53 protein-coding genes, 1 tRNA gene and 1 riboswitch (1 of these 55 cut by a window edge) are annotated in these 54,920 nt (G+C 74.2%); of the genes, 26 read left to right on the forward strand and 28 right to left on the reverse strand.

Annotated elements, in window-relative coordinates:
- Positions 1-83: 83 nt before the first annotated feature.
- A complete protein-coding gene (locus ACZ63H_RS10105; protein WP_469863379.1) occupies positions 84-1,118 on the reverse strand; it encodes a hypothetical protein in 1,035 nt (344 codons plus the stop codon).
- 99 nt (positions 1,119-1,217) lie between these two features.
- On the opposite strand from ACZ63H_RS10105, the gene ACZ63H_RS10110 reads away from it, so the two are divergent.
- Positions 1,218-3,821: a helicase-associated domain-containing protein gene (locus ACZ63H_RS10110; protein ID WP_469863381.1), complete on the forward strand. Its 2,604-nt coding sequence runs from the start codon at positions 1,218-1,220 to the stop codon at positions 3,819-3,821.
- Positions 3,822-3,852: 31 nt separating this feature from the next.
- Here the strand turns inward: ACZ63H_RS10110 and ACZ63H_RS10115 are convergent, their stop codons facing one another.
- Complete coding sequence (locus ACZ63H_RS10115) at positions 3,853-4,392, reverse strand: hypothetical protein (RefSeq protein ID WP_469863382.1); 540 nt, start codon at positions 4,390-4,392, stop codon at positions 3,853-3,855.
- Between the two features lie 137 nt (positions 4,393-4,529).
- Between ACZ63H_RS10115 and ACZ63H_RS10120 the strand changes: the two genes are divergently transcribed.
- Entirely contained in the window at positions 4,530-6,179 is a 1,650-nt protein-coding gene (locus tag ACZ63H_RS10120) for a DNA repair helicase XPB (protein WP_469863384.1), read from the forward strand.
- Here the strand turns inward: ACZ63H_RS10120 and ACZ63H_RS10125 are convergent.
- Both ACZ63H_RS10125 and ACZ63H_RS10130 read right to left on the reverse strand, forming a co-directional pair.
- Positions 6,131-7,306 (reverse strand): glycosyltransferase 87 family protein, encoded by a 1,176-nt coding sequence (locus ACZ63H_RS10125; protein WP_469863386.1) that lies wholly within the window; start codon positions 7,304-7,306, stop codon positions 6,131-6,133. The two genes, ACZ63H_RS10120 and ACZ63H_RS10125, sit on opposite strands and share 49 nt — an antisense overlap.
- Before the next feature lie 18 nt (positions 7,307-7,324).
- Positions 7,325-7,507, reverse strand: coding sequence for a hypothetical protein (locus tag ACZ63H_RS10130; protein ID WP_469863388.1), 183 nt, complete (start codon positions 7,505-7,507; stop codon positions 7,325-7,327).
- A gap of 233 nt (positions 7,508-7,740) precedes the next feature.
- On the opposite strand from ACZ63H_RS10130, the gene ACZ63H_RS10135 reads away from it, so the two are divergent.
- Positions 7,741-9,804: a HelD family protein gene (locus ACZ63H_RS10135; RefSeq protein WP_469863390.1), complete on the forward strand. Its 2,064-nt coding sequence runs from the start codon at positions 7,741-7,743 to the stop codon at positions 9,802-9,804.
- A 42-nt stretch (positions 9,805-9,846) separates the two neighbouring features.
- Positions 9,847-10,569 carry an LppU/SCO3897 family protein gene (locus tag ACZ63H_RS10140; RefSeq protein WP_469863392.1) on the forward strand — a complete coding sequence of 241 codons (723 nt, stop codon included), beginning with the start codon at positions 9,847-9,849 and terminating at the stop codon, positions 10,567-10,569.
- Here the strand turns inward: ACZ63H_RS10140 and ACZ63H_RS10145 are convergent.
- A complete protein-coding gene (locus ACZ63H_RS10145) occupies positions 10,566-11,258 on the reverse strand; it encodes a copper homeostasis protein CutC (RefSeq protein WP_469863394.1) in 693 nt (230 codons plus the stop codon). The genes ACZ63H_RS10140 and ACZ63H_RS10145 overlap by 4 nt on opposite strands.
- A 211-nt stretch (positions 11,259-11,469) precedes the next feature.
- On the opposite strand from ACZ63H_RS10145, the gene ACZ63H_RS10150 reads away from it, so the two are divergent.
- Positions 11,470-12,114: an HD domain-containing protein gene (locus ACZ63H_RS10150; RefSeq protein ID WP_469863396.1), complete on the forward strand. Its 645-nt coding sequence runs from the start codon at positions 11,470-11,472 to the stop codon at positions 12,112-12,114.
- 50 nt (positions 12,115-12,164) lie between these two features.
- On the forward strand, positions 12,165-13,244 hold the full coding sequence (locus ACZ63H_RS10155; RefSeq protein ID WP_469863483.1) for a GNAT family N-acetyltransferase: 1,080 nt from the start codon (positions 12,165-12,167) through the stop codon (positions 13,242-13,244).
- An 18-nt stretch (positions 13,245-13,262) separates the two neighbouring features.
- Here the strand turns inward: ACZ63H_RS10155 and ACZ63H_RS10160 are convergent, their stop codons facing one another.
- Together ACZ63H_RS10160 and ACZ63H_RS10165 are read right to left on the reverse strand one after the other, a co-directional pair.
- A complete protein-coding gene (locus tag ACZ63H_RS10160; protein ID WP_469863398.1) occupies positions 13,263-13,538 on the reverse strand; it encodes a DUF4031 domain-containing protein in 276 nt (91 codons plus the stop codon).
- Positions 13,535-13,918 carry a hypothetical protein gene (locus ACZ63H_RS10165; RefSeq protein WP_469863400.1) on the reverse strand — a complete coding sequence of 128 codons (384 nt, stop codon included), beginning with the start codon at positions 13,916-13,918 and terminating at the stop codon, positions 13,535-13,537. Before ACZ63H_RS10165 ends, ACZ63H_RS10160 begins: the two co-directional genes overlap by 4 nt.
- Before the next feature lie 57 nt (positions 13,919-13,975).
- Between ACZ63H_RS10165 and ACZ63H_RS10170 the strand changes: the two genes are divergently transcribed.
- Together ACZ63H_RS10170 and murQ are read left to right on the forward strand one after the other, a co-directional pair.
- The gene (locus tag ACZ63H_RS10170) at positions 13,976-14,881 is read left to right on the forward strand and encodes a MurR/RpiR family transcriptional regulator (RefSeq protein WP_469863402.1); all 906 of its coding nucleotides are present in this window, start codon (positions 13,976-13,978) and stop codon (positions 14,879-14,881) included.
- A 46-nt stretch (positions 14,882-14,927) separates the two neighbouring features.
- Positions 14,928-15,878 carry an N-acetylmuramic acid 6-phosphate etherase gene (gene murQ / locus ACZ63H_RS10175; RefSeq protein WP_469863404.1) on the forward strand — a complete coding sequence of 317 codons (951 nt, stop codon included), beginning with the start codon at positions 14,928-14,930 and terminating at the stop codon, positions 15,876-15,878.
- A 29-nt stretch (positions 15,879-15,907) separates the two neighbouring features.
- Here the strand turns inward: murQ and ACZ63H_RS10180 are convergent, their stop codons facing one another.
- A complete protein-coding gene (locus ACZ63H_RS10180; RefSeq protein WP_469863406.1) occupies positions 15,908-16,594 on the reverse strand; it encodes a class I SAM-dependent methyltransferase in 687 nt (228 codons plus the stop codon).
- Positions 16,595-16,683: 89 nt separating this feature from the next.
- On the opposite strand from ACZ63H_RS10180, the gene ACZ63H_RS10185 reads away from it, so the two are divergent.
- Positions 16,684-17,256: a hypothetical protein gene (locus ACZ63H_RS10185; RefSeq protein ID WP_467935013.1), complete on the forward strand. Its 573-nt coding sequence runs from the start codon at positions 16,684-16,686 to the stop codon at positions 17,254-17,256.
- A 7-nt stretch (positions 17,257-17,263) separates the two neighbouring features.
- Here ACZ63H_RS10185 and ACZ63H_RS10190 read toward each other — a convergent pair whose 3' ends face one another.
- Positions 17,264-18,391, reverse strand: a complete 1,128-nt coding sequence (locus ACZ63H_RS10190; RefSeq protein ID WP_469863407.1) for an NADH:flavin oxidoreductase — start codon at positions 18,389-18,391, stop codon at positions 17,264-17,266.
- A 222-nt stretch (positions 18,392-18,613) separates the two neighbouring features.
- Between ACZ63H_RS10190 and ACZ63H_RS10195 the strand changes: the two genes are divergently transcribed.
- The 4 genes from ACZ63H_RS10195 to ACZ63H_RS10210 are packed head-to-tail and all read left to right on the forward strand — an operon-like array spanning position 18,614 to position 23,173.
- Positions 18,614-19,987 (forward strand): nucleotide sugar dehydrogenase, encoded by a 1,374-nt coding sequence (locus tag ACZ63H_RS10195; protein WP_469863409.1) that lies wholly within the window; start codon positions 18,614-18,616, stop codon positions 19,985-19,987.
- Positions 19,984-21,462 carry a glycosyltransferase family 2 protein gene (locus ACZ63H_RS10200; RefSeq protein ID WP_469863411.1) on the forward strand — a complete coding sequence of 493 codons (1,479 nt, stop codon included), beginning with the start codon at positions 19,984-19,986 and terminating at the stop codon, positions 21,460-21,462. The genes ACZ63H_RS10195 and ACZ63H_RS10200 overlap by 4 nt, the downstream gene beginning before the upstream one ends.
- Positions 21,459-21,617 (forward strand): hypothetical protein, encoded by a 159-nt coding sequence (locus ACZ63H_RS10205; RefSeq protein ID WP_469863413.1) that lies wholly within the window; start codon positions 21,459-21,461, stop codon positions 21,615-21,617. The genes ACZ63H_RS10200 and ACZ63H_RS10205 overlap by 4 nt, the downstream gene beginning before the upstream one ends.
- Complete coding sequence (locus ACZ63H_RS10210; protein WP_469863414.1) at positions 21,614-23,173, forward strand: polysaccharide deacetylase family protein; 1,560 nt, start codon at positions 21,614-21,616, stop codon at positions 23,171-23,173. Before ACZ63H_RS10205 ends, ACZ63H_RS10210 begins: the two co-directional genes overlap by 4 nt.
- A 121-nt stretch (positions 23,174-23,294) precedes the next feature.
- Here the strand turns inward: ACZ63H_RS10210 and groL are convergent, their stop codons facing one another.
- From groL to thrC, 4 genes are all read right to left on the reverse strand, one after another.
- The gene (gene groL, locus ACZ63H_RS10215) at positions 23,295-24,917 is read right to left on the reverse strand and encodes a chaperonin GroEL (RefSeq protein ID WP_362189398.1); all 1,623 of its coding nucleotides are present in this window, start codon (positions 24,915-24,917) and stop codon (positions 23,295-23,297) included.
- A 331-nt stretch (positions 24,918-25,248) separates the two neighbouring features.
- Positions 25,249-25,452, reverse strand: coding sequence for a cold-shock protein (locus tag ACZ63H_RS10220; protein WP_004986573.1), 204 nt, complete (start codon positions 25,450-25,452; stop codon positions 25,249-25,251).
- A gap of 431 nt (positions 25,453-25,883) precedes the next feature.
- Positions 25,884-26,159, reverse strand: a complete 276-nt coding sequence (locus ACZ63H_RS10225) for a MoaD/ThiS family protein (RefSeq protein ID WP_469863417.1) — start codon at positions 26,157-26,159, stop codon at positions 25,884-25,886.
- Positions 26,156-27,439, reverse strand: a complete 1,284-nt coding sequence (gene thrC, locus ACZ63H_RS10230; RefSeq protein ID WP_469863419.1) for a threonine synthase — start codon at positions 27,437-27,439, stop codon at positions 26,156-26,158. The genes ACZ63H_RS10225 and thrC overlap by 4 nt, the downstream gene beginning before the upstream one ends.
- An 18-nt stretch (positions 27,440-27,457) precedes the next feature.
- Positions 27,458-27,603, reverse strand: a riboswitch (SAM riboswitch).
- Positions 27,604-27,760: 157 nt separating this feature from the next.
- Between thrC and ACZ63H_RS10235 the strand changes: the two genes are divergently transcribed.
- On the forward strand, positions 27,761-28,705 hold the full coding sequence (locus tag ACZ63H_RS10235; RefSeq protein ID WP_469863421.1) for a glucosyl-3-phosphoglycerate synthase: 945 nt from the start codon (positions 27,761-27,763) through the stop codon (positions 28,703-28,705).
- 74 nt (positions 28,706-28,779) lie between these two features.
- Positions 28,780-30,219, forward strand: a complete 1,440-nt coding sequence (locus tag ACZ63H_RS10240) for an alpha,alpha-trehalose-phosphate synthase (UDP-forming) (RefSeq protein WP_469863423.1) — start codon at positions 28,780-28,782, stop codon at positions 30,217-30,219.
- On the opposite strand, the gene otsB is transcribed toward ACZ63H_RS10240, so the two are convergent.
- The 3 genes from otsB to ACZ63H_RS10255 are packed head-to-tail and all read right to left on the reverse strand — an operon-like array spanning position 30,207 to position 32,685.
- Entirely contained in the window at positions 30,207-31,040 is an 834-nt protein-coding gene (gene otsB, locus ACZ63H_RS10245) for a trehalose-phosphatase (RefSeq protein ID WP_469863425.1), read from the reverse strand. The genes ACZ63H_RS10240 and otsB overlap by 13 nt on opposite strands.
- Before the next feature lie 53 nt (positions 31,041-31,093).
- Positions 31,094-31,318, reverse strand: coding sequence for a DUF3263 domain-containing protein (locus ACZ63H_RS10250; RefSeq protein ID WP_469863427.1), 225 nt, complete (start codon positions 31,316-31,318; stop codon positions 31,094-31,096).
- A gap of 35 nt (positions 31,319-31,353) precedes the next feature.
- Positions 31,354-32,685 (reverse strand): extracellular solute-binding protein, encoded by a 1,332-nt coding sequence (locus ACZ63H_RS10255; RefSeq protein WP_469863428.1) that lies wholly within the window; start codon positions 32,683-32,685, stop codon positions 31,354-31,356.
- Positions 32,686-32,748: 63 nt separating this feature from the next.
- Between ACZ63H_RS10255 and ACZ63H_RS10260 the strand changes: the two genes are divergently transcribed.
- From ACZ63H_RS10260 to ACZ63H_RS10270, 3 genes are all read left to right on the forward strand, one after another.
- On the forward strand, positions 32,749-33,693 hold the full coding sequence (locus tag ACZ63H_RS10260; RefSeq protein ID WP_469863485.1) for an ROK family protein: 945 nt from the start codon (positions 32,749-32,751) through the stop codon (positions 33,691-33,693).
- An 86-nt stretch (positions 33,694-33,779) separates the two neighbouring features.
- On the forward strand, positions 33,780-34,907 hold the full coding sequence (nagA, locus tag ACZ63H_RS10265; RefSeq protein ID WP_469863430.1) for an N-acetylglucosamine-6-phosphate deacetylase: 1,128 nt from the start codon (positions 33,780-33,782) through the stop codon (positions 34,905-34,907).
- Between the two features lie 122 nt (positions 34,908-35,029).
- Positions 35,030-35,962 carry a 1-phosphofructokinase family hexose kinase gene (locus ACZ63H_RS10270; RefSeq protein WP_469863432.1) on the forward strand — a complete coding sequence of 311 codons (933 nt, stop codon included), beginning with the start codon at positions 35,030-35,032 and terminating at the stop codon, positions 35,960-35,962.
- On the opposite strand, the gene ACZ63H_RS10275 is transcribed toward ACZ63H_RS10270, so the two are convergent.
- Together ACZ63H_RS10275 and cdgB are read right to left on the reverse strand one after the other, a co-directional pair.
- A complete protein-coding gene (locus tag ACZ63H_RS10275; RefSeq protein WP_469863433.1) occupies positions 35,959-36,912 on the reverse strand; it encodes a carbohydrate-binding protein in 954 nt (317 codons plus the stop codon). The genes ACZ63H_RS10270 and ACZ63H_RS10275 overlap by 4 nt on opposite strands.
- Positions 36,913-37,029: 117 nt before the next feature.
- Entirely contained in the window at positions 37,030-38,685 is a 1,656-nt protein-coding gene (gene cdgB, locus ACZ63H_RS10280; protein WP_469863435.1) for a diguanylate cyclase CdgB, read from the reverse strand.
- A 369-nt stretch (positions 38,686-39,054) separates the two neighbouring features.
- Here cdgB and ACZ63H_RS10285 point away from each other — a divergent pair, with 369 nt between their 5' ends.
- Complete coding sequence (locus ACZ63H_RS10285; protein WP_469863437.1) at positions 39,055-39,627, forward strand: flavin reductase family protein; 573 nt, start codon at positions 39,055-39,057, stop codon at positions 39,625-39,627.
- Between the two features lie 76 nt (positions 39,628-39,703).
- A complete protein-coding gene (locus tag ACZ63H_RS10290; RefSeq protein WP_469863439.1) occupies positions 39,704-40,162 on the forward strand; it encodes a GNAT family N-acetyltransferase in 459 nt (152 codons plus the stop codon).
- A 9-nt stretch (positions 40,163-40,171) separates the two neighbouring features.
- On the opposite strand, the gene ACZ63H_RS10295 is transcribed toward ACZ63H_RS10290, so the two are convergent.
- Positions 40,172-41,011 carry a sigma-70 family RNA polymerase sigma factor gene (locus ACZ63H_RS10295; RefSeq protein ID WP_469863441.1) on the reverse strand — a complete coding sequence of 280 codons (840 nt, stop codon included), beginning with the start codon at positions 41,009-41,011 and terminating at the stop codon, positions 40,172-40,174.
- An 87-nt stretch (positions 41,012-41,098) separates the two neighbouring features.
- Positions 41,099-41,536, reverse strand: coding sequence for an alternative ribosome rescue aminoacyl-tRNA hydrolase ArfB (arfB, locus tag ACZ63H_RS10300; protein ID WP_469863443.1), 438 nt, complete (start codon positions 41,534-41,536; stop codon positions 41,099-41,101).
- Positions 41,537-41,753: 217 nt separating this feature from the next.
- Between arfB and ACZ63H_RS10305 the strand changes: the two genes are divergently transcribed.
- Positions 41,754-42,329 (forward strand): TerD family protein, encoded by a 576-nt coding sequence (locus ACZ63H_RS10305; protein WP_030779593.1) that lies wholly within the window; start codon positions 41,754-41,756, stop codon positions 42,327-42,329.
- A gap of 72 nt (positions 42,330-42,401) precedes the next feature.
- Here the strand turns inward: ACZ63H_RS10305 and ACZ63H_RS10310 are convergent, their stop codons facing one another.
- Positions 42,402-42,902 carry a hypothetical protein gene (locus tag ACZ63H_RS10310; protein WP_469863444.1) on the reverse strand — a complete coding sequence of 167 codons (501 nt, stop codon included), beginning with the start codon at positions 42,900-42,902 and terminating at the stop codon, positions 42,402-42,404.
- A 90-nt stretch (positions 42,903-42,992) separates the two neighbouring features.
- Here ACZ63H_RS10310 and ACZ63H_RS10315 point away from each other — a divergent pair, with 90 nt between their 5' ends.
- Positions 42,993-44,384, forward strand: coding sequence for a M1 family metallopeptidase (locus ACZ63H_RS10315; RefSeq protein ID WP_469863446.1), 1,392 nt, complete (start codon positions 42,993-42,995; stop codon positions 44,382-44,384).
- 30 nt (positions 44,385-44,414) lie between these two features.
- Here ACZ63H_RS10315 and ACZ63H_RS10320 read toward each other — a convergent pair whose 3' ends face one another.
- The 3 genes from ACZ63H_RS10320 to ACZ63H_RS10330 all read right to left on the reverse strand — a co-directional run bounded on the left by ACZ63H_RS10320 (position 44,415) and on the right by ACZ63H_RS10330 (position 47,254).
- Entirely contained in the window at positions 44,415-45,107 is a 693-nt protein-coding gene (locus ACZ63H_RS10320) for a pentapeptide repeat-containing protein (protein ID WP_469863448.1), read from the reverse strand.
- Between the two features lie 76 nt (positions 45,108-45,183).
- A complete protein-coding gene (locus ACZ63H_RS10325) occupies positions 45,184-46,590 on the reverse strand; it encodes an NAD(P)/FAD-dependent oxidoreductase (protein WP_469863450.1) in 1,407 nt (468 codons plus the stop codon).
- A 10-nt stretch (positions 46,591-46,600) separates the two neighbouring features.
- Complete coding sequence (locus tag ACZ63H_RS10330) at positions 46,601-47,254, reverse strand: rhomboid-like protein (RefSeq protein ID WP_469863452.1); 654 nt, start codon at positions 47,252-47,254, stop codon at positions 46,601-46,603.
- On the opposite strand from ACZ63H_RS10330, the gene ACZ63H_RS10335 reads away from it, so the two are divergent.
- Positions 47,253-48,164: an aminoglycoside phosphotransferase family protein gene (locus tag ACZ63H_RS10335; protein WP_469863454.1), complete on the forward strand. Its 912-nt coding sequence runs from the start codon at positions 47,253-47,255 to the stop codon at positions 48,162-48,164. The genes ACZ63H_RS10330 and ACZ63H_RS10335 overlap by 2 nt on opposite strands.
- Positions 48,165-48,205: 41 nt before the next feature.
- Here the strand turns inward: ACZ63H_RS10335 and ACZ63H_RS10340 are convergent.
- Positions 48,206-48,279: transfer RNA gene (locus ACZ63H_RS10340), tRNA-Thr, on the reverse strand.
- A gap of 206 nt (positions 48,280-48,485) precedes the next feature.
- Between ACZ63H_RS10340 and msiK the strand changes: the two genes are divergently transcribed.
- The 3 genes from msiK (at position 48,486) to ACZ63H_RS10355 (ending at position 51,275) form a co-directional block, all read left to right on the forward strand.
- A complete protein-coding gene (msiK, locus tag ACZ63H_RS10345) occupies positions 48,486-49,622 on the forward strand; it encodes a diacetylchitobiose ABC transporter ATP-binding protein MsiK (RefSeq protein ID WP_469863456.1) in 1,137 nt (378 codons plus the stop codon).
- 179 nt (positions 49,623-49,801) lie between these two features.
- Positions 49,802-50,263, forward strand: a complete 462-nt coding sequence (locus ACZ63H_RS10350; protein ID WP_469863457.1) for a hypothetical protein — start codon at positions 49,802-49,804, stop codon at positions 50,261-50,263.
- Between the two features lie 280 nt (positions 50,264-50,543).
- Positions 50,544-51,275, forward strand: a complete 732-nt coding sequence (locus ACZ63H_RS10355; RefSeq protein ID WP_469863459.1) for a nucleotidyltransferase family protein — start codon at positions 50,544-50,546, stop codon at positions 51,273-51,275.
- A gap of 65 nt (positions 51,276-51,340) precedes the next feature.
- Here the strand turns inward: ACZ63H_RS10355 and ACZ63H_RS10360 are convergent, their stop codons facing one another.
- From ACZ63H_RS10360 to cysS, 3 genes are all read right to left on the reverse strand, one after another.
- A complete protein-coding gene (locus ACZ63H_RS10360; RefSeq protein ID WP_469863461.1) occupies positions 51,341-53,017 on the reverse strand; it encodes a DoxX family protein in 1,677 nt (558 codons plus the stop codon).
- A 149-nt stretch (positions 53,018-53,166) separates the two neighbouring features.
- Positions 53,167-54,108, reverse strand: a complete 942-nt coding sequence (rlmB, locus tag ACZ63H_RS10365) for a 23S rRNA (guanosine(2251)-2'-O)-methyltransferase RlmB (protein ID WP_469863463.1) — start codon at positions 54,106-54,108, stop codon at positions 53,167-53,169.
- An 89-nt stretch (positions 54,109-54,197) separates the two neighbouring features.
- Positions 54,198-54,920, reverse strand: partial view of a cysteine--tRNA ligase gene (gene cysS / locus ACZ63H_RS10370; protein ID WP_469863465.1) — the 3' portion only. The gene runs 681 nt beyond the window's last position; 723 of the gene's 1,404 nt are visible here — the last part of the coding sequence; its start codon lies beyond the right edge, outside the window; it ends in the stop codon at positions 54,198-54,200.

Here is a 54,920-nt window from a genome sequence, read left to right on the forward strand (position 1 = left end):
CGCCGGGTGCGGGGCGGTCCGGCCGCGTGGTCGTCCGCGTCCTCGGGCGGGTGCGGCGCGGGCCGGCCGCCACCGGCCCGGCGCTACCTCTTCCGCTGTGAACGCCACACCAGGTACAGCGCCGAGGCCACCGCCGCGCCCCGGACCACCCACGGCCAGGTCTCGCCGATCGCGTCGCCCATGTGCCCCTGAGGGATCGGGGTGCCCCAGCGGCCGTCGGTGCGGCCCCACAGCCAGAGCAGGCCGGCCGCGACCGCCGCGCCGGGCAGGACCATGACGGCCCACTTGGTCTCCGCGGGGGTCAGCCGGCGGGAGCCGTAGGCGATGGCCCAGCCCGCGAGCAGCGCGAACCAGTTGCCGAGGACCGCGCCGGCGGCCAGCGCGGCGGCGGCCAGCAGCAGGAGGGGGTTGGACCAGCCGGACAGCGGCCCGCGGGCGGGGGCTCCGGCCGGGGCGTCCTCGGCGCGGGCCGGGAGCAGTCCGCGCAGCCTGCGGCGCGCGGCGGGCGCCGCCGGCCCGGTCCCGGGCGGCGCCTCGGCCGCCGCCTCGGTGGGGGCCGGGCCGGCGGGGGCCGGGTCCGCCTCCCGCGGGGGGCGCTTGAGCAGGTCCGGGATCTCCACGCCGCCGACGAACCCCGGCACCGGGTCGACGTCGGCCCGCGGGCCGCGCACCCGCCACCAGTCGGGCGGCGCCGCGCCGTCCCCGAGTTCGTGCGCGGGGGCGAGGTGCGGCGGGGCCGGGGCGTCCGGCGCGGCGGGCGGCCGGGGCTCTGCGGGGCGCGGGCGCGGCACGGCCCGGCGCAGCCTCTTCGGCCGCTCCGGCTCCGGCGCCCGTTCCCCGGCGGAGGGCTGCGCGGGGACGGCGGTGGCGGGCGGCTGCGGGGCGCCGCCGGTGGCGTCCGCCGCCGTGACCACCTCGTCCGGGCTGCCCAGCCGGTCCAGGATGCGGCGGACGGCGGCGGGCGAGTCCACCGTCGCCTTCGCCCGGTGCCGGTCGATCTCGTTGCGCAGCTCGGACACGAGCCGCATGCGCGTCGCCGACGGCAGCTGGCGCTGCTGGGCGATGTCACCGACGCGGCTCAGATACTCGTAGACGACCTGGTCGCTCTCGATCCCCACGGAACCCCTCCGGGGTGCGCCGACTGAAACCCCGGGAGGGACGGTACCGCTTCTCGCGGGATGTCCTCGGCCCCTGGGTTGTCCGCTAACGTTGACCGGATGAGCCCCGAGGCCCACTCAGCCCCTCGGTCCCTCGCGGAGGCACTCCGCGCACGGGACGACTCCTCCCTCGCCGCGCTGCTGCGCAGCCGCCCGGACCTCGTCACCCCCGTGCCCAGCGACCTCACGCAGCTCGCCACGCGCGCCGGCACCCGTGCCTCGGTGCTGCGCGCCCTGGAGCGGCTGGACCGGTTCGCGCTGCAGACGGCCGAGGCGCTGGCCGTGGCCCCGGACCCGGCGCCGTACGACGCCCTGCTCGGGCTGATGGCCGGGGACGCGGGCGACGCGGCCGTGGCCGGCGCGCTGCCGCGGGCCCTGGGCACCCTGCGCGAACAGGCGCTGGTGTGGGGCGGGGACGACCGGCTGCGGCTGGTGCGCACCGCCCGCGAGGTGCTGGCGCCCTCGCCGCAGCACCCGTCCCCGACCGGGCTCGGGCCGACCGTGCGGGAGGCCACCTCGGGCATGTCGCCGGGGCGGATCCAGGAGATCGTGACGACGGCCGGGCTGCCGTCCACGCACGACTCGGTGTCCGCCGTGACCGCGCTGACCGCCCTGTTCACCCACCGCAGGAAGCTGGCCAGGCTGCTCGCCCAGGCCCCCGAGGCCGCCCGCGAGGTGCTGGACCGGCTGGTGTGGGGGCCGCCGTACGGGCAGGTCACGGCGGAACCGGCGGCACACCTGCGCTGGCTGCTGGACCGGGGGCTGCTGCTGCCCACCGCCCCCGGCACGGTCGTGCTCCCCCGCGAGGTCGCCCTGCACCTGCGCGCCGGCCGCGCCCACCGGGCCCCCGAGCCGCTGCCGCCCGCCGTGGTGCCGGCCGCGACGCACGGCCCGCGGGTGGTGGACGCCACCGCGGCCGGACAGGCGTACACCGCGCTGGCCACCGTGGAAGAGCTGCTGAAGGACTGGGACGAGGGCGGCCCGGCCGTGCTGCGGGCCGGCGGGCTGAGCGTCCGCGACCTGAAGCGGACGGCCGTGGCCCTGGACGTCTCCGAGCCGGTCGCCGCCTTCTGGGTGGAACTGGCGTACGCGGCGGGACTGATCGCCTCCGACGGCGAGGCCGACGAGCGGTACGCGGCCACCCCCGCCTACGACGAGTGGCTGGAGCGCCCGCCGGCCGAGCGCTGGGTCCGGCTCGCCCAGGCGTGGCTGGCCGCCACCCGGACCCCGGGGCTGGTCGGCGGCCGGGACGCCAAGGACCGGACCCTGTCGGCGCTCGGCCCCGGGCTCGACCGGTCCGCCGCGCCCGAGGTGCGGCACCGGGTGCTGTCCCTGCTGGCCGGGCTGGGTCCGGGCGCGGCCCCCGACGCCGGGTCGGTGCTGGCCCGGCTGCGCTGGGAGCGCCCGCTGCGGGGCGACCGCCGGGACGGCGAGGAAGATTTGCGGTCCCGGCTGGCCCGCTGGACCCTGTCGGAGGCCGAGCTGCTGGGCCTGACCGGCCGGGGCGCCCTGTCGGCCCACGGCCGCGCACTGCTGGGGGCACCCGCGGGCGACGACTCCGGTGCCCCGGCGGGCGACGGCACCGGCACCCCGCGGCCCGGGGCGGCCGTGCCCGGCGGTTCTCCCTCCGAGGGTCCCGGGCCCGGCCCCGGGGACAAGCTCCCCGTGCACCGCCACCGCACCGCCCCCGACCGGCCCGTGCCCCTTACCGGGCCCGAGGAGGCCGCCGCGGGAGCCGCCGCGGCGCGGCTGCTCGCGCCGCTGCTGCCCGAGCCCCTGGACCACGTGCTGCTCCAGGCCGACCTGACGGCGGTCGCCCCCGGCCCGCTGCGGCGCCCGCTCGCGGACACGCTGGGCGTGCTCGCGGACGTGGAGTCCAAGGGCGGGGCGACCGTGTACCGGTTCACCCCGGCCTCCGTCCGCCGGGCCCTGGACGCCGGCCGGACCGCCGCCGACCTGCACGCCTTCCTCGCCGAGCACTCCCGCACCCTGGTCCCCCAGCCGCTCGCCTACCTGATCGACGACGTGGCCCGCAGACACGGCCACCTGCGGGTCGGCGCGGCCTCGGCGTACGTCCGCTGCGACGACGACGCCCTGCTGAACGAGATCCTCGCCGACAAGCGCGCCGCCGCCCTGCGCCTGCGCCGCCTCGCGCCGACCGTGCTGGCGGCGCAGACCGACCCGGCGACGCTGCTGGAGGGGCTGCGCGCGATGGGGTTCGCGCCCGCCGCCGAGTCCGCCGAGGGCGATGTGCTGATCGCCCGGGCCCACGCGCACCGCACCCCGCCGCGCACCGCGCCCGAGCCGGTGCCGGACGGTCCGCCGCCGCCCGACGCCACGCTGCTCTCGGCGGCGATCCGCGCGATCCGGGCCGGTGACCTGGCCGCCACCGCGCCGCGCAAGCCCGTCGGCGAGCCCCCGGCGGGCGGCGAGCTGCCCCGCACCTCCTCGGCCGAGACCCTGGCCACCGTGCAGGCCGCCGTCCTGACCGGCGACTCGCTGTGGATCGGCTACGTGAACGCCGAGGGCGCCGCCAGCCAGCGGGTCATCTCCCCCATCCGCGTGGAGGGCGGCTTCGTCACGGGCTACGACCACACCGCGGACGAGGTCCGCACCTACCCCCTGCACCGGATCACGGGGGTCGCGGAGCTGGCGGACGGCTGACCCGGGCCCGGCGGCCCCCGATACCGCCCCCTCAGCAGTCCCGGACCGGTGTGTCCTCCCGCAGGCCGTAGCGGGCGCGGGCCGCGTTCTCCAGGGGGGCGGACGACATCCCGTCGCGCAGGGCGGACGCCCCGAGGCGGCCGAAGCGGGACCTCGTCCAGCTCGCGTGGCCCGCGCCGTCGGGGGCCCGCTCGTGGGAGACCACCCGGTAGCGGCCGTCGGCGGCCCGCGCCAGCCGCAGCACCTGCGGGACGCGTCCGCCGCCGCACTCCACCAGGCCGCCGTCGCGCACGCCGTACTCGACGCACAGCGTGTCGACGCCCGCCCGCACCTCGTACCCGTGCCGCTCCAGGCCGACCGGCTCGGCCCGGCAGAACCAGTGCGCGTCCAGCCCGGGCACCTCCTCGCCGTACCCGGTGCCCCGCTGCTCCGCCGCGAGGCGGGCCTCGATCACCGGCCGGACCTCCTCCCACAGCCGGGCGTCGACCTGTCCCGGCCGCATGGCCCACACGCCGGTGCCCATCAGCACCACCACCGCCCCCGCACCGGTCGCCCATCTGACCGCCGTCATCCCGCGCCCTCCCCTCGATCCCCGTCGCGGGTGTAGACCCGCGGGGCCGGGGCGGGGTTGCACGGCGCACGCCCCCGGACAAACCGTTCGATGAGGCACACTGGACGTTTGGCCGTTGTGGAAAGGGTGTGCCGCGCGTGAATGGTCCACTGATCGTCCAGTCCGACAAGACCCTGCTGCTGGAAGTCGACCACGAGCGGGCCGACGACTGCCGGCGGGCCATCGCGCCCTTCGCCGAGCTGGAGCGGGCGCCCGAGCACATCCACACCTACCGGGTCACCCCGCTCGGCCTGTGGAACGCGCGCGCCGCCGGACACGACGCCGAGCAGGTCGTGGACGCCCTGGTGGAGTACAGCCGCTACCCGGTGCCGCACGCGCTGCTCGTCGACATCGCCGAGACGATGGACCGCTACGGCCGGCTCACCCTCAGCAAGCACCCCGCGCACGGACTCGTCCTGACCACCACCGACCGGCCGGTGCTGGAGGAGGTGCTGAAGTCCAAGCGGATCAGCCCGCTGGTCGGCGCCCGGATCGACCCGGACACGGTGGCCGTGCACCCCTCGGAGCGGGGCCAGATCAAGCAGATGCTGCTGAAGCTGGGCTGGCCGGCGGAGGACCTCGCCGGGTACGTGGACGGCGAGGCGCACCCGATCGACCTGCTGGAGGACGGCTGGGCGCTGCGGCCGTACCAGAGGCAGGCCGTGGAGAACTTCTGGCACGGCGGCAGCGGCGTCGTCGTGCTCCCGTGCGGCGCGGGCAAGACGCTGGTCGGCGCCGGTTCGATGGCGCGGGCGAAGTCGACCACGCTGATCCTCGTCACCAACACCGTCTCCGCCCGGCAGTGGAAGCACGAGCTGGTGAAGCGGACCTCGCTGACCGAGGAGGAGATCGGCGAGTACAGCGGCACCAAGAAGGAGATCCGGCCGGTCACCATCGCCACCTACCAGGTGCTGACGACCAAGCGGAAGGGCGTCTACCCGCACCTGGAGCTGTTCGACTCCCGGGACTGGGGGCTGATCCTCTACGACGAGGTGCACCTGCTGCCCGCCCCGGTCTTCAAGTTCACCGCCGACCTCCAGGCGCGGCGCCGGCTGGGGCTGACGGCCACCCTGGTGCGCGAGGACGGCCGGGAGTCGGACGTGTTCTCGCTCATCGGGCCGAAGCGGTTCGACGCGCCGTGGAAGGAGATCGAGGCGCAGGGCTACATCGCGCCCGCCGACTGCGTCGAGGTCCGGGTGAACCTGACGGACTCCGAGCGGCTGGCGTACGCGACGGCCGAGGCGGAGGAGAAGTACCGCTTCTGCGCGACCACCGCGACCAAGCGGAAGGTCACCGAGGCGATCGTCCGCCGGTTCGCGGGGCAGCAGATCCTGGTCATCGGCCAGTACATCGACCAGCTGGACGAGCTGGGTGAGCACCTGAACGCTCCCGTCATCAAGGGCGAGACCTCCAACGCCCAGCGCGAGAAGCTCTTCGACGCCTTCCGCGAGGGCGAGATCAGCGTGCTGGTGGTGTCGAAGGTCGCGAACTTCTCCATCGACCTGCCGGAGGCCACGGTCGCCATCCAGGTGTCGGGCACGTTCGGCTCCCGGCAGGAGGAGGCCCAGCGGCTCGGCCGGGTGCTGCGCCCCAAGGCCGACGGCCACCAGGCGCACTTCTACTCGGTGGTCGCCCGCGACACCATCGACCAGGACTTCGCCGCGCACCGGCAGCGGTTCCTGGCCGAGCAGGGCTACGCCTACCGGATCGTGGACGCCGACGAGATCCTGGCGGAGGGCGCGGCCTGAGACCCCCGGCGGCGCGCCCCCGCCCCCGCCGCCAGCAGGACGAGCGCCAGCAGCGGGTACGGCGACGCCGCCGGCTGCTGCCACCACGGCAGGTGCAGGTCCCGGTCGCCCGCGTGCGGGACGAGCCACAGGGTGCGGGCGGTGAAGACCGCCGCGGTGACGGCCGCCGCCCGGCGGCGGCCGTCACCGAGCAGCACCGCGAGCAGCGGCACGCACCACACCCAGTGGTGGGACCAGCTGATCGGGCAGACCAGCAGGGCCGTGAGCCCGGTGAGCAGGATCCCGTGCCGCTCGTGGCGGGCGCGGCCGGCCAGCCACAGGCCCACGCCGCCGGTGACCAGCGCCGGCAGCACCCAGCCGGGGCCGGGCGCGGGGTCGCCGAGCAGCCGCGCGATCAGCCCCTGGAGGGACTGGTTGTCCACGATCCACGCCTTGCCGACCCGGCCGGTCTGCCACAGCTGCCGGCCCCAGAAGGAGACGGTCGCCGAGGGCAGCAGGACGGCGCCGAGCGCGACCGTCCCCGCGAAGGCCGCGAGGGCCGTCGCCGCCTCCCGGAGCCGGCCGCGCAGCACCAGCCAGGCCAGGAACACGGCCGGGGTGAGCTTGATCCCGGCCGCGATCCCGAGGGCCGCTCCCGCCCACCGGGCGCCCGGGGGCCGGGTCAGGTCCCACAGGGTCAGGCAGGCGACGGCCAGGTTGACCTGGCCGAACAGCAGGGTCTGGAAGACCGGTTCGAGCCACAGGGCGAGGGCGGTGGCGGCGCACACCAGGGGCGGGGCCGGGGCGCGCCGGGCCAGGCGAGCGGACAGGACGACGAGGGCCGCGAGCAGGAGCACGTTGCCCGCGAGGAAGGCCGCCTTCAGGACGGGAACGGGCAGCCAGGCCGCCGGGACGAACAGGATCGCCGCGAACGGCGGGTAGGTCGCGGGGAGCCGCCACTCGGTGACGGTGAAGCCGTACAGGTCGGCGCCGCGGGCCACGGCCGCGCCCTCCGCGCGGTAGACGAGGAGGTCGGCCATGGGTGCGCCGCGCAGGGCGCACAGCGTGGCGAACGAGGGGAGGGAGAGGGCGAGGAGGAGCAGGGCAGGGAGGAGGGGCAGGCGGGGCATCACCGTCCGTTTGCACACGGACGCGACCTTATGTTGCTATTTGCGGATCATGCCCGCTTCCTCGCCGTACTCACCGAGGATGACGACGCCGAAGGCCGCCTCCAGGAACACCCTCACCGCGCGGAGGGCGTCGCCCAGCCGGTGGTGGTGGATGCCGTCGAGGGCCGTGGCGCCCGAGGGGGGCCGGGCGGGAACGGGGTGGATGAATGCTGCGCTCATGTCTCCATGGTGGAACCGCGGGCCCCTCGCCCGCATCGGTCCGCGGAGCCGATCCGGGAACGCGGCGCGTCCACCCCCGGGTGGAGACCGAAAATCATTGGCCCCCACACCGGCCCCTCCCCTAAAATCTCCGCCCTTGCCCGCCTCCCCCTCGGAGAGCCGTCGTCCGGCCGGAAACCGGACGGCACCGTCGTAGCCCACGCCCACGCAGCAGGCCCACCGGAGGCACCCCCTTGTCCACGCCCGCCCACGACCCGCACCCCCCGCTCGACGGCCCGCTGGCCCGGGAGCGCGCCCACCTCGCCGCGTCCCGTGCCGCCCTGCGCGCCATGCGCGAGGACGTGGAGGCCCTCGACATCCGCGACGTCACCGCGAACTGGGTCAACGCCGAGGTCCTCGCCCACCAGATCGACGAGCGCGTCAAGGCGCTGGCCGACCTCAGCGGCACCCCGCTGTTCTTCGGACGCCTGGACTACCTGCGCGCGCCGGGCGCCGAGCAGGCCGAGGGCGCGCGGGGCGAGCGGTTCTACATCGGGCGGCGGCACGTGCACGACGCCGACGGCGACCCCATGGTCATCGACTGGCGGGCCCCGGTGTCGCAGCCGTTCTACCGGGCGTCCAGGAAGAGCCCCATGGACGTCGGGCTGCGCCGGCGCTTCGGCTACACCGGCGGCGAGCTGACCGCGTACGAGGACGAGCACCTGTCCGACCCGGCGGAGGCCGCCACCACCAGCAGACTGCTCCAGCGGGAGATCGAGCGGCCGCGCGTGGGCCCGATGCGGGACATCGTCGCCACGATCCAGCCGGAGCAGGACGAGATCGTCCGGTCCGGGCTGTCCGGCACGGTCTGCGTGCAGGGCGGCCCGGGCACCGGGAAGACGGCCGTCGGCCTGCACCGGGTGGCGTACCTGCTGTACGCCCACCGGGAGCGGCTGGCCCGCACCGGCACCCTGGTCATCGGGCCGAACCGGTCCTTCCTGCACTACATCGAGCAGGTGCTGCCCGCGCTCGGCGAGCTGTCCGTGCGGCAGGCGACGGTGGACGACCTGGTCGCCCACGTGGAGGTGCGCGGCACGGACGAGGCCGCCGCCGCGATCGTCAAGGGCGACGCCCGGATGGCGCGGGTGCTGCGACGGGCCCTGTACGCGCACGTGACCGGGCCCACCGAGCCGGTGGTGGTCGTGCGCGGCTCGCGGCGCTGGCGGGTCCCGGCGTACGAACTGGAGGAGATCACCGACGAGTTGCTGACCCGGGACATCCGCTACGGCGCGGCCCGGGAGGCGCTGCCGCAGCGGATCGCGCACGCCGTGCTGGTGCGGATGGAGCAGGCCGGCGAGGCCCCGGACGACCGGGTGCAGGACGCGGTGGCCCGGAGCAGCGCGGTGAAGGCGGCCGTGAAGGCGATCTGGCCGGCCGTGGACCCGGCGAAGCTGGTGCTGCGGCTGCTGTCGGACGCGGACTTCCTCGCCGAGCACGCGGCGGGGATCCTGGACGAGGACGAGCAGAAGACGATCCTGTGGGCGAGGCCCGCGCGGAGCGTGAAGTCGGCCAGGTGGTCGGCGGCGGACGCCGTGCTGATCGACGAGGCGGCCGATCTGATCCGGCGCACCCACTCGCTGGGGCACGTCGTGCTGGACGAGGCGCAGGACCTGTCCCCCATGCAGTACCGGGCCGTCGGCCGCCGCTGCACCACCGGCAGCGCCACCGTGCTCGGCGACCTGGCGCAGGGCACGACCCCGTGGGCGACCCGCGGCTGGGCTCAGGCGCTGGAGCACCTGGGCAAGCCGGAGGGCGTGGTGGAGGAGCTGACGGCCGGTTTCCGCGTGCCGACGGACGTCATCGCGTACGCCTCCCGGCTGCTGCCGCACATCGCGCCCGGCCTCGCCCCGGTCGCCTCGGTCCGGGAGAACCCCGGGTTCTTCGAGGTCCGTCCGGCCGGCGGGGCGGCCGATGTGGTCGAAGCCTGCGAGCAGTTGCTGCGCAACGAGGGTTCGACGGGGCTGATCGCCGCCGACGCCCGGATCCCGGTCCTGGCCGAGGCCCTTCGGGCGGCCGGCATCCCGTACCTGGCGCCGGGTGAGGAGACCACCCGCGAGCGGCGGCTGACCCTCGTCCCGGCCTCGCTCGCCAAGGGCCTGGAGTACGACTACGTGGTGCTGGACGAGCCGCGGGCCGTGGTGGACGGCGAGCCGGACGAACGCACCGGCCTGCGGCGGCTGTACGTGGCGCTGACCCGGGCGGTGTCGGGCCTGATCGTGACCCACGCGGCGCCGCTGCCCGCGCAGCTCGGCGAGTAGGGTGCTGAGCCGTTCCGGCATGTCCCCCTGGAGAGGCCCCCGTTGAGCACGCCGTACCCGCACTCGCCGTATCCCGCCTACCCGTACCAGCAGCCCGGGGCGCCGTACCCGCCCGCCCCCGGGCCGGGGTGCGAGGTGTGCGGGGCGCTGCCCGCCGCGCCGGTGACGGTGCGCGGGCACCGGGGCATGGTGGTGGTGATGCGGTTCACGCGGCGGCGGGGGACGCTGTGCCGCCCCTGCGCGCTGGCGGTGTTCCGGCAGACGCAGCGGGACACCCTGGTGCGGGGCTGGTGGGGGCCGCTGTCGGTGGTCGTCACGCCGGTCACCCTGCTGCTCAACCTCGGTGCGCTGGCCCGGATCCGGCGGCTGCCGGCGCCGGTCACGGCCGCCTGGCGCCCGCCGCTGGACCCCGGCCGCCCGCTGCTGCGGCGGCCGGCCGGGCTGGTCCCGCTCGCCGTCCTGGCGGCGCTGGTGGTCGCCGTACCCGTCCTGCTCGCGGCCGGCGGCTCCGACGAGCCGTCCGGGGTGCGCTTCCAGCCCCGGCGGAACACCGAGCCGCTGTCGGTCGGGGCGTGCGCGCACAACGACCGCGAGTGGCCCCACCAGGACCTCAGGAACGTGCCCTGCGACTCGCCGGACGCCCAGTACCTGATCACCGACCAGCACAACGGGTACTGCGCGGACGGCGACTACTACGCCCACCTCCAGTACAGCGCGGACGGCTCGACCCCGCTGTGCCTGCACCCGGTGCGGGGGCGCGGCTAGGCCCCGTCCAGCGCGGTGCGCCACCGGGCGACCACGTCCGCCGAGACCGGGCCGCGCCAGCCGGCCGGGCGGGCCGCGCCGCCGATGTGGAACGCCTCGATCCCGCCCTCGCGGAGCCGGGACACGTGGTCGAGCCGCAGCCCGCCGCCGACCATGATCCGCTGCTCGTAGCCGGGGCCGCCGCCCCGCGCGGCCTCGGCGAGCAGGGTGGGCAGGCCGTCGTCCACGCCGGAGGCGGCGCCCGCGGTGAGGTAGGTGTCCAGGCCGGGCAGGTCGGCGAGCTGCTTGCGCAGGGCGTCCCGGTCGGCGGCCCGGTCGATCGCCCGGTGGAAGGTCCACGGGCAGCCGTCGAGCGCGTCCACGACCCGCTCCACGGCGGCCAGGTCGGCGCCGCCGTCCTCGTCGAGGAAACCGAGCACGAACTGGTCGGCGCCGGCCTCCCGCAGCTCGCCGGCCAGGCCGGCCAGCCGGTCCACGTCCCCGGCCGCGAACCCGTCCGCGACGCGGAGCATCACGCGCAGGTCGATGTCGACGGCGGCGCGGATCGCGGCGACGGTGGCGGGCGCGGGGGTGAGCCCGTCGGCCGCCATATCGGTGACCAGCTCCAGCCGGTCCGCGCCTCCGGCCTGGGCGGCGACCGCGTCCTCGACGTCGAGGGCGATCACCTCCAGGACTGCACGCTTGCTCATGGCACCCCATTCATCGGCATTCGTCGGGCGACTACAGGTCTAGTCCAATTCAAGAGTATGCCGGTCCCCGAGCGCCAGCCGTAAGAACGGGGACGGTCGTGAAAGCCGGGGCGGCGGGGAAGACGGGGACCGGCCGTGGGACAGGCCGCCGTGGGACAGGGCCGCCGTGAGGCAGGGGGCCGGGGAGGCCCGGCACGGGACAATGGGGGGCATGGCCGACCTCGACGCCCTGCGTCTCCGCTTCGCCCGCGCCCTGGAGGCAGCCCGCGCCCCCGGCGGCGGCCCCGACCCCGCCCCGTACGCCGACAACCTGCTCGCCCGCTGGCAGGAGCCGCAGCGCCGGTACCACACCATGGCGCACCTCACCGCCGTGCTCGACCACGTCGACGTCCTGGAGCGGTACGCCGCCGACCCGGACGTGGTCCGGCTCGCCGCCTGGTTCCACGACGCCGTCTACCTCCCCGAGCGGTCCGAGAACGAGGAGCGGTCCGCGCGGCTGGCCGAGCGCGCCCTGCCGGAGGCCGGCCTGCCCGGGCCGAGGACCGCCGAGGTGGCCCGGCTGGTCCGGCTCACCGTGGACCACGACCCGGCCGACGACGACCCCGACGGCCAGGTGCTGTGCGACGCCGACCTCGCGATCCTGGCCGCGCCCCCGTCGGCGTACTCCGTCTACACCGCCCGGATCCGCGAGGAGTACCACTTCGTCCCGAACGACGCCTTCCGCACGGGACGCTCGGCGGTCCTGCGCCAACTCCTCTCCCTGCCCGCCCTGTTCCGCACCCCGTACGGCCGGGAGCACTGGGAGGCGACCGCCCGCCGCAACCTCGCCGGCGAGCTGGAAATGCTGTCGACCTGAGCGGGACGGCCGCCTAGGGTGCGGCCATGCGAACGATAAACGGCGACGACGTGACCGAGGCCGTCGCGGGCTGCCTCGCGGCCCTGCGCCCGGCGGTGGACCGCGACTGGACGGGCGTCACGGCCGGACGGCTGGAGTGGGACTGCCGCACCACCGCCGTGCACCTCGCCGACGACCTCGTCGCCTACGCCTCCAACCTGGTCGCCCGCGCCCGGGACGCCTACGTCCCCTACGAGCTGAAGCCCGACGAGGGCACCGGCAACGCGGACCTGCTCCGCATCATCGAGGCGACCGGCGGCCTGCTGGCGGCGGCCGTCCGCAGCGCACCGCCCGGGGTGCGCGCCTACCACCCCTACCCGTACGGCAGCGCCGACCGCGAGGGCTTCGCGGCCATGGGCATCGCCGAGACGCTGCTGCACACCCATGACCTGGCCCAGGGCCTCGGCCTGCCCTACGAACCCCCCGCGGACCTCGCCGAGTCCGTGCTGACCTGGCTGTTCCCGCACGTCCAACCGGGCACCGCGCCCTGGCCGACCCTGCTGTGGGCCACCGGCCGCGGCGAGCTGCCCGGCCGCGCCCCGGTCACCGGGTGGCGCTGGCGCAACAATCTGGTCGTCCCCGCCGAGCGGATCACCCTGACCGGCCTCCGCCCGGCCGTCGCCCACGATCTGCGCCTCGGCGGCGACGGCGGCTTCGACTGGCTCGGCGGCGAGCCGTACACGGGCACCCGGGAGGCCGCCGGGTATCTGGTCAAGGCGTACGAAGCGGGCGTGCACCGGCCCGAGTTCGGGGTCTTCGCCCTGGTCCGCCACGAGGACGGGCGCGCGCTCGGCGGCATCGGCTTCCACGGCGCCCCGGACGAGGAGGGCCGGGTGGAGATCGGCTACGACCTCGTCGAGGAGGCCCGCGGCCAGGGCTACGCGACGGAGGCGCTGCGCGCGCTGACCGAGTGGGCGCTGGCCCGCGAGGACGTCGGCCTGGTGCTGCTGACCATCGAGCACGGCAACACCGCCTCCCGGAGCGTCGCGACCCGCGCGGGCTTCACCCGGGCGACCGTGGAGGAGGAGCGGACGGCCCACGACGAACACGGCATGGGGACGGGGCTCGGGCTGTACCTGCGCAGCGCCTGAACGTCCCGGCGACGGCGGCTAACCGCGCCGCGCCCGCGGCCCCTTGGGCCGGCGCAGGCCCGACTCCCGCAGCAGCCGGACCACTTCCCGGCTGCCGACCTCCACCGCCCCGGCGGCCACCGCGTCCGCGTACCGGTTCGCCGGGAGGTCGTAGTGGTCGCCGTCGAAGGCCCGCCGCGGCAGGCTCAGCCGGGCGGCGAAGGCGTGCAGTTCGTCGTACGACACGTCGCTGACCAGGTGCGACCACATGCGGCCGTGGCCGGGCCAGTCGGGCGGGTCGACGTACAGGGTCACGAGGAGACCGTTCCGCCGGCGGCCGTGCCGAGCGAGCCCACCGACGCGACCCGCACGCCCGCCTTGTGGCACACCCAGTGCGGGTCGGGACCCAGTTCCGGTTCCACGTCCAGCGCGTGCGGGTCGCCGGAGCCGCACACCGGGCACAGCGGCCAGCGTCCGTACCGCTCCAGCAGCGCGTCCTGCACGTCCTGGGCGACCAGCCCGGCGACGAAGGCGGCGCCGTCCGGCCACTGCTCGACCCACCAGCGCCGCTGGGCGACGGACTCCTCGACCAGGGAGACCACGTCCGCCTCCGCGACGTCGCGCGCGACCAGGTCCGCGAGCACCAGGGCGCGGGCCGCGTGCAACGCCTGTTCCAGGGGGCTGATGGGGTCCATGCACCCCATTGTGCGCACTCTTGACCGGGACACCGAACCGAAAATATCTTTCACTACGTGACCCAGGACGTGAAGGAAATTTTCGGGAGCCCGGGCGGCTCGCTCGCCGCGAAGGTGCGCACCCTCGCCCCCTCCATGACCCGGTCCATGCAGCGGGTCGCCGAGGCCGTCGCAAACGACCCGGCCGGCTGCGCCGCCCTGACGGTCACCGGCCTCGCCGAACTGACCGGCACCAGCGAGGCCACCGTCGTGCGCACCGCCCGGCTGCTGGGCTACCCCGGCTACCGGGACCTGCGGCTCGCGCTCGCCGGACTCGCCGCCCAGCAGCAGTCCGGCCGCGCGCCCGCGATCACCACCGACATCGCGGTGGACGACTCCCTGGACGACGTCGTGGCCAAGCTGGCCTACGAGGAGCAGCAGACCCTCGCCGACACGGCCGCCGGACTCGACACCGGGCAGCTCGGCGCGGCCGTCACCGCGCTGGTCGCGGCCCGGCGCACGGATGTGTACGGCGTGGGGGCGTCCGGGCTGGTCGCCCAGGACCTCACCCAGAAGCTGCTGCGCATAGGTCTCATAGCCCACGCGCACAGCGACCCGCACCTGGCGGTGACCAACGCCGTGCAGCTCCGTTCGGGTGATGTGGCGATCGCGATCACGCACTCCGGGTCGACGGGGGACGTCATCGAGCCGCTGCGGGCCGCCTTCGAGCACGGGGCGACGACGGTGGCCGTCACCGGGCGGCCGGACTCGCCGGTCACCCAGTACGCCGACCTCGTGCTGACCACGTCGACCTCGCGGGAGACGGAGCTGAGGCCCGCCGCGATGTCCTCCCGGACGAGCCAGTTGCTGGTGGTGGACTGCCTGTTCGTCGGGGTGGCGCAGCGGACGTACGAGACGGCGGCACCGGCGCTGGCCGCGTCCTACGAGGCGCTGGCGCACCGGCACCGGAGCGCTTCGCGATAGACCGTAGGGACAGCACGTCCCCCTACCGGAGAGAGCCACCCCCCTTATGACCTCTCACGACCTGCGCAGTCAGCTGGCCTCCCTGACCACCGAGGCCTTCCGGCCCGAGCTGGCCGGCATCGACCAGTTGCCCACCCTGGAGATCGCCCGGCTGATGAACGGCGAGGACGCGGGCGTGCCCGGCGCCGTGGCGGGGCAGTTGCCGCGGATCGCCGCCGCCGTCGACGCCGTGGCCGAGCGGATGGCCCGCGGCGGCCGGCTCGTCTACGCAGGGGCCGGCACCGCCGGACGGCTGGGGGTGCTCGACGCCTCCGAGTGCCCGCCCACCTTCAACACCGACCCGGACCGGGTCGTGGGGCTGATCGCGGGCGGTCCCGCGGCGATGGTCACCTCCGTGGAGGGCGCGGAGGACTCCGGGGAGCTGGCCCGCCGGGACCTGGACGCGCTGAAGATCACCCCGGAGGACAGCGTGGTCGGGGTCTCCGCCTCCGGCCGCACCCCGTACGCCGTCGGCGCCGTGGAGCACGCCCGCGCGGCCGGCGCGCTGACCATCGGCCTGGCCTGCAACGAGCACAGCGCGCTGGGTGCCGCCGCCGAGCACCGCATCGAGGTGGTGGTGGGTCCGGAGCTGATCACCGGCTCCACCCGGCTGAAGGCGGGCACGGCCCAGAAGCTGGTGCTGAACATGCTGTCGACGATCACGATGATCCGGCTCGGCAAGACGTACGGGAACCTGATGGTCGACGTGCGCGCCTCCAACGCCAAGCTGCGGGCCCGCTCGCACCGGATCGTCGCGCTGGCCACGGGCGCGGGCGACGCCGAGATCGACAAGGCCCTCACGGAGACCGGCGGCGAGGTGAAGCACGCGATCCTGGCCCTCCTGGCCGGCGTCGACGGCCCCACGGCCGCCCGCCTGCTGGAGGAGTCGGGCGGCCACCTGCGAGCCGCCCTGACCCACGCGGGCGGTGCGCCCGCAGCGCAGCGCGCCGTGCCCTGACCCGCCCCCCGGCCCGGCCCCGCCCCCGGTCAGCCCCCTCGCCGTGCCCCTGGCGCCGGGGCCCGCCACACCAGCGTGTAGCGCCAGAACAGGCGGCGGCGCGGGCGGGCGCCGGGCAGAAAGCAGCGGGCGGTGCGGGTGATCTCGGCGTACGTCTCCCGGGGGTCCCGGGTGGGGGCGGTCATCGGGTCGGGCCGTCGCGGGGCCGGGCGGCCGTGGTTCTTCGCCCAGCCGATGAGCGGGTTGAGCGCGGTGGCGGCCAGCCCGAGCGCGTGGTCCAGGGGGCCGGACGCCCGCGCGCAGCCGACGACGGCCAGGGTGCCGCCGGGCGCGAGCCGGTCCTTCAGGCGGGTGAGGGTCTCGGCGAGCGGGAGGTGGTGGAGCACGGCGACGCAGGTGATCACGTCGTAGGGGCCGTCGGGCAGTTGGCGGGAGGCGTCGGCGAGGAGGTAGGTGACGGGTGCCGTGCCGGGTGTCGACTCCCGTGCCCGGGCCAGGATTTCGGCGTCGGCGTCGAGGGCGTCGACCTCCCGGGCACGCCCGGCGAGCAGCCGCGCCAGCTCCCCGCTGCCGCAGCCGACGTCCAGCGCGGTGCCGAAGCGGCGCGGCAACCGCCGTAGCAGCCAGGGGTGGTAGCGGGCGTTGTGGTCCCAGGGGTGGGCCGCGTTGAAGCGGTGCAGGGCACCGAGGAGGCGGGCCGTACGGGGCGTCGTCATGGCTCCCCACCCCACCACGCGTCCGCCGGTCCCGGGGACGGTGCCGGGCGGGCCGGGGCACCATGGAGGGGAGGAGGCGACCGACCGATATGAACCACGCCCAGCTCACCGCCCTCGGACGGGCTCTCAGGCTGCTCGGGGAGCACGGCGAGGCCCTGACCGCCGACACCCCGGACGCCCGGCTGCACGAGATCAAGGACGACCTGCGGCGCGCCCTGGACCTGCTGGAGGACAGCGTCGCCACCGGCGCGCCCGCCACCCGGTGCCCGGAGCACCCGCAGGGGCCCGTCGACGAGAGCGCCCCCGACCTGTGCCTGCTGTGCGAGACCCGGCGCCGGGCCGCCCGCCGCTCGGAGTACCAGGGCGCCCGCCACCGCCCGGCGGAACCCGCCCCCACCGCGCCCTCCCGGTACGGCGTGCGCGGGGACCGCCCGCAGCCCCAGCAGCGGTGGCTGCCGGAGCTGTGGAACGGCCAGGAGTGGCAGCTGTGCGGCACGCCCCGCCGGGACCGGCACGAGGCGGAGGCCTATCTCGCGGCCCAGCGGCGCGGCTCCCGGCCCGCCATGGCCTACCGGCTCGTCCACGAGTTCACCGACTACGAGGTGCTCCGGGTGTGGGGCACCCCGCTGCGGGTCGACATCGAGCCGATGGGCAATCTCTAGCGGCGCCTCAGCTGAGGGTCTTGGCCGCCGAGGCGTCGTACGGCTTCAGCTCGTCGAAGCGGTCGGCGAGGACCTTGGCCGCCCACTCGGGGTCCTGGAGCAGCGCGCGGCCGACGGCGACGAGGTCGAACTCGTCGGCCTCCAGCCGGTCGAGGAGGTTGTCGATGCCCTTGACCTGGGAGCCCTCGCCCTGGAAGGCGTTGATGAAGTCGCCGTCGAGGCCGACCGAGCCGACCGTGATGACCTGCTTGCCGGTGATCTTCTTGGTCCAGCCGGCCAGGTTCAGGTCGGAGCCGTCGAACTCGGGCTGCCAGTAGCGGCGGGTGGAGGCGTGGAAGACGTCGACGCCGGCCTCGGCGAGCGGGGTGAGGACGGCCTCCAGCTCGCCGGGGGTCTCGGCGAGGCGGGCGGTGTAGTCCTGCTGCTTCCACTGCGAGTAGCGGAAGACGACCGGGAACCCGGGCGAGACCGCCTCGCGGACCGCGGCGACGATCTCCGCCGCGAACCGGGTGCGGGCGACCGGGTCGCCGCCGTAGGCGTCGGTGCGGCGGTTGGTGCCCGCCCACAGGAACTGGTCCAGCAGGTAGCCGTGGGCGCCGTGGATCTCCACGCCGTCGAAGCCGATGCGCTCGGCGTCGGCCGCGGCCCGGGCGAAGGCGCCGACGACGTCGTCTATGTCCTTCTGCGTCATCGCCGTACCGGTGGGCTCGGCGCCCGCGGCGGCCAGGCCGGAGGGGCCGATGGCGGGGGCGTCCGGGTAGGGCGCCTGGCCCTGCTTGCGGACCATGCCGATGTGCCACAGCTGCGGGACGATGGTGCCGCCCGCCGCGTGCACGTCCTCGGCGACCTTCGCCCAGCCCGCGAGCTGCTCCTCGCCGTGGAACCGCGGGACGCGGTCGCTCTCGCCGGCCGACTCGTGGCCCACGTAGGTGCCCTCGGTGACGATGAGGCCGACGCCGGCGGCGGCGCGGCGGGCGTAGTACGAGCGCACGTCGTCGCCGGGGACGCCGCCCGGGGAGAACATCCGGGTCATCGGCGCCATCACGATCCGGTTGGGGACGGTGAGGCCGTTCAGCCGGACGGGGCGGGACAGGACGCGGGCCGCGCGGGAGACGGCGGACGTGGTTGCGGTCATGGAGGCTCCTGGCAGACGACGGGCTTACCGGCTGGTATGTGCGTGCGCATTGTTGCAGCACCTTAAGCAATGCCGATACCCCGGCGCCCCATTCCCCGTCCGGCCGCCGCGGCCCTGTGAGCCCGGCCACATCCGCCGCCCCCACCGGCAACCGGGTGAATTGCCCCCGCTTCCCTGTCGCGCCGCCCGGAAGTCCGAACTACGAGCCTTAAATAACACAGCGTGACTATCGCGCAACACAACACGAGCAGCGGAGTGACCTGGGCGCCCGTCGCCGGACCCGGGGTCACGCGCTGGACCGACCGCCTCGACGCGGCCGGCGAGAACGACCCCGCCCCCCTGCAAGGACTCACCGTCGCGGTCGTCGGCCTCGGCTACGTCGGCCTGCCCACCGCCCTCGGCCTGCTGGACTCCGGCGCCACCGTCCTCGGCGTCGACATCAGCGCACAGCGGCTGGCCGACATCCGCTGCGGCGACGTGGACCTGCTCCCCGCCCAGCACGCCGCCCTGGCCTGCGCCCAGGAGTCCGGGGACTTCCTGCTCACCACGGACACCGGCGCCCTCCCCCGCGCGGACGCCGTGATCGTCTGCGTCCCCACCCCGGTCACCGGTGACCACCGGCCCGACCTGCGCGCCCTGCGCGCCGCCTGCGCCACCGTGGTCGAGCGGGCCGTACCGGGCCAGCTGATCGTGCTCACCTCCACCAGCCACGTCGGCACCACCCGGGAGCTGCTGCTGGCCCCGCTCGCCGCCCGCGGCCTGACGGCCGAGCGGGACGTCCTCGTCGCCTTCGCCCCCGAGCGCATCGACCCCGGCAACGAGCACCACACCCCGGAGACCACCCCGCGGATCGTCGGCGGCTCCGGACCGCTCGGCGCGCGGGCCGCCGCCTTCGTGCTGCGGGCCACCGCCTCGCGCGTCCACGAGGTGCCCGACCCGGAGACCGCCGAGATGGCCAAGCTCTGGGAGAACATCTTCCGCGCGGTGAACATCGCCCTCGCCAACGAACTGTCGGAGGCCTGCGCGCACCTCGGCCTCGCGCCCGTCGAGGTCATCGACGCCGCCGCCACCAAGCCGTACGGCTTCCTGCCGTTCTACCCGGGGCCCGGGGCCGGCGGCCACTGCATCCCCTGCGACCCGTACTACCTGCTGCACCAGCTGCCGCCCGGCGGGCCGGCCGCCCCGGTGCTGAGCGCCGCCATGACCGCCCTGCGCGAGCGCCCCGCGCGGATCGCCCGGCAGGCCGCCGGCCTGCTGCGCGCCGACGGCCGCCCGCTCGACGGCGCCCGCGTCCTGGTCCTCGGGGCGGCCTACAAGCCCGGCGTGTCCGACGTCCGGGAGAGCCCCGCGCTCCGGCTGCTCGGGCTGCTCGCCGAGCGGGGCGCCGACGCCCGCTACAGCGACTGCCACGTGCCGCGCCTGACCGTGGACGGCCGGGAACTGCGCTCCGTGCCCCACCCGCACGACGGGGCCTGGGACCTGGTGATCGTGCACACCGTGCACCCCGGCACCGACCTGGGCTGGCTGGACGCGGTGCCGCGGGTGCTGGACACCCGGCACCGCATCCGCCCCGCCGCCCCCGCCGCGGTCCGGTGAGCGCCGCACCCGGCACCCTGCCCACGGTGTCCGCCGCGGCCGGTTCCCCCCTCCGCCGCCGGCTGCGGACCCGCCTGGGCGGGGCCCTGGAGCGGATGGACCCGCGCGAGCGGGCCGCCCTCGTCCGGCTGTTCGGGCTGATCGCGCTGGCCCCGGTCCTGCTGCTGATCGCCCGGCGCTCGGTCCGGCTGCCCTACGAACCGAGCCTGATCACCTGCTACGGCCTGGCCGTGCTGACCGGCACCGCCGGCCTGCTCTACCTCGCCTACACCCAGTACGACGACCCGGCGGTGCGCACCCTGCGCCGCCGGGCCCCGGACCACGAGACCTTCCCGCCGCTGCCGGAGCGCCCCAGGGTCAGCTTCCTGCTCGCGGTCAAGGACGAGGTCGGCAACGTCGAGGCGTGCGTGCGCTCCATGGCCGCCTCCGACTACCCGCACCTTCGGATCGTGGTCGTCGACGACGGCTCCCGGGACGGCACCGGCGCGGTCCTCGACCGCCTCGGGGACGAACTCGGCATCACCGTCATCCGGCTCGACCGCAACATCGGCAAGAAGGCGGCCCTGGTGCGGGCCTGCGCGTCGGCCGACGGCGACATCCTCGTGTTCACCGACTCCGACTGCGTCCTCGCCCCGGACGCGGTCCGGCACTGCGTGACGGCCATGGTCCGCCACCCGGACCTCGGCGCCGTCAGCGGACACTGCCGCGCCCTCAACCCGCACAGCAGCCCGCTGACCCGGATCCAGGACGTCTGGTACGAGGGGCAGTTCCGGATCGCCAAGGCGGCCGAGGCGGCGTACGGGGCGGTCTCCTGCGTCTCCGGACCGCTCGCCGCGTTCCGCCGCGAGGCCGTCTACAACTACCTGCCCGCCTGGGCGGAGGACCGGTTCGCGGGCGCCCCGTTCCGGTTCGCCACCGACCGGCAGCTGACCGGGTACGTGCTGGGCCAGGCCTGGCGCGGGCGCGCCCTCAAGCGGCGGCACGCCGACTCGCCGTTCGTCGCCGGGCAGGACCACCCCGAGCGGCGCTGGCTGGTGGGCTACACCCGGTCCGCACGGGTGTGGACCAACGTGCCCGCGCGCTGGCGCCCCTTCTTCCACCAGCAGGTCCGCTGGAAGAAGAGCTTCATCCGCAACCTGTTCTTCACCGGCGGCTTCATGTGGCGCCGGGGCCCGGTGCCGGCCCTGCTGTACTACGGCCACGCCCTGTGGGTACTGGCCGCGCCCGCCCTGGTCTTCCTGCACCTGGTGTGGGCCCCGCTGCACTGGGCGGCCGGGCTCACCGCGCTCTACGTGGCCGGGATGCTGCTCAAGGGCAGCATCTGGGGCCTGGCGTTCCGGATCGACAACCCGGGCGACCGGCGCTGGCGCTACCGGCCCCTGATGAGCCTGCTCTCCTGCTGCGTCCTGGCGTGGCTGCTGCCGTACGCCGCCCTCACCCTCCGCCGCGGAATCTGGACGAGGACTCCCGCATGAGCACGACCGCCACACCGTCGACACCGCACCCGCCCCGGCCGGACCGGGTCCGCAGGGGACTCGGCTCCCTCTTCCGGCTGACCGCCGCCGTACTCTCCGCCGCCGCCGTACTCGCCCTCTACTACGTCGTCCTCACCCGGGGAGGCCCCCTGTGACCCGGCACCCTGTGACCCGGCACGGCCGCCCCCGCCCGACCGGGGCCGGCCGCCGGCTGCGCCGCCACGCGGTACGCGGCACGCTGGGCGCCCTGGCCGCCGTCGTGGTGGTGACCCCGTTCGTCGGCGCGTGGACCCACGACAGCGCCCGGCGCGCGGTGTCCGGCCAGGCCGCGCCGCCCCGCGTCGGGGCGGACGCGCTGGACGGGGAGATCGTCGAGGCCCGCGCGAGCGCGCCGGTCGTGCTCGCCTACCACGACGTCAACCCGGACCCGGTCAACGAGTACACGCTCACCCCGGGGCAACTGGACGCCCAGCTGGCCAGGCTGGAGGCGGCGGGCTACCGCTCCCTGACCACCCGGGAGTTCACCCGCTACCTGACCACGGGCACCTCCCCGGCGCCGCGCACCGTCTACCTCACCTTCGACGACGGCACCCGGGGCCTGTGGACCCACGCCGACCGGGTCCTCGCCAGGCACAAGATGCGCGCGGCGTCCTTCCTGATCACCGGCGCCGTCGACACCCACCGCCCCTACTACCTCTCCTGGGCCGAGATCGACCGGATGCAGGCGTCCGGGCGCTGGGACTTCCAGGACCACACGCACCTCAGCCACGAGCGGGCGGCCGTCGACGCCGCCGGGCACCAGGGGTCGGTGCTCGCCAACCGGCTCTGGCTGCCCGGGGAGAAGCGGCTGGAGACGGAGAACGAGTACCGCGTCCGGGTACGCGCCGACCTGGACACGTCGCTGCGGACGTTCTCCGGCCACCACCTGCCCGCGCCGCAGCTGTTCGCCTACCCGTTCTCCGAGACGGCCGGACCGACCAACCTCACCGCCCGGAACACCGCCGTGCTGGACCGGCTGCTGCGGGAACGCTTCGTCGCCTCGCTGACCAACGTCTCCTCGCGCCCCCTGCCGGCCGGGCCCCGCGCGGCCGCCGCGCGCCGGGTGCAACGCCTGGAGGTGGTGCGCGCCACGTCCACGGACGCCTTCGTGAAGCAGCTGAACGAGTGGGTCTCCCGCTCCCCCGCCGAGGTCCCCGAGCCGCTGCGCAGCCCCGAGCAGTGGTGGTTCCCGGGCAGCCCGCCCGGCACCGGCCTCGCGGCGCTGACCGGCAAGGGGGTGGCGCGGGGCACGTACGTGTCGGCCGTCCACCTGCCCATGGGCACGGCGGACTGGAACACCTACCGGGTGACCGCCACCGTCGGCCGGCTCGGCGGCACCGGGACCGGCGCCTCGATCGGGGTCGGCCACGGCAGCCTGGACCCCGTCACGGTCACCGTCTCGGACACGGGGCTGCGGGTGACGGAACGCCCGGCCGACGGCACCGTACGCGTCACGACCACCCGGCTCACCCCGGCGACGGAACACCGGCTGACCCTGGAGGTCTCCCCCGGCCGGGTCCGCGTCACGGTGGACGGCGGCCACGCGGTGACGGCCCGGGCCACGAAGACCCCCGACCCGCCCCGCACCAGCGGCGGCGTGTCCCTGGCGGTGCGCAACGAGACGGCGAACGCCGCCTGGCCCCGCTTCACGGCCCTCCGCATCGCGCCCTGACCGCCCCCGTCCCCCAGGGCCGCGCCGGCCCACCCCGTGCACGCCGAAGGGCGGCACCCCCGGCCAGAAGCTGGGAGTGCCGCCCTTCGGTCGTGGGACCGGTGATCAACCCTCGGGTCGATCAGAAGTCCATGTCACCGCCCGGCATGCCGCCGCCGGCCGGGGCCGCGGCCTTCTCCGGCTTGTCGGCGATGACGGCCTCGGTGGTGAGGAACAGCGCGGCGATCGACGCGGCGTTCTGCAGCGCGGAGCGCGTCACCTTCGCCGGGTCGATGATGCCCTCGGCGACCAGGTCGACGTACTCGCCGGTCGCGGCGTTCAGGCCGTGGCCCGGGGTCAGGTTGCGCACCTTCTCCACCACGACACCGCCCTCGAGGCCGGCGTTCACGGCGATCTGCTTCAGCGGGGCCTCCAGGGCGATGCGCACGGCGTTGGCGCCGGTCGCCTCGTCACCCTCGAGCTCCAGCTTCTCGAAGACCTGCGAGGCCTGCAGCAGGGCCACGCCACCACCGGCGACGATGCCCTCCTCGACGGCGGCCTTCGCGTTGCGGACGGCGTCCTCGATGCGGTGCTTGCGCTCCTTGAGCTCCACCTCGGTGGCGGCACCGGCCTTGATGACGGCCACGCCGCCCGCGAGCTTGGCCAGGCGCTCCTGGAGCTTCTCGCGGTCGTAGTCCGAGTCGCTGTTCTCGATCTCGGCGCGGATCTGGTTGACCCGGCCGTTGACCTGGTCGGAGGAGCCGGCACCGTCGACGATGGTGGTCTCGTCCTTGGTGATGACGACCTTGCGGGCGCGGCCCAGGAGGTCCAGGGTCGCGTTCTCCAGCTTGAGGCCGACCTCCTCGGAGATGACCTCGCCGCCCGTGAGGATGGCGATGTCGCCGAGCATGGCCTTGCGGCGGTCGCCGAAGCCCGGGGCCTTGACGGCGACGGACTTGAAGGTGCCGCGGATCTTGTTGACGACCAGGGTCGACAGGGCCTCGCCCTCGACGTCCTCGGCGATGATCAGCAGCGGCTTGCCCGACTGCATGACCTTCTCCAGCAGCGGGAGCAGGTCCTTGACCGCGGAGATCTTGGAGTTGGCGATGAGGATGTACGGGTCCTCGAGGACCGCCTCCATGCGCTCCATGTCGGTCGCGAAGTAGGCGGAGATGTAGCCCTTGTCGAAGCGCATGCCCTCGGTGAGCTCGAGCTCCAGGCCGAAGGTGTTGCTCTCCTCGACGGTGATGACGCCTTCCTTGCCGACCTTGTCCATGGCCTCGGCGATCAGCTCGCCGATCTGGGTGTCGGCGGCGGAGATGGACGCGGTGGAGGCGATCTGCTCCTTGGTCTCGACGTCCTTCGCCTGCTCCAGCAGGGCGGCGGAGACGGCCTCGACGGCCTTCTCGATACCGCGCTTCAGAGCCATCGGGTTGGCACCGGCGGCGACGTTGCGCAGGCCTTCCTTGACCAGGGCCTGGGCGAGCACGGTCGCGGTGGTCGTACCGTCACCGGCGACGTCGTCCGTCTTCTTGGCGACTTCCTTGACCAGCTCGGCGCCGATCTTCTCGTACGGGTCCTCGAGCTCGATCTCCTTGGCGATGGAGACACCATCGTTGGTGATCGTGGGCGCGCCCCACTTCTTCTCGAGGACGACGTTGCGGCCCTTGGGGCCGAGCGTCACCTTCACGGCGTCCGCGAGCTGGTTCATGCCGCGCTCGAGGCCGCGCCGCGCCTCCTCGTCGAACGCGATGATCTTGGCCATGTGAAGTGGTCCCTCCAGGACTGGGGGTGATTCCTTCGGACCGCGCCCGCGCCCGCGACGGACGGCTCGCCGGCCTCGTGGTTCCTTGCCCCACCCGGCCTGCGGGCCTCACCGACCCGGTCCTTCACTGTCACTCTCACCTTCAGAGTGCTAACGCAATGATTAGCACTCGGCATGGTCGAGTGCAAGCGCCCGGCCGGGTGGGGAGCGTCCGTCAGCCGCCCGCGAACGCCGGAACCGGGGCCGGGCGAGGGGCGCGGCGAGGGCAGGGCGCGGGGCACGGCGAAGGGCCCGCACCCTTCGCGGATGCGGGCCCTTCACTCGAAAACATTCAGGCGGTGACGCGAACCATGTCGGCCTGCGGACCCTTCTGGCCCTGCGAGATCTCGAACTCGACCCGCTGGCCCTCTTCCAGGGTGCGGTAGCCGTCCATCTGAATCGCGCTGTAGTGGACGAAGACGTCCGCACCACCGTCGACCGCGATGAAGCCGTACCCCTTCTCCGCGTTGAACCACTTGACGGTGCCCTGAGCCATGCCTAACTCCCCTATTACTGGCCCTTGCACAGATCCACACTTCGCGGACCCGGGTCAGACCTCACCCCCCAACTGGTCGGGGGCGTGCGCCGGAACGCGTCGACCGCGGCTGAATGTATCTGTCCCACTGCCGTCTGCAACAGGTCAATCGGACGAGAATTCTGGACGTCAGGGGTCCGGAATATGGCGAGAATTCACCCGACTCCAGGGCAAGTCGGGCCCCATAAAAGCCACAAAAGCCGCGCAGAACCCGCACAACTTGGCTACTTCTTATCGGGCTCGCGGCATGAATCCAGGGCTCGCGACCATCCGGCCGCGACCGTGTTCCCCAACTCTACCGCGTTCAATCACGCAGAATTGCCCCCTCCGTTTCTCTTACGGAGGGGGCAATCGAGTGGACGGTCGGTGACCGGTCGCGCCGTCGGGAGGGCTCAGCCGCCGGCGACCGCGGGGATGATCGAGATCCCGGCGCCGTCGGGGGTCGCCGTCTGGAGGCCCTGCTCGAAGCGCACGTCGTCGTCGTTGACGTACACGTTGACGAACCGGCGCAGCTTGCCCTGGTCGTCCAGGACGCGGGCGGCGATCCCGTTGTGGTTCTTCTCCAGGTCCGCGATGACCTCGCCGAGCGTGGCGCCCTCGGCGGGGACCTCGGCCCGGCCGCCGGTGTAGGTGCGCAGGATGGTGGGGATGCGAACGGTCACGCTCATGCGAGGCCAGCCTCTCGGAAGGAGTCCAGGTTCGGGCGGATGGTGGCGGTCAGGCCGGTCCCGGCCACCGCGTCCAGGGTCTTCAGGCCGTCGCCGGTGTTGAGGACGACCGTGGTCTTCGCCGGGTCCAGCAGCCCCGCCTCGAGCAGCTTGCGGGTCACGCCGACGGTGACGCCGCCCGCCGTCTCCGCGAAGATGCCCTCGGTGCGGGCCAGCAGCCGGATGGCGTCGACGATCTCCGCGTCCGTGACGTCCTCCACGGCACCGCCGGTGCGGCGGGCGACGTCCAGGACGTAGGGGCCGTCGGCCGGGTTGCCGATCGCCAGGGACTTGGCGATGGTGTCCGGCTTCTGCGGCCGCACGACGTCCTGGCCGGCCTTGAAGGCGGCGGAGACCGGGGAGCAGCCCTCGGCCTGGGCGCCGAAGATCTTGTACGGCCGGTCCTCGACCAGACCCAGCTTGATCAGCTCCTGGAGTCCCTTGTCGATCTTCGTGAGCTGGGAGCCGGAGGCGATCGGGATCACGATCTGGTCGGGCAGCCGCCAGCCGAGCTGCTCGCAGATCTCGTACGCCAGGGTCTTGGAGCCCTCGGCGTAGTACGGCCGCAGGTTGACGTTGACGAAGCCCCAGCCCTCGCCGGCCGGGTCGCCGATCAGCTCGGAGCAGAAGCGGTTCACGTCGTCGTAGTTGCCCTCGATGCCGACGAGTTCACCGCCGTAGACCGCGGCCATGACGACCTTGCCCTGCTCCAGGTCGTGCGGGATGAACACGCAGGAGCGGAAGCCGGCCCGGGCGGCGGCGGCGCCGACGGCGCCGGCGAGGTTGCCGGTGGAGGAGCAGGACAGGGTGGTGAAGCCGAAGGCGCGGGCGGCCTCCAGGGCCTGGGCGACGACCCGGTCCTTGAAGGAGTGGGTCGGGTTGCCGGAGTCGTCCTTGACGTACAGGCCGCCGGTCACGCCCAGTTCGCCGGCGAGGTTGTCGGCCTTGACGAGCTTGGTCCAGCCGGGGTTGAGATTGGGCTTCTCCGCGACGTCGGCCGGGACCGGCAGCAGCGGGGCGTAGCGCCAGATGTTGGCGGGGCCGGCCTCGATGCGCCGGCGCAGTTCCTCGGTGTCGTAGGCGGAGAAGTCGTAGGCGATCTCCAGCGGGCCGAAGCACTCCTCGCAGGCGAAGACCGGTCCGAGCGGCACCCGGTGGCCGCACTCGCGACAGCTGAGGGCCGAGGCGGGACCGAGGTCGACGGTGGAGTCGCTGGGGGTGGCAACTGTCTGCACAGCCATGTGAGGCGAGGCCCTTTCTCCTCATCTTCCTCACGACGCATCTCGCCGTGAGACGGATTTGGCACCTTCCCTAGCCGGGAGCCTCGCTTGGAAGAAGACGAGAATCGGCTGGAGGGTTGCCGGGGCTTCATCGGGCCGTGTCCCTCTGCCCCTCTGGATGAGCTGTATGTGGTTGTCAACGCCGCTTGACCCCCCGACATGCGATGGTCATCGGCGTTGTTCAAGACTGTAACCGAAGGCCAGGACAGTTGAGATAGTCGTCCGAACCGCGAGATGCATCACACGGCGACGTGTGGTCGTGACAGTGAGGAGCCGCCGACCGTGCTGGAAGAAGTCGAGCGCTGGCTGAGCCGCCGCTCCTGGTCCGTGGCCGACCGCCCGCCGCACCGGGTGCTGGCCGCCAAGCAGCGCACGGGCCAGACGATCAGCGTCGTGCTGCCCGCCCTCAACGAGGAGGAGACGGTCGGCGACATCGTCACCGTCATCCGCCACGACCTCGTGGAGCAGATCCCGCTCGTCGACGAGATCGTGGTCGTCGACTCCGGCTCCACCGACCGCACCTCCGAGGTGGCCGCGCGGGCCGGCGCCCGGGTCGTGCACCGCGACGGGATCCTGCCCCGGATCCCGGCCGTCCCCGGCAAGGGCGAGGTGCTGTGGCGCTCGCTGCTGGTGACCGGCGGCGACATCGTCTGCTTCGTGGACGCCGACCTCAGGGAGTTCTCGTCCGACTTCGTCCTCGGCATCGTCGGGCCGCTGCTCACCGACCCGGACGTGGACCTGGTCAAGGCGATGTACGACCGCCCGCTCGCCGGGTCGGCCGGGCAGGGCGGCCGGGTCACCGAGCTGATGGCCCGGCCGCTGCTGAACATGCACTGGCCGCAGCTGGCCGGTTTCGTGCAGCCGCTGGGCGGCGAGTACGCGGCCCGCCGCTCGCTGCTGGAGCAGCTGCCGTTCCCGGTGGGCTACGGCGTGGAGCTGGGCATGCTGGTGGACGCGCTGCACCTGGTCGGCCTGGACGCGCTGGCCCAGGTCGACGTGGGGGTGCGCAAGCACCGCCACCAGGACGGCCAGGCCCTCGGCCGGATGGCCGCCGCGATCTACCGCACGGCCCAGCTCCGGCTGGCCCGGGGCCACCTGGTGCGGCCCGCGCTGACCCAGTTCGAGCGGGGCGCGGACGGCTTCGAGCCGCGCACCTACTCGGTGGACACCGAGGAGCGCCCGCCCATGGCGGAGATCGCGGAGTACGCCGAGCGGAAGGTGGCGTGAACGGTCCGTATACGACCGACTTCGCAGGTGGATCGCACGTTTGAGGGTTTACGGGCCGGGCTAGGTTGAGGCGTATGGCTCCCACGCGCACTGCTGCCGACCAAGCTCGGGTACTGGTCGCCTCGAACCGCGGCCCGGTCTCCTACCAGCTCCGCGAGGACGGCTCGCTCGACGCCCGGCGGGGCGGCGGCGGGCTGGTCTCGGGGCTGTCCGCCATCGGCCCGGACGCGGGCTCGGTGTGGGTCTGCGCCGCACTGGGCGACGGCGACCGGGCGGCCGTGCGGCGCGCGGACGGCGGACTGCTGCCGGCCGGGGACACCGGCGGGCAGCGGGTCCGGATGCTCGACATCGACGCGTCCGTGCACTCCGAGGCGTACAACGGCATCGCCAACTCGGTCCTCTGGTTCGTCCACCACCTGCTGTACCAGACCCCGCTGGAACCGGTGTTCGACGCGGAGTTCCGCCGGCAGTGGGCCTCGTACCGGGCCTACAACCAGGCGTTCGCCGAGGCGCTGGCCGAGGAGGCGGCCGAGGGCGCGGCGGTGCTGATCCAGGACTACCACCTGGCGCTGGCCCCCCGGATGCTCCGCCGGCTCCGGCCCGACCTGCGCATCGGCCACTTCTCGCACACCCCCTGGGCCCCGCCGGACTACTTCCGGCTGCTGCCCGACGACATCGCGGCCGAGCTGCTCGGCGGCATCCTGGGCGCGGACCGGGCCGGGTTCCTGACCCGGCGCTGGGCGGACGCCTTCACGGCCTGCTGCCGGGAGGTGCTGGGCCCGGGCAGCCTCTCCAGCACCCTGACCGGGGTGCACGGGCTGGGCGCGGACGCGGACTTCCTGCGCGAGCGGGCGCACCGGGAGGACGTGGCCGACCGGATGGCGGCGCTGCGCGAGGAGATCGGCCGCGGCCGCAGGACGATCGTCCGGGTCGACCGCACCGAGCTGTCCAAGAACATCGTGCGCGGGCTGCTGGCGTACGAGGAACTGCTGACCGGCCACCCGGAATGGCGGGAGAAGGTCGTCCACGTGGCGTTCGCCTACCCCTCCCGCCAGGACCTCGCCGTGTACCGCGACTACACCGCCGAGGTGCGGCGGGTGGCGGACCGGATCAACGAGCGGTACGGCACGCCGGGCTGGACGCCGGTGGTGCTGCACGTGAAGGACGACTTCGCGCGTTCCCTGGCCGCCTACCGGCTGGCCGACGTGGCGCTGGTGAACCCCATCCGGGACGGCATGAACCTGGTCGCCAAGGAGATCCCGGTGGTCTCGGACGAGGGCTGCGCGCTGGTGCTGTCCCGGGAGGCCGGGGCGCACGAGGAGCTGGGCGAGGACGCGTTCACGGTGAACCCGTACGACGTCACGGGCACGGCGCGGGCGCTGCACGAGGCGCTGTCCCTGCCGGCGGAGGAGCGGGCGGCCCGGTCCAAGCGGCTGTCCGCCGCCGCGACCGCGCTGCCGCCCGCCCGCTGGTTCCTGGACCAGCTCCAGGCCCTGACCGCTCAGCCGAGCTGAGCGGCGAGGCTCCGCAGCAGTCCCACGACTCCTTCCGGGCCGTCCACGACGAGGTCGGCCCGCTCCGCCAGTTCGGTGACCTCCGTGCTGCCGCTGCAGACCAGCAGGCCGGGAACGCCGTCGGCGCGGAGCTTGTCGACCGCGGCGAAGGCGGGCAGGTCGCCGAGGTCGTCGCCGGCGTAGACGACGCAGCCGGCGCCGACGGCACGGGCGTGGTCCAGGAGGGCCACGCCCTTGTCCATGCCGGGCGGGCGCAGCTCCAGCACCATGCGGCCGGGCTCGACGATCAGTCCGTGGCGGCCGGCGAGGTCGGCGAGGGGGGCGCGCAGGGACTCGAAGGCGCCCTGCGGGTCGGCGGCGCGGCGGGTGTGCACCGCGAGCGCCCGGCCCTTCTCCTCGATCCGGACCCCGTCGCCGGCGCCGGCCCGTTCGAGCAGGCCGGGCAGTTCGGCGCGGGCGGCGGCCACGCCGGGGTGCGGGGGCGGCGCGGTGACGGTGCCGGTGGCCGCGTCCCAGCGTTCGGCGCCGTAGTGGCCGAGGACGGTGAGGTGCTCCAGGCCGGGGACGCCGGCGAAGCCGCCGTAGCGGACGGCGACCTCGGGCGGGCGGCCGGTGATCACGGCGACGGAGGCGATCTCGGGGGCGAGGGCGGCCAGCGCGGGCACGGCGCCGGGGTGGGCGCGGGCCTGCTCGGGGTCGGCGACGATGGGGGCCAGGGTGCCGTCGAAGTCCAGGCCGATCAGCGCGGTGCGCGGCCGGGCGAGCAGCGCGGCGAGTCCGTCGCGGCCGGGCCGGGTCTGCGGAAGGGGCAGAGGGTCCATACCGGGACAGTATCCGGCGCGGGCCGGGCTCACGCCTCGGCCCGGGGAGGAGGTCAGCGCTCCGCGCGCCGTGCCCGTCTGATGCGGCGCAGCCGGTTGACCGTCACCGGGTCGTGGGCGAGGGCGCGCTCGTCGTCCAGGAGCGCGTTGAGGAGTTGGTAGTAGCGGACCGGGGACAGGTCCAGTTCCTCGCGGATGGCGCGCTCCTTCGCGCCGGGCCCGGCAAAGGCCCGGCGCTCCAGCGCGAGGATGGCTCGTTCGCGGCTGCCCAGTTCCATGCCGGCCACGGTAGCGGCCGGCGGGGCGGGCGTGCTCAGTTCCCGGCGCCGCTGTCGGCCGCCGTGGCCGTGGCCTGGAGCCGGGTGAGCACGCCGGAGGGGCTGCCGTTCGGGGCGACGGCCTGGCCGATGTTCTGCTTCACGGCCGCGCTGACCGAAGCCCAGGAGGTCTTGCCGACCGGGTACAGCTCGGTGCTGGGCAGCTCTTCCAGGAAGGGGCGCAGGACCTTGTCGCCGGCCCGGCCGGAGGTGCTCATGGCGTTGGAGGCGGAGCTGGTGACCGGCAGCAGGCCGTAGGTGCGGGAGAAGTCCAGGACGTTCTTGTCGGAGTAGACGAAGTCGAGGAAGTCGCCGATCCGGTCGCGGTGCCCGTGCTGCTTGAAGGCCATCATCCAGTCGGTGACGCCCATGGAGGCCCTGGCCTTGCCGGTGCGGCCCGGCATCGGCACGGTGCCGAACTTCACGCCCTTCTTGGCGGCCTGCTGGATCAGCGTGGGGTGGCCGTTGAGCATGCCGACCTTGCCGTCGGCGAAGGCGGCGAAGGCGTCGGCGCGGTTGAGCTTGCCGGGGGCCACGGGGCCGGTGAGCCCCTTGGCGACCAGCTCGTCCTTGAGCCAGGTGAAGGTGGAGACGTTGGTGGCGGAGTCGATCGTGTAGGTGCCGATGTCGTCGGTGTAGCCGCTGCCGCCGTTGCCGCCGGCGAGCAGCCACTGCATGGTCTCGGCCTGGGCCTCCTCCGGGCCGAGCGGCAGCGCGAAGGGGTACTTCACGCCCTTGCCCTCGAGCGCCTCGGCGTCGGCGGCCAGCTCGGCCCAGGTGGTGGGCGGGGTGATGCCGGCCTTGGCGAACAGGGTCTTGTTGTAGAAGAGCACGCGGGTGGAGGCGGCGAAGGGGATGCCGTACTGCGTGTACTTCCACTGGCCGGCGTCGGAGAGCTGGGAGAGGAAGTTGGCCTGGGTGCGGATGGAGAGCAGCTCCGAGGCCGGGTAGAGCTTGCCGGCCGCGGCGTAGTCGGCGTAGGCGCCGATCTGGGCGAGGTCGGGGGCGTTCCCCGCGTCGACCATCTCCTTGACCTTGCGGTCGACGTCGTTCCAGGAGTAGACGCTGACCTCGATCTTCACGTCGGGGTGCTTCGCCTCGTAGTCCCTGACCAGGCCGTCCCAGTACTTCTTGGAGCTGTGCCCGGTGGAGTCGCCGTAGTCGGCGGCGACGAGTCTGAGCGTGACGTCCGAGGAGCCCGTGCCCCCGCAGCCGCCGAGAACCGCCGTCATGCCCAGTGCGGACACCACCGCGATCGTTCCTGCCGTACCCCGACGCACCCTCAAAGCCCCAACCCTGCCGTCTGACCGTTCAACATATGGACACATAAGGTCTACACCACGTGAGTGGACTAGACCTCTCGCGGGTGGGAGGGTCACACTAGGCGCGTGGTGAGACATGTCATCGCCCTGGACGTGGGCGGTACCGGGATGAAGGCGGCCCTCGTCGGCGCCGACGGCACACTGCTGCACCGCGACCGCCGCTCCACCGGCCGCGACCGCGGCCCGGAGGCCGTCGTGGCGGGCATCCTCGACTTCGCCGCCGACCTGCGCGCGCACGGCGCCGAGCAGTACGGCGAGAGCGCCGGCGCGGCCGGCATCGCCGTCCCGGGGATCGTCGACGAGGCGGAGGGCACCGCCGTCTACTCCGCCAACCTCGGCTGGCGGGACGTACCCCTGCGCTCGCTGCTGGCCGACCGGCTCCGGATGCCCGTCGCCCTCGGCCACGACGTGCGCACCGGCGGCCTCGCCGAGGGCCGGGTCGGCGCGGGCCGGGGCACGGACCGGTTCCTGTTCCTGGCGCTCGGCACCGGGATCGCCGGGGCGATCGGCATCGGCGGGCGGGTGGAGTCCGGCGCCCACGGCTTCGCGGGCGAGATCGGCCACATCGTCGTACGGCCCGGCGGCGCCGACTGCCCCTGCGGGCAGCGGGGCTGCCTGGAGCGGTACGCCTCCGCCGCCGCCGTCAGCGCGGCCTGGGCCGCGGCCTGCGGGGACCCGGAAGCGGACGCGGCGGACTGCGCCCGGGCCGTCGCGTCCGGTGACCCGAACGCCGTCCGGGTCTGGCAGGAGGCGGTGGACGCGCTCGCCGACGGCCTGCTCACCGCCGTCACCCTGCTGGACCCGCGCACGCTGATCATCGGTGGCGGGCTCGCCGAGGCGGGGGAAGTGTTGTTCCGACCGCTGCGGGACGCCGTCCGGCGACGGATCACCTTCCAGAAGGCGCCCGCCATCGTCCCCGCCGCCCTCGGCGACAGCGCCGGCTGCCTGGGCGCGGGACTGCTGGCCGGCGACCTGCTGACGACCACTCCTACGACTCCGGAGGTAAGCACCTGATGGCAACCGAGCGGGAAACTCCGGCCCCGGACGGCGCCCCGGGAGGGGCACGGGGAACTGCGCGCTCCGCCACGACGAGGCCGCAGGTGCTCACCGGCGCGCGCGTGGTGCTGCCCACCGGGACCGTGGAGAACGGCCGGCTGGCCGTCGACGGCACCCGCATCGCCGCCACCGCGCCGGCCGGCGCCGAGGTCGTCGACGTCAGCGGCCACTGGCTGGTCCCCGGCTTCGTGGACCTGCACAACCACGGCGGCGGCGGGGCCTCCTTCGCCGGACCGGCCGAGGACGTCATGAGGGCCGTGCGCACCCACCGGCTGCACGGCACCACCACGCTCGTCGCCTCCACCGTCACCGAGGAGATGGACGTCCTGGTCCGCCAGGCCGGGCTGCTCAGCGAGCTGGCCGAGCAGGGCGAGATCGCGGGCATCCACTTCGAGGGCCCGTTCATCTCGCCGTGCCGCAAGGGCGCGCACTCCGAGGCGCTGCTGCGCGACCCGGACCCGGCCGAGGTCCGCAAGCTGATCGACGCCGGGCGCGGCCACGCCAGGATGGTCACCCTCGCCACCGAACTGCCCGGCGGCATCGACTCCGTACGGCTGCTCGCCGAGCACGGGGTGATCGCGGCGATCGGGCACACGGACGCCAGCTACGAGCAGACGGCCGAGGCCATCGAGGCGGGCGCCACGGTGGCCACCCACCTCTTCAACGCCATGCCCGCGCTGAACCACCGCGCGCCCGGCCCGATCGCCGCGCTGCTGGAGGACGAGCGGGTCACCGTCGAGCTGATCAACGACGGCGTCCACCTGCACCCGGCGGCGCTGGAACTGGCGTTCCGGCACGCGGGCGCGGACCGGGTCGCCTTCATCACCGACGCGATGGACGCGGCCGGCACCGGCGACGGCCGCTACATGCTCGGCCCGCTGGAGGTCGAGGTCAGCGACGGCGTGGCCCGGCTGGTGGAGGGCGGCTCGATCGCGGGCTCCACGCTCACCCTGGACCGGGCGTTCCGGCGGGCGGTGACCGTCGACGGGCTGCCGGTCGAGGACGTGGTGACCGCGCTGTCGGCCAACCCGGCGCGCCTGCTGGGCCTGGACGACCGCGTCGGCTCCCTGGAGCCCGGCAAGGACGCCGACCTGGTGCTGCTCGACGCCGACTTCCGGCTGACGGGCGTGATGCGGCGGGGCGAATGGGTGGTAGCGCCCCAACTGCCCTGATCCGTAACCCTGTCGGGGAGACGACGACCTGCCCGCGCACTGGGCCGGTGGCCGTCTCTTTGGCATGATCGAGGCCCCGGAAACCGCAGACACCGCAGGGACTTCGAGGGAGGTCGGCCCGGGTGATCCTCACGGTCACACTGAACACCGCTCTCGACATCACCTACCACGTGCGGTCGCTACGGCCGCACGCCTCGCACCGCGTCTCGCAGGTCGCCGAGCGCCCCGGCGGCAAGGGCGTGAACGTCGCCCGGGTCCTGGCCGCCCTCGGTCACGAGGTCACGGTCACCGGCTTCGCGGGCGGCCGCACCGGCGAGGCGCTGCGCTCGATGCTGGCCGGGGCGCCCGGCGGCCCGGCGGACGCCCTGGTGGCGGTCTCCGGGGCGACCCGGCGCACCGTCGCGGTGGTGGACGAGCTGACCGGCGACACCACCCAGCTCAACGAGCCGGGTCCGCAGATCACCCCGGCCGAGTGGGCGGCCTTCCTCGGCCGGTACCAGGAGCTGCTGCCGGGCGCCTCGGCGGTGGCACTGTGCGGCAGCCTGCCGCCGGGGGTGCCGGTGGGGGCGTACGCGGGCCTGGTCCGCGCGGCCCGCTCCGCGGGCGTGCCGGTGCTGCTGGACACCAGCGGCGAGCCGCTGCGCCGCGGGGTCGCCGCCCGCCCGGACATCATCAAGCCGAACGCCGAGGAGCTGGCCGAACTCACCGGCTCCCACGAGCCGTTGCGCGCCACCCGGGACGCCCGCCGCAGGGGGGCGCACGCGGTGGTCGCCTCCCTCGGCGCGGAGGGCCTGCTCGCCGTCACCCCGGAGGGCCACTGGCGCGCCGCCCCGCCGGACCGCGTCCCCGGCAACCCGACCGGCGCCGGCGACTCGGCCGTGGCCGGTCTCCTCTCGGGCCTGGCGGAACGCCTCCCCTGGCCGGACCGCCTGATCCGCGCGACCGCCCTGTCGGCAGCGACGGTACGGGCCCCGGCCGCCGGCGAGTTCGACCGGGCCGCGTACACGGAACTCCTCGGCCGGCTCCGGGTCACGGAGGTGGCCGGCGCGGCCTAGCGGGAGACCCGGCCCTTCTTGATCCACATCTGGTCCAGCAGGACGTTGCACTTGTCGCCGGGCTGGCAGGAGATCGAGATGGTGTTGCGGCCCTTGCTCAGGCTGGGCCACACGTAGGAACTGGTCCAGCCCTTGGCGAAGTCGCCGTCGGCCGCGCTCCGCCAGTTCTGGAAGCGGATCTTGCTGCCGAACTCCTTGCCGTTGACGGACACCGTCATCGACTGGTCCTCACCGGTCACGCTGTACCGCGTGAAGATGGTGTACGCGCCGTCCTCGGGGATGTCGTCGACCGTCCAGGTCACCGAGGCGCCCGCCGTGTTCAGGCCGCCCACGTAGATCCCGCCGGCGGCCTGGGCCCCCTGGACGTCCGACACCTTCGCCGCGCCGCCCGCGAGCTGGAGGGCGTTCGCGTCGGTCTTCGGCAGCTCCCCCGCCGTGGGCGAACTGCTGCCCGACGGGCTCGGGGACTGGCTCTCGGACTGGGTCGGGGCCGGGGTGGCCTGGTTGCCGGAGGTGTCGTCGTCGGTGTTGTCGTTGAACATCGCGACGCTGATGCCGATGACGACCGCGGCGACCACGGCTATCGCGCCGATCAGCAGGCCCTTGGTGTTCGGGCCGCGGCGGCCGGGCGCGGGCGGGGCGGAACGGCGGCCGGCCGGGGGCGCGCCGCCGGGCAGCGTCTCCGGGGCCTGGTAGTGGGCGTTCGGCTGGCCGTAGGCACCCTGCTGCGGAACGCCCTGGCCGTACGTGCCCTGCGGCGGCTGGCCGTAGGGCCCCGGCTGCTGACCGTACTGGCGCTCGCCGACCGTGCGCACCCTGCTGACCGAGTTCGGGTAGCCGTAACCACCACCGGACGGCGGCTGGGCTCCCCGGGCCTGGCCGTCTGCGTACAGGTAGCCGAACGGGTCGTCGTCCTCGGGCGTGCTCGCGCCGTTGTCGCCGGGCGTCATCCCTTGGTACTCCTCAACAGGTGCGGGCGGATGGGGTACGGGTTGGAATGGCGAGCCTACCCGCTCTCCGTCCCCCGAACGGGTGACCTGAATCGCGTCAGCCCGCTGACCTGCGGCTCATCCCGCGCGGCGATGCTGTTTGGGACGAGATCGTTTCTCTACGTACATCCGCTCGTCAGCGGACTTCAGCACCTCGTCCGCCGTCATGCCGCAGTGGGCCCACCCGATGCCGAAGCTCGCGCCCACCCGGACGGACCGGCCCTCGGCCCGGATCGGCTGGATGATCTCGTTGCGCAGCCGGACGGCGAGGTCCTGGGCGTCGGCCCGGCCGAGGCCGTCGGCGAGGATCACGAACTCGTCGCCGCCGAGCCGGGCCACCGTGTCCCCGTCCCGGACGCCGTTGCTCAGCCGCCGGGCGACCTCGATGAGGACCGCGTCGCCCGCGTTGTGCCCGAACCGGTCGTTGATCGACTTGAAGCCGTCGAGGTCGCAGAAGAGGACGGCGAGGCCCTTGGTGCCGTCGTCGCGGCCGTCCTCGGGGGCGACCGTGTGCACGTGGTGGTCGTAGGCGTCGTACGCCTCCGCGCCCGGTGCGAAGTCGAAGCCGTGGGCGGCCGGGATGTCGTGGGCCGGGTGGCCGTAGGCCGCGTCCAGGGAGTCCAGGGCGCCGGCGTGGGAGGGGCGCCGGCACAGCCGGGCCGCGAGGCGCGAGCGCAGCTCGGCGGAGTTCGGCAGGCCGGTCAGCGAGTCGTGGGAGGCGCGGTGCGCGAGCTGGAGTTCGCGCCGCTTGCGCTCCTCTATGTCCTCCACGTGGGTGAGCAGGAAGCGCGGCCCGTCGGCGGCGTCCGCGACCACGCTGTTGCGCAGCGACACCCAGACGTAGCTGCCGTCGCGGCGGCCCAGCCGCAGTTCGGCGCGCCCGCCCTCCGCGGAGGTGCGCAGCAGGGTGCCGATGTCCTCGGGGTGGACCAGGTCGGCGAAGGAGTAGCGGCGCATCGCGGAGGCGGGGCGGCCCAGCAGCCGGCACAGGGCGTCGTTGGTGCGCAGGATGCGGCCATGCTGGTCGCCCCCCATCTCGGCGATGGCCATCCCGGAGGGGGCGTACTCGAACGCCTGACGGAAGGATTCCTCGCTGGCGCGCAGGGCCTGCTGTTCGCGTTCCAGGCGGACCAGGGCGCGCTGCATGTTGGAGCGCAGGCGGGCGTTGCTGATCGCGATGGCGGCCTGGAAGGCGTACATCTGGAGGGCCTCGCGCCCCCAGGCGCCGGGGCGGCGGCCGTTGCGCGGCCGGTCGACGGATATGACGCCGAGCAGTTCCCCGGAGGAGCCGCCCTGCGCGCCGGGGGTGTACATGGGCGCGAAGAGCCGGTCGGCGGGGTGCCACTCGTCCTCGAAGCGCGGCTCGGGGCCGTCGGTGAACCACTGGGGGACGTCGTCGTGGTCCAGGACCCAGCCCTCGGTGTGCGGTATGAAGACCAGGTCGCCCCAGCGTTCGCCCATGGCGAGCCGGCGGTCCCAGGACTCGCGGGAGCCGACCCGGCCGGTGATCAGGGCCTCGGCGGCGGAGTTGCCGGAGAAGGCGGCGACCACGAGATCGCCGTCGGGGCGGACGAGGTTGACGGCCGCCAGCTCGTAGTTGAGGGCGGCGACGGCGCCGTCGGCGACGGTCTGCAGTGTGTCCGCCAGGCTGCGTGCCGTGTTGATGTCGGCCATGACCTGGTGCAGCTGTCGCAGGGACGCAAGACGGACATACGGCTCCGACTCGGTCTCCATGCTCGCCCTCCCCCCGAGACCTCGCAGCGAATCAAGGGTTGCCTTCGGCGCTTCTCCCGCGTGTCAGCGGTGGCTCTTCGCAGTGCTGTTCACGTTGTGCGTGCGGCTTCCCCGCCACTGAATCACAGCGCGCTGCCCACTCGGTACACAGGGTCAACAATTCCTGCCTCTTGTGACTCAAGTCACAAGGAAACGTGAACAATTGCGTGGAGTTTCTGCGTTTGCCCCGTGTGATTCCCGCAGGCACGCGGTGCGCCGCCTTGCCCGGGACCGGTGACGGCGGGCGCCCCGCTGGTCCTCGCGACCTAGGACCCGGCTCGGGCCAGGGTCCGATGCCGGCCGCACCGGGCGAAGACTAGCGTTTCCGGCGTGCTGAACACTCCCTCCCCCACCACCCCCCTGGCTTCCGGGCATGCTGAGGGGGTGAGCGACGACGAGTTCCGGGCCGCGATGTCCCGGCTGGCCGCGGGCGTGGTCCTGGTGACCGCGCAGGAACCGCCGCTGGACCCCGACGACCCCGGGGCGCCGGCGGTGGAGGACGTCGGCATGACCGCCACCGCCTTCCTGTCGGTCTCCCTCGACCCGCCGCTGGTGATGGTCAGCCTGCGCGAGGGCGCCCGCATGGACGACCTGCTCGCCGAACAGCCGCTGTGGGCGGTGTCGGTCCTCGCCGAGAGCCAGCGGCACATCGCGGGCCGGTTCGCCATGAAGGGCCGCATCAGCGACCGGCTGCTCTTCGAGGACATCCCCTACGCGCGCGGCGAGGTCACCGGCGCCCCGCTGGTCGGGGGCGCGCTGGCCACGCTGGAGTGCCGTACCGAGCAGCGGGTGAGCGCCGGGGACCACACGCTGGTCATCGGCCGGGTCCTCACCGCGCGCGTGCCCAGCGCGGCGGGGGGCCCGCTGCTGTACTTCCGGGGCCGCTACCGGCAGCTCGGCTGAGCCGGGAACTCCCGCGGCCCGGCCGGGCCGGGAAATCCCGTGGCCGCGGCGGGGCGGGCGTGGCTAGGGTGCGCCGATGACACCCCGACTGGAAGAAGTGACCCCGCGGAACTTCGAGACCGCCGTCGCCCTGCGCGTCCGCCCCGACCAGGAGCACGCCGTCGCACCGGTGGTGCGGTCCCTCGCCGAGGCGTACGTCCACCCGGACGGCGTCGCCTGGCCCCGGCTGATCGTCGACGACGGCCGGGCGGTCGGCTTCCTGATGGCCTTCTTCGACATCGACTGGCACGGCGACGGCAGCCTGCACCGCTCCGGGCTGTGGCGGCTGAACGTCGCGGCCGGCGAACAGGGCCGGGGCTACGGCCGGTTCGCCGTGGACGCGGTGGCCGCCGAGATCCGCCGCCGCGGCGGCACCCGCCTGTACGTGAGCTGGCACCCCGGCCCGCACGGCCCCGGCGCCTTCTACACCCGCCTCGGTTTCCACCCGGCCGGGGAGACCTCCGGCGACCAGGTGGTGGGCGTGCTGGACCTCTGAGCGCGGGCCCTAGACCTCCACCACCGTCAGGTCCGCCAGGCGGGCGCGGTCGGTGACGATGTCGATCCCGGTGATGCGGTCGGCGGCGAAGGTGAAGACCAGGACCCGTTCCGGGCGGCCGCCGGCGAACACCGCGAGGCCGGTCGCGCCGTCGACGAGCGCCGGGCGCGCCACCCGCGCCAGGTGGGCGAAGCCCACCGCGCCCGCGGCGACCTCGGCCGCACCGCTGTTCACGCCGGACTCCGTGCGCGCCACCACGTCCGGGTCGAGCACCGCGAGCAGCCCCTCGAAGTCGCCGTCCCGGGCGGCGGCCAGGAAGGCGTCCACCACCCGCCGCTGCCGGGCTAGGTCGGCCTCCGGCGCCTCGGCGCCCCGCACCCGGCGCCGGGCCCGGCTGGCGAGCTGCCGCGCCGAGGCCGGGGTGCGCCCGAGGACGCGGGCGATCTCCTCGAAGGGCACCCCGAACATGTCGTGCAGCACGAACGCCAGCCGCTCGGCGGGCGAGAGGGTGTCCAGGACGACGAGCAGGGCGAGCCCCACGGAGTCGGCGAGCAGGGCGCTGTCCGCGGGGTCCCGCTCGGCGGACGGCGCCGGCCGCCAGGTGTCCAGCGGCTCCTCGCCCCGGGTGCGGCGCGAGCGCAGCATGTCGAGGCAGACCCGGCCGACCACGGTCGTCAGCCAGCCCCCGAGGTTGGCCACCTCCCGCGTGTCGGACCGGCTCAGCCGGACCCACGCCTCCTGGACGGCGTCGTCGGCCTCGGCGGCGGAGCCGAGCATCCGGTGGGCGACGGCCCGCAGATGCCCGCGGTGCGCCTCGAACCGCTCGGCGAGGAAGTCGTTGTCGGTCATCGCGGGTCCGGCCTCTTCCGTCGTCGTCCTCGGTGCCTGCACCACCCTGACGACGGGGCGGCCGCGGATGTGACGGCGGGGACGCCGCTATCCCCAGTCGCGGCTCGACCGCCCCCGCTTCGTCTCCGAGCGCTGCTTCTTCTCCCGCAGCCGGCGCTCGTTGATCCCGCGCGGTATGCGCGTCGGCCGGCGGGGCTTCGGCGGGGGCGCGGTGGCCTCCGCGAGGAGCGCGGCCAGGCGTACGGCGGCGGCCTCCCGGTTGCGCCACTGCGAGCGGTGCTCGGAGGCCCGTACGGTCACCACCCCGTCCACGAGGCGGCCGGACAGCCGGTCGAGCGCCCGCTCCTTCCACACCGGAGGCAGCGCCTCGGTGCGCGCGAGGTCGAAGCGCAGCTCCACCTGCGAGTCGCTGGTGTTGACGTGCTGTCCGCCGGGCCCGGACGACCTGGAGAAACGCCACGTCAGCTCGGCCTCGGGAAGCGAGACCGAGCCGCGGATGAGATAGGGCCCGGACATGCCTCCCATGTTCCCGGCCCGGCCGGGCGCACGTCACCTGGATTTCCGGCCCGGATCCCGTATCGGGGGGACGCCCGTTCCCGGGCTCGGTAAAAAAGGTAAAGCCATCCGGAACCGACGGGACACCCCGCGTCGTTGTCCCGGGTGGCGGTAGCTTCGTCGCCATAGCTTCATCGGCACAGATGTGCACACATATGCACGGGTATCCAAGGAAGGGACTCCCAACATGGCTGTAAGCCTGTCCAAGGGTGGCAACGTCTCGCTCACCAAGGAGGCTCCGGGCCTGACCGCCGTCACCGTGGGCCTCGGCTGGGACGTCCGCACCACCACCGGCACGGACTTCGACCTGGACGCCTCCGCCATCGCGGTGAACACCCAGGGCAAGGTCTACTCGGACGCCCACTTCGTGTTCTTCAACAACAAGCAGACCCCGGACAACTCCATCGTCCACACGGGTGACAACCGCACCGGCGAGGGCGCGGGCGACGACGAGGCGATCAACGTCGACCTGGCCGCGCTCCCGGCCGACGTCGACAAGATCGTCTTCCCGGTGTCCATCTACGACGCCGAGAACCGCGGCCAGAACTTCGGCCAGGTCCGCAACGCCTACATCCGCATCGTCAACCAGGCCGGCGGCGCCGAGATCGCGCGCTACGACCTGTCGGAGGACGCGGCCACCGAGACGGCCATGATCTTCGGCGAGCTGTACCGCAACGGCGCGGAGTGGAAGTTCCGCGCGGTCGGCCAGGGTTACGCCTCGGGCCTGGTGGGCATCGCCCAGGACTTCGGCGTCAACGTCTGACGCACCGTCGCACGTCCGGACCCCCGGCCGCCGCAGGACCGGCCCGGGGGTCCGCCCCTTCCCCGACCGGTCCTACGGCAGCCGGGGGAAGCGGGCCTGGAGGGTCCAGACCACCGGGTTCTCCGCCAGGTCCTCGTGCAGGTCGACGAGGTCCGCCAGCAGGTCGTGCAGGAAGTCCCGGGCCTCCCGGCGCAGTTCGGCGTGCGGGAAGGAGAGCGGGGACTCCTCGGCGGGCGTCCAGTCCGAGGTGATGTCGACCCAGCCGAAACGGCGCTCGAACAGCATCCGGTCGGTGGACTCGGTGAAGTCCAGCTCCGCCCGCTGCGGCCGGGCGGCCCGGGAGCCCAGCGGGTCGCGGTCCAGTTGCTCGGCGATGTCGCACAGCGCCCACGCGAAGTCCAGCACCGGCACCCATCCCCAGGCCGTGGACAGCTCCCGGTCGGTCTCGGTGTCCGCGAGGTAGACGTCCCCGCAGAACAGGTCGTGCCGCAGCGCGTGCGCGTCCGCGCGCCGGTAGTCGGTCTGCGGGGGATCCGGGAACCGGGTGGAGAGGGCATAGCCGATGTCGAGCACGGGGAGATGGTGTCACGCCGGCCCGCCCGGCTGCGCCCGCGTACGCCCGGAACCGCCCGCGGTGCGTGCCGCCCGCCTAGGATCACTGACATGTCCAGATCGGTACGCCTTGTCCCGGCCGTCGCCGCCCTGCTCGCCCTCGCCGTCACCGCCACCGCGTGCGACACCGGCGTCCGGGGCACCCCGGGCGGCTCCGGCGCCGGCGACCCGTACTTCCCGAAGGCCGGCAACGGCGGCTACGACGTCGGGCACTACCGCCTCGTCCTGGACTACACCCCGGCCGGCCGCCGGCTCACCGGCACCGCGGTCATCACCGCCCGCGCCACCCGCGACCTGTCCGCGTTCCACCTCGACCTGTCCGGACTGCGCGTCGACTCCGTCCGCGTGGAGGGCGAGAAGGCCCGCTGGAGCCGCTCCGGGCAGGAACTCACCGTCCGCCCGCACACCGGCCTCGACAAGGGCGAGACCTTCCTCGTGACGGTCCGCTACTCGGGCACCCCGCGCACCCTCACCGACGCCGACGGCTCACGGGAGGGCTGGCTGCCCACCGCCGACGGCGCCGTGGCCCTCGGCGAACCCGTCGGCTCCATGACCTGGTACCCCGGCAACCACCACCCCTCCGACAAGGCGACCTACGACATCTCGGTCACCGTTCCCGAGGGCCTCCAGGCCGTCTCCACCGGCGAGCAGACGGACCAGAGCACGAAGGACGGCCGGACGACCTACCGCTGGCAGACGGCCCAGCCCATGGCGGGCTACCTCGCCACCGTCGCCATCGGCCGCTTCGACATCACCCGCACCACCGGCCCGCACGGACTGCCGGTCGTCACCGCCGTCGACCCCGGCCAGGCCGAGGCGAGCGCCGAGGTGCTCGCGAAGATCCCGGAGATCCTCGACTGGGCGGAGTACAACTTCGGGCCCTACCCCTTCTCCTCCGCCGGCGCCGTCGTGGACCGCCCGGGCGACGCCGGCTACGCCCTGGAGACCCAGACCCGCCCCTTCTTCCCCGGCCCGCCCGACGTCTCCACCCTGGTGCACGAACTCGCCCACCAGTGGTACGGCGACTCGGTCGGCCCCGCCTCCTGGCGGGACATGTGGCTCAACGAGGGCTTCGCGACCTACGCGGAGTGGCTCTACGACGAGGACAACGGCGGGCCCACCGCCCAGGAGACCTTCACCGAACTGTACGAGGAAGGGCCCGACGACCTCTGGGCCTTCCCGCCGGCCAGGCCGTCGAGCGCCGCGCACATCTCCGACACCCCCGTCTACCAGCGCGGCGCGATGGTCCTGCAGAAGATCCGCCGGACGGTCGGCGACGACACCTTCTACGACATCGTGCAGGGCTGGGCCGCCGCCCACCGGCACGGCACCGCCGACACCGCCGGCTTCGTCCGGTACGTGGAGGGGAAGGCCCCGGGCGAGGACTTCCGCACGATCTGGAAGGACTGGCTGTACGGCGACGGCAAGCCCGCCCACGCCTGAGGCCCCCGGGCCCGGCCCCGGCCGGGCCCCTCAGTCCAGCACCCGGATACCCAGCTCCGCCGCCAGCACCGGGGCCAGGTCCAGCAGTTGCCCGGTTCCGATCACCGCACCGGACAGCCGGTCCAGGCCCCGGACGATCTCCAGCGGCGCGGCCCCGCGCAGATCGACGTCCGCCAGCGTCGCGCCGCCGAAGTCGGCCTCCCGCAGGGCGCAGTCGACGAACTCGACCCGCTCCAGCCGCGCCCCCGCGAAGTCCGGCTCGACCAGCACACAGGACTCGAAGACGACGTCCTTCAGGCGGGCCTCGCGCAGGTTCAGAAAGTCGATCTTGCCGCCCCGGACCACGACCCGCTCCAGCACCGCCCCGTGCATCCGGGCGCCCCCGAGGCGCGCGTCGACCAGCTCGACATCGCGGAACGTGGCCTCCGCGAGCCCGGTGCCGACCCCGCGCGGGCCGGTCAGGACCGAGTCCAGCACCCGGGCCCTGCCCAGCTCCGTCCCGTCCAGCACACAGCCCGTCAGCGCGCAGTCCATGAACCGGGCGCCCCGGCCGTCCTGCCCGGTCAGGTCCCGCTCCCGGAACTCCAGGCCGTCGTAGTCACCGTCCGGCTCCAGTGCGCCGCCGTCCCAGTCGTCCAGCGCCGGCAGCCGCAGCACGGGCCGCCGCGCGCCCCGCACCGCCGCCCGGGCCCCGGCCCCGCTCCCCGTCGTCCGCCTCACCATGCCCCCATGCTGCACCCCGCCACCGACAATCCGCCCCGAGCCGCGCGAACACCGGGGGGAGCCGGGCCGGGCCCGGTCACTGGCGGCCCGCCACCCGGTCCGCCAGCCGGGCCAGCCGCGAGGACCGCAGGTCCGGGTAGCGGCGTTCGCGCCGGTCGGCGGCGCGGTAGGTGGCGTACATGCCCCGCACGCCCAGCCAGCGCAGGGGTTCCGGCTCCCACTTGCGGACCCGGTGGCCCACCCAGGGCAGCTCCGTCAGCTCGGTCCGCCCGCCCTGGCCGGAGTCCTGCCGGACCAGGTCGCGCAGGGTGCGGGCGGCCAGGTTGGCGGTGGCGACGCCCGAGCCGACGTAGCCGCCCGCCCAGCCGAGCCCGGTGGAGCGGTCCAGCGTGACGGTGGCGCACCAGTCGCGCGGCACGCCGAGCACCCCCGACCAGGCGTGCTCGATCCGCACACCCGCCAGGGCCGGGAAGAAGCGGGTGAGGATCTCGCGCAGCGCCGCGACGGCCGCCTCCTGTGTGCGGCCGTCGTTGTCGGTGCGCGAGCCGAAGCGGTACGGCACCCCGCGCCCGCCGAGCGCGATCCGGCCGTCGGCCGTGCGCTGGGCGTACATGTAGGCGTGCGCCATGTCGCCGAGGGTCTCCCGGCCCGTCCAGCCGATCGCAGCCCACTGCTCCCCGATCAGCGGCTCGGTCGCGATCATCGAGGAGTTCATCGGCAGCCAGGTCCGCTTCTGGCCCTTGAGGGCGGGGGTGAAGCCCTCGGTGCAGCGCAGGACGTAGGACGCGCGGACCGTGCCGTAGGGGGTGACCGCGTGCCCGGGGCGGATCTCGGTCACCGGTGTCGACTCGTGGAGGGTCACCCCCAGCGCCTCCACGACCGCCGCGAGCCCCTTGACCAGCTTCACCGGGTGCAGCCGGGCGCCGTGCGGGGTCCAGGTGGAGCCGACGGCGTCCGCGACCCGGATCCGCCCGGCGGTCTCGCGGGCGCCGTACAGCTCCCGGTCCGTCTCGCCGTAGGACAGCTCGTGCGCGTGGAACGCCTTCAGCCGGGCCAACTGCGCAGGCGTGGTGGCCACTTCGAGGACACCGCCCTGGTGGATGTCGGCGTCGACGCCCTCCGCGCGGGCCACCGCGACCACCTCGGCGACCGTGTCGTTCATCGCCTTCTGGAGCCGTACGGCGGCCTCGTGGCCGTGCAGCCGGGCGTACCGGTCGCGGCCCGCGATCCCGTTGTACAGCCAGCCGCCGTTGCGGCCGGAGGCGCCGTAGCCGCAGAACTTCTGCTCCAGCACGGTGATCCGCAGGAAGGGCGCCGCCTTCTTCAGGTAGTACGCCGTCCACAGGCCGGTGTACCCGCCGCCGACGATGGCGACGTCGGCGGAGGCGTCCCCGGTCAGCGGCTCGCGCACCGCCGGAAGACCGTCGTCCGCGTACCAGAACGAGACGCCGCCGTTGACGGCGCTGCTTGCCGAGCTGTTCATGGCCGGGACGTTAACCCCTGGCCCGGGCCGGTGTCTCCTTCGGATTCCGTGCTTTCCCCCGCCCCCCGGCCAGCGGACGGCAGGCGAGACCGAGCAGCGCGGCCAGGAGGTGCCCGACGTCCGTGAAGGTGGGCCCGGCGGCCAGCGGCAGCGTGAACACGGCGAGCACCGCCGCCAGATACCCGTACCGCCAGGGCGCCGGGAGCCGGTAGCAGAGCACCGCGATCACCCCGGCCAGCGCGTAACTGACCCCGATGTCCAGGGTGTCGACGGCCGCGAGCGGGGCCCGGCCCGTGCGGATCGCCGCCAGCAGCACGGCCTCGCTCGCCAGCGACGCCGCCACGTGGGCGAGCGCACACACCGCGAGCCAGCGGGCCGTGCCCAGCCAGCGTTCGGCCGGCGCGTGGAACACCGTGTACAGGAAGGCGTACGGCAGCCAGTGCCCGCTCTCGGTCCACATCGCACTCGCCACCAACACCCGCACCGGGCTGCGCGACAGCTCGTGCAGGTTGGTCGACCGGTGCCGCAGGAAGTTCTCCTCGAACTCGGGCGGCATGGAGTGCAGCACCACGGTCGTGACGAACAGCACCCCCAGCCACACGTGCGTGCCGGGAGCCGCGCGGACGTACGCCCACGCCCGGCCCGGGACCCGGTTAATTCGCATGAGCCGATTGACGCACGCCGGTATCGTCCGACCGGTGATCGACATTCCCGCGAAGCTCGCCGAGGCACAGGAGATGTACAACGGCGCGACGGGCAAGGCGTTCATCACCGCGCTGCCGGACCTCGCGGCCGGTTTCCTGGACCGCTGGGAGCTACGGCTCGACGGGCCGTCCATGCACGGCGTCAGCGCCCTGGTGCTGCCGGTGGTCCGCGCCGACGGCCTCCGCGCGGTCCTCAAGCTCCAGCTGCTCGACGAGGAGAGCGAGGGCGAGCCGGTCGCGCTGCGCGCCTGGGACGGCGACGGGGCCGTACGGCTCCTCGACCACGACCCGGCCACCGGCACCATGCTCCTGGAGCGCCTGGACGAGGGCCGGATGCTGGCCCACCTCGCCGACACCCGGGAGGCGGTCCTGGTCATCGCCCGGCTGCTGGCCCACCTCACGTCCTTCCCGGCCCCGCCCGGACTGCGCCGGCTCGGCGACATCACCGCGTCCATGCTGGAGCGGACCCCCCGGGCGCTGGAGCGCATCCCCGACCTCGAGGCCCGCCGGATCGTCGCCGACTGCGCCGCCGCCGTCCGCGAGGTCGCCGCCGAACCCGGCGACCGGCTGCTGCACTGGGACCTGCACGACGAGAACGTGCTGGCCGCCGGGCGTGCCGACTGGCTCGCCATCGACCCCAAGCCGCTGGCCGGCGACCCCGGCTTCGAGCTGTGGCCCGCCCTGGACAACCGGTTCGAGGCGGCCGAGGTCCGCTGGCGCTTCGACGCGATGACCGACGTCCTCGGCCTGGACCGGGCCAGGGCCCGCGCCTGGACCTACGGCCGGCTGCTGCAGAACGCCCTGTGGGACGTCGAGGACGGCAGGCCCGTCGAGGCCCGCCAGCTGGAGATCGCCCGCCTGCTGGCATGAGAAAAGCCCAGGTGGGAGCGGGTCCCACCCGGGCTTGCCGGAGCCCCCTGTCGGATTCGAACCGACGACCTTCGCTTTACAAGAGCGGCGCTCTGACCAGCTGAGCTAAGGAGGCGCGCACCGGGGTGCTCGTGCAGTGTACCCAGGTCCGGGGGGCGTCCCGTCGAGAATTTCCGCGAAGTTCACCGGGGCCGAAGTACTGACACGGCAGGTGATCGCCAGGTAGCGTCTCGGTCCAGTTCACCCCGGTGGACTACGCGAACCACCTTCCTACAACGGATCGTCCGGCACGTTCCTGCCGGTAGAAGGGGGCCCTTCACCATGGCCACAGTCACGTTCGACAAGGCGACCCGGATCTACCCGGGTTCCGACAAGCCCGCCGTCGACGCGCTCGACATCGCGATCGAGGACGGCGAGTTCCTCGTCCTGGTCGGCCCGTCCGGTTGCGGCAAGTCCACCTCGCTGCGGATGCTCGCGGGCCTGGAGGACGTCAACGGCGGCGCCATCCGCATCGGTGACCGCGACGTCACGCACCTGCCGCCCAAGGACCGGGACATCGCCATGGTGTTCCAGAACTACGCCCTGTACCCGCACATGACGGTCGCCGACAACATGGGCTTCGCGCTCAAGATCGCCGGTGTGCCGAAGGCGGAGATCCGGCAGAAGGTCGAGGAGGCCGCGAAGATCCTCGACCTCAGCGAGTACCTGGACCGCAAGCCGAAGGCGCTCTCCGGCGGTCAGCGCCAGCGTGTCGCCATGGGCCGCGCCATCGTGCGCGAGCCGCAGGTCTTCCTCATGGACGAGCCGCTGTCCAACCTGGACGCCAAGCTGCGTGTCTCCACCCGTACGCAGATCGCCTCGCTCCAGCGCCGGCTGGGCATCACCACCGTCTACGTCACCCACGACCAGGTCGAGGCCATGACGATGGGCGACCGCGTGGCGGTCCTCAAGGACGGTCTGCTCCAGCAGGTCGACTCGCCGCGGAACATGTACGACAAGCCCGCGAACCTCTTCGTCGCCGGCTTCATCGGCTCCCCCGCCATGAACCTGATCGAGGTCCCGATCACCGACGGCGGCGTGAAGTTCGGCAACAGCGTCGTCCCGGTCAACCGGGAGGCCCTCAAGGCCGCCGCCGACAGGGGCGACCGCACGGTCACCGTCGGTGTCCGTCCCGAGCACTTCGACGTGGTCGAGCTGAACGGCGGCGCCGCCGCGTCCCTGACGAAGGACAGCGCCGACGCCCCGGCCGGTCTCGCCGTCTCGGTGAACGTCGTGGAGGAGACCGGCGCCGACGGCTACGTCTACGGCACCGTCGAGGTCGGCGGCGAGCGCAAGGACCTCGTGGTCCGCGTCAACAGCCGCGCCGTGCCGGAGAAGGGCGCCACGCTGCACGTCGTGCCGCGGCCGGGCGAGACCCACGTGTTCTCCACCTCCACCGGCGAGCGGCTGACCGACTGACGGTCCCACCGCACCGGAAGGGCCCCGCACGCTCGGCGTGCGGGGCCCTTGCCGCGGACCGCCCGGTCCTTTCCGTGGACCGTTCCGTCAACCCCGTTACCCGGAAATCCGTGCTTCCTCATCCCCCGAAGGGGTGACGCAGTGTCTCCATCTCATCACCGGGCGCTACCCTCACACGCGTGAAGCACTCCACCACCCCACAGACGCGACGCGGCCACCGGGGCGGCCCTGCCCGCCGGATCGGCCGCACTCTCGCCCTCGTCCTGCCCGTCGTCATGGTGCTCTCCGGGACCCTCGCGGTCACCCGGGTCAACTGGACGGGGAGCCCCGCCGGCTCGGTGCTGGCCGCATCCGACGTGACGTCGGCGACGATCCCCGCCCGCACGGCCGCCCGCGCACCGCAGGACGTGCTCCGCGAGCAACTGATGAGCGAGCTCCAGCACAAGGACCCGGGCGTGGTGCTCACCCACCTCCAGCGGGCCGTCAACGGACGCCCCGGGCTCGCCCGGCACTGCTCCTCCATCGCCCGCGCCCTCGGCACGGCCGCGGTGCGCATCTACGGCGCCCCGCGCGCCCAGTCCTACGCCCGGCCGGTGTGCGACACGGCCTTCGCCTCGGGCGTCCTGGCCGCGCACAGCTGACCCGGGGGCCCGGCGGCGGGCACCCGGCCCCTTCACCGCCGCCCCACCTCGGCGGCCGTCAGACCCGCTGCCACGCGCCCCGTCACGGCGGGGCACGGGCCCCCGCCGCCCGCCCCACCACGCCGGGCGCACGGGCCCTTCGCCACCACCCCCGCGGCGCCCCGTGCGGGCCCGCGCCACGGCGGACGCGAGCCCTTCGCCGCCGCGCCGCCCCGCCGTGGTGCCCGCGCGGGCCGTTGCCGCCGACCGGGCGCCGCGCGGTGCCACGTACAGTGCGGTCATGACCCATCCGAGCGCCGCGTCGCGCCCCACTCAAGCCGTGGTCCTGGCCGGTGGCCAGGGCTCGCGGCTGCGTCCGTACACCGACGACCGGCCCAAGCCGATGGTCGAGATCCCCGGCACGGGCACGCCGATCATCGGCCACCAGCTCACCTGGCTCGCCGAGGAGGGCGTGACGGACGTGGTGGTCTCCTGCGGCCACCTCGCCGACGTCCTGCAGAACTGGCTGGACTCGGCCGACCTGCCCGTCTCCGTCACCACCGTCGTCGAGAAGGAGCCCCTCGGCCGCGGTGGCGGCCTGCGCCACGCCGCCACGCGGCTGCCCCATCCCGACCGGCCCTGGTACGCCACCAACGGTGACATCTGGACGCGGTTCTCCCTGCGGGACATGGCCGACTTCCACACCGAGCGCGACGCCGTGGCGACCCTCGCGCTGGCCCGGCCGCGCCTTCCGTGGGGGGCGGTGCAGACCGACGGGTTCGGGCACATCACCGACTTCATCGAGGCCCCGCCGTCCACGTTCGAGATCAACGCCGGCGTGTACGTGTTCTCCCCCGGGTTCGCCACGCTGCTGCCCGAGCGGGGGGACCACGAGCGGACGACGTTCCCCCGGCTGGCCCGGGAGAACAAGCTGGCCGGCTTCCCCATCCCGCAGGGGGCGTACTGGCGGGCCATCGACACGGCGAAGGACCTGACCGAGGCGGCCAGGGAACTGGCGGCCCTGAGCCGCTAGCCCGCACGACGAAGGGGCCCCGTACCGGAGAGGTACGGGGCCCCTTTTCGCCGTCTTCGGGCCCGTCAGCCCAGCAGGCCGCCCACCAGGCCCGGCTGGCCCGTGGCCGTGGAGCCGCCCGAGGTGGTGCCGGTGGTGCTGCCGCCGGTCGACGTGGTGCCGCCGGTGGTGGTCGTGCCGCCCGTGCTGGTGGGGCCCGCCGTGGTGCTGGGGACGCCGCCGGTCGGCGCGGACCGGCGCGGCGGGACCTGGCCCGTGGTGCCCTGGGTCTGGGACGGGGCCGCGGTGGTGGCGCCCGTGGTGGCGCGGTCGGTGCCGGGCGGGGTCGCCGCCTGGGAGGGGCTCGCACCGGCCGTGGCACCGCCCGTGGGCGTGGCGGAGGCCGCCGGGGTCTTCTTGTGCCGCTTGCCGGGCTCCTGCGGGAGCGGGGAGCCGGGCAGCTGGTTGCGGGGGGCCTCGCCGGGGCCGGGGACGACCACGCGGCCGGAGTCGCGGACCGCGCCGCCCAGCAGGGAGCCGATGAGCAGGGTCAGGCCGACGGTGACGGCCGTGATCAGCGCGCCGCGGCGCAGTACGTGGCGGCGCAGCTCCCAGATGTCGGAGCGGGGGCCGAGCCGCCGCCAGGCGCCGCCCGCGAGGCGGCCGTCCACCGAGTACACGGGGGCGCCGGCGATGATCAGCGGGGACCAGGCGGCCAGGTAGATGATGTCCGGCGCGTCGTAGGCCGGGACCGTCTTCCAGCTGACGGTGACGATCAGGGCGGCCGAGAGCAGGGCACCGACGACCGCGGCCACGCGCTGCCAGCAGCCCAGGATGGTCAGGACGCCGACGACGACCTGGAGGAAGGCGATGACCAGGCCGGAGCCGACCGGGTGCTGGAGCGCGAACTGGCGCAGCGGCTCGGCCACGTCCCACGGGTGCAGGGTGTTGAGCCACTTCACCATGGAGCCGCGCTCGCCGCCGTCGAAGTAGACGGGGTCGCACAGCTTGCCCATGCCGGCGTAGATGGAGATGAACCCCAGGAAGATCCTGAGCGGGAGCAGGACCACGCCCAGGTTCATCCGGCGGCCCGGGTAGTAGGCGTGCCGGGCCGGGTCGTCGCTCTGGCGCCGGGTGCGGCGCGGGCCGTCTTCCTCCGGGTCCGGGCCGGGCCCGGCCGGGTACGCGTCGTACGGGTCGTGGTCGGCGCCGGGGTGGGACGGGGGGTCGTAGGCGCCGGTGACCGTGCGCATGTGCGGCAGGAGACGGGTGGCGTCGGGGGCGGTGCGCTGGTGGCCGACGACCGGGGTCTGCACGGTCTGGTCCGGTTCGGCGTAGGCGTCGGCGTAGCCGGTCTGCACGCGCGGGATGACCTGGGTGGCGCCGGTCTCGGGCTCGTCGGCGTGGCGGACGCTGCTGCCCCGCACGGCCTGGAGGAGCCGGTGTGCGCCGGTGTCGTCGGGGGCGGACCGGCCGCTCCAGACGACGGGACGACGACGGCCGGTGGCGTCGGCCGCCCGGCCCGCCGTGCCCAGGACCGGCCTGCGGGCGGTCTCCTGGCCGGTGGCGTGCAGATGCCGGGTGATCCGCGGGGACTGGGTGCCCCTCGCCGCCGCGCCCAGCTGCACGCGGAAGCTGGCGTGATTGACGATGACCTGCGCCGGATCGCTCGGCACCTTCACCATGCTCAGCGCGGGAGCGTCGTCGAAACCCGACGAGCGGTCCCCCGTGGGTGTGCGGGGTGTTCTGGTGTCCACACTCATCTAACCGAGTGACGTGGTGTTAGGACACTGCTTTGACCCGCCGGATGTGTCCGGACCCCGTCAAAGCCGTGCCCACCCCGTCATGGCCACCCGAATCAGCCCGCAAGAGGGAGGCACCGGACGGGTGTTCAGCCCGCCCGGACCGCCGGTCAGCTCCGCCTGCGCGCCGTCTCGTACAGCACGATCCCGGCCGCCACGCCCGCGTTGAGCGACTCCGCGCCGCCCGGCATCGGGATGCGCACCCGGACGTCGCAGGTCTCGCCGACCAGGCGGGACAGGCCCTTGCCCTCGCTGCCGACGACGATGACCACCGGGCCCTCCAGGGCCTGCAGCTCGCCGAGTTCGGCCTCGCCGTCCGCCGCCAGACCGACCACCGTGCAACCGGCCTTCTTGTAGGCCTCCAGGGTCCGGGTGAGGTTAGTGGCGCGGGCGACCGGCGTGCGGGCGGCCGTACCGGCGGAGGTCTTCCAGGCGCCCGCGGTCATGCCGGCCGAACGGCGCTCGGGGACGACCACGCCGTGGCCGCCGAAGGCGGAGACCGAGCGGACGACGGCGCCGAGGTTGCGCGGGTCGGTGACCCCGTCCAGGGCGACGACCAGCGGGTCCTCGCCCTCCTCGGCGGCGGCGTCGAGGAGGTCCTCGGGGTGCGCGTACTCGTACGGCGGGACCTGGAGGACCAGGCCCTGGTGGTTGAGGCCGTTGGTCATGCGGTCCAGCTCGGGGCGCGGGGCCTCCATGAGGTTGATGCCGCCGCGCTCGGCGGCGAGCTGGAGGGCCTCGCGGACGCGCTCGTCGTTGTCGACGAACTGCTGGACGTAGAGCGTGGAGGCGGGGACGCCCTCGCGCAGCGCCTCCACCACCGGGTTGCGGCCCACCACCAGCTCGGAGGCGGACCTGCCGCCGCCCCGGCGCTGCTGGGTGCGGCCCTGGGCGCGGCGCGCCTTGGCCGCGGCGGCGCGCTGCTTGGCGTGCCCCTTGCGCATTTCGGCGGGCGGGGTCGGGCCCTTTCCTTCCAGGCCCCGGCGCCGCTTGCCGCCGCTGCCGACCTGCGCGCCCTTCTTGCCGGACATGCGGCGGTTGTTCGCGGCCATGAGTTACCCGTCTCCGTTGAGGCTTCGTACGTACGTCTTATGCAGTGTGCCGCCCGGAGGGCCGGGCGGCACAGTCGATCAGTCGCCGGTCAGCGCGCGCCGAGGCTCCAGCGCGGGCCCTGGGGGCTGTCCTCGATGACGAGCCCCGAGTCCTTGAGCTGGTCCCGGATGGCGTCGGCGGTGGCCCAGTCCTTGCGGGCGCGGGCGGACTCGCGCTGGTCGAGGACCAGGCGGACGAGGCTGTCGACCACGCCCTGGAGGTCCTCGCCCCGGTCGCCGCCCTCGCCGCCCCAGTGCGCGTCGAGCGGGTCGAGCCCGAGGACGCCGAGCATGGCCCGCACCTCGGCGAGCCGGGCGACGGCGGCGTCCTTGTCGTCGGCGGCGAGGGCGCTGTTGCCCTGCCGGACGGTGGTGTGCACGACGGCGAGGGCCTGCGGGACGCCCAGGTCGTCGTCCATCGCCTCGGCGAAGGCGGGCGGGACCTCGTCGGCCGGCTCGACGGTCTTGCCGGCCAGCTCGGTGACCCGCTGGGCGAAGCCCTCGATCCGCGCGAACGCGGACTCGGCCTCGCGCAGGGACTCCTCGCTGTACTCGATCATCGAGCGGTAGTGCGGGGTGCCCAGGTAGTAGCGCAGCACGATCGGGCGCCACTGCTTGACCATCTCGCCGACCAGGACGCTGTTGCCGAGCGACTTGGACATCTTGTCGCCGGCCATGGTGACCCAGGCGTTGTGCACCCAGTACCGGGCGAACTCGTCGCCGTAGGCCTTGGCCTGGGCGATCTCGTTCTCGTGGTGCGGGAAGATCAGGTC

This window comes from Streptomyces sp. NPDC104831 (assembly GCF_055583025.1).

What these genes read in the sequence shown, in the direction of transcription:
- ACZ63H_RS10110 (WP_469863381.1), top strand. Translation starts at nt 1,218, where the DNA reads ATGAGCCCCGAGGCCCACTCAGCCCCTCGGTCCCTCGCGGAGGCACTC.
- ACZ63H_RS10115 (WP_469863382.1), bottom strand. Translation starts at nt 4,392, where the DNA reads ATGACGGCGGTCAGATGGGCGACCGGTGCGGGGGCGGTGGTGGTGCTG.
- ACZ63H_RS10130 (WP_469863388.1), bottom strand. Translation starts at nt 7,507, where the DNA reads ATGAGCGCAGCATTCATCCACCCCGTTCCCGCCCGGCCCCCCTCGGGC.
- ACZ63H_RS10145 (WP_469863394.1), bottom strand. Translation starts at nt 11,258, where the DNA reads ATGAGCAAGCGTGCAGTCCTGGAGGTGATCGCCCTCGACGTCGAGGAC.
- ACZ63H_RS10150 (WP_469863396.1), top strand. Translation starts at nt 11,470, where the DNA reads ATGGCCGACCTCGACGCCCTGCGTCTCCGCTTCGCCCGCGCCCTGGAG.
- ACZ63H_RS10165 (WP_469863400.1), bottom strand. Translation starts at nt 13,918, where the DNA reads ATGGACCCCATCAGCCCCCTGGAACAGGCGTTGCACGCGGCCCGCGCC.
- murQ (WP_469863404.1), top strand. Translation starts at nt 14,928, where the DNA reads ATGACCTCTCACGACCTGCGCAGTCAGCTGGCCTCCCTGACCACCGAG.
- ACZ63H_RS10180 (WP_469863406.1), bottom strand. Translation starts at nt 16,594, where the DNA reads ATGACGACGCCCCGTACGGCCCGCCTCCTCGGTGCCCTGCACCGCTTC.
- ACZ63H_RS10185 (WP_467935013.1), top strand. Translation starts at nt 16,684, where the DNA reads ATGAACCACGCCCAGCTCACCGCCCTCGGACGGGCTCTCAGGCTGCTC.
- ACZ63H_RS10190 (WP_469863407.1), bottom strand. Translation starts at nt 18,391, where the DNA reads ATGACCGCAACCACGTCCGCCGTCTCCCGCGCGGCCCGCGTCCTGTCC.
- ACZ63H_RS10205 (WP_469863413.1), top strand. Translation starts at nt 21,459, where the DNA reads ATGAGCACGACCGCCACACCGTCGACACCGCACCCGCCCCGGCCGGAC.
- groL (WP_362189398.1), bottom strand. Translation starts at nt 24,917, where the DNA reads ATGGCCAAGATCATCGCGTTCGACGAGGAGGCGCGGCGCGGCCTCGAG.
- ACZ63H_RS10220 (WP_004986573.1), bottom strand. Translation starts at nt 25,452, where the DNA reads ATGGCTCAGGGCACCGTCAAGTGGTTCAACGCGGAGAAGGGGTACGGC.
- ACZ63H_RS10225 (WP_469863417.1), bottom strand. Translation starts at nt 26,159, where the DNA reads ATGAGCGTGACCGTTCGCATCCCCACCATCCTGCGCACCTACACCGGC.
- thrC (WP_469863419.1), bottom strand. Translation starts at nt 27,439, where the DNA reads ATGGCTGTGCAGACAGTTGCCACCCCCAGCGACTCCACCGTCGACCTC.
- ACZ63H_RS10240 (WP_469863423.1), top strand. Translation starts at nt 28,780, where the DNA reads ATGGCTCCCACGCGCACTGCTGCCGACCAAGCTCGGGTACTGGTCGCC.
- otsB (WP_469863425.1), bottom strand. Translation starts at nt 31,040, where the DNA reads ATGGACCCTCTGCCCCTTCCGCAGACCCGGCCCGGCCGCGACGGACTC.
- ACZ63H_RS10250 (WP_469863427.1), bottom strand. Translation starts at nt 31,318, where the DNA reads ATGGAACTGGGCAGCCGCGAACGAGCCATCCTCGCGCTGGAGCGCCGG.
- ACZ63H_RS10255 (WP_469863428.1), bottom strand. Translation starts at nt 32,685, where the DNA reads ATGTGTCCATATGTTGAACGGTCAGACGGCAGGGTTGGGGCTTTGAGG.
- ACZ63H_RS10275 (WP_469863433.1), bottom strand. Translation starts at nt 36,912, where the DNA reads ATGACGCCCGGCGACAACGGCGCGAGCACGCCCGAGGACGACGACCCG.
- cdgB (WP_469863435.1), bottom strand. Translation starts at nt 38,685, where the DNA reads ATGGAGACCGAGTCGGAGCCGTATGTCCGTCTTGCGTCCCTGCGACAG.
- ACZ63H_RS10290 (WP_469863439.1), top strand. Translation starts at nt 39,704, where the DNA reads ATGACACCCCGACTGGAAGAAGTGACCCCGCGGAACTTCGAGACCGCC.
- ACZ63H_RS10295 (WP_469863441.1), bottom strand. Translation starts at nt 41,011, where the DNA reads ATGACCGACAACGACTTCCTCGCCGAGCGGTTCGAGGCGCACCGCGGG.
- arfB (WP_469863443.1), bottom strand. Translation starts at nt 41,536, where the DNA reads ATGGGAGGCATGTCCGGGCCCTATCTCATCCGCGGCTCGGTCTCGCTT.
- ACZ63H_RS10305 (WP_030779593.1), top strand. Translation starts at nt 41,754, where the DNA reads ATGGCTGTAAGCCTGTCCAAGGGTGGCAACGTCTCGCTCACCAAGGAG.
- ACZ63H_RS10315 (WP_469863446.1), top strand. Translation starts at nt 42,993, where the DNA reads ATGTCCAGATCGGTACGCCTTGTCCCGGCCGTCGCCGCCCTGCTCGCC.
- ACZ63H_RS10320 (WP_469863448.1), bottom strand. Translation starts at nt 45,107, where the DNA reads ATGGTGAGGCGGACGACGGGGAGCGGGGCCGGGGCCCGGGCGGCGGTG.
- ACZ63H_RS10325 (WP_469863450.1), bottom strand. Translation starts at nt 46,590, where the DNA reads ATGAACAGCTCGGCAAGCAGCGCCGTCAACGGCGGCGTCTCGTTCTGG.
- ACZ63H_RS10335 (WP_469863454.1), top strand. Translation starts at nt 47,253, where the DNA reads ATGAGCCGATTGACGCACGCCGGTATCGTCCGACCGGTGATCGACATT.
- ACZ63H_RS10330 (WP_469863452.1), bottom strand. Translation starts at nt 47,254, where the DNA reads ATGCGAATTAACCGGGTCCCGGGCCGGGCGTGGGCGTACGTCCGCGCG.
- msiK (WP_469863456.1), top strand. Translation starts at nt 48,486, where the DNA reads ATGGCCACAGTCACGTTCGACAAGGCGACCCGGATCTACCCGGGTTCC.
- ACZ63H_RS10355 (WP_469863459.1), top strand. Translation starts at nt 50,544, where the DNA reads ATGACCCATCCGAGCGCCGCGTCGCGCCCCACTCAAGCCGTGGTCCTG.
- ACZ63H_RS10360 (WP_469863461.1), bottom strand. Translation starts at nt 53,017, where the DNA reads ATGAGTGTGGACACCAGAACACCCCGCACACCCACGGGGGACCGCTCG.
- rlmB (WP_469863463.1), bottom strand. Translation starts at nt 54,108, where the DNA reads ATGGCCGCGAACAACCGCCGCATGTCCGGCAAGAAGGGCGCGCAGGTC.